The 57,671-nt window shown below is 43.4% G+C and carries 36 protein-coding genes (2 of these 36 cut by a window edge); 7 read left to right on the forward strand and 29 right to left on the reverse strand.

Features of this window, described 5'->3' with window-relative positions; all coding sequences use genetic code 11:
* The 7 genes from DW033_RS10100 to DW033_RS10130 all read right to left on the reverse strand — a co-directional run.
* Positions 1-131: the 5' end (the start) of a glycoside hydrolase family 2 protein gene (locus tag DW033_RS10100; RefSeq protein ID WP_122382722.1), read on the reverse strand. Its footprint begins 1,702 nt before the window's first position; only the first 131 of its 1,833 coding nucleotides appear in the window; the start codon lies at positions 129-131; its stop codon lies off the left edge, out of view.
* Positions 132-138: 7 nt separating this feature from the next.
* A complete protein-coding gene (locus DW033_RS10105) occupies positions 139-1,572 on the reverse strand; it encodes a DUF3863 domain-containing protein (protein WP_122382723.1) in 1,434 nt (477 codons plus the stop codon).
* Positions 1,559-3,241 (reverse strand): hypothetical protein, encoded by a 1,683-nt coding sequence (locus DW033_RS10110; RefSeq protein ID WP_191215899.1) that lies wholly within the window; start codon positions 3,239-3,241, stop codon positions 1,559-1,561. The genes DW033_RS10105 and DW033_RS10110 overlap by 14 nt, the downstream gene beginning before the upstream one ends.
* Before the next feature lie 263 nt (positions 3,242-3,504).
* Positions 3,505-5,169, reverse strand: coding sequence for a RagB/SusD family nutrient uptake outer membrane protein (locus DW033_RS10115; RefSeq protein WP_005863532.1), 1,665 nt, complete (start codon positions 5,167-5,169; stop codon positions 3,505-3,507).
* Positions 5,170-5,187: 18 nt separating this feature from the next.
* Positions 5,188-8,628, reverse strand: a complete 3,441-nt coding sequence (locus tag DW033_RS10120) for a TonB-dependent receptor (RefSeq protein WP_122382736.1) — start codon at positions 8,626-8,628, stop codon at positions 5,188-5,190.
* A gap of 143 nt (positions 8,629-8,771) precedes the next feature.
* A complete protein-coding gene (locus DW033_RS10125; protein ID WP_048926994.1) occupies positions 8,772-9,755 on the reverse strand; it encodes a FecR family protein in 984 nt (327 codons plus the stop codon).
* Positions 9,756-9,830: 75 nt separating this feature from the next.
* Entirely contained in the window at positions 9,831-10,373 is a 543-nt protein-coding gene (locus DW033_RS10130) for an RNA polymerase sigma factor (RefSeq protein WP_005863538.1), read from the reverse strand.
* Between the two features lie 437 nt (positions 10,374-10,810).
* On the opposite strand from DW033_RS10130, the gene DW033_RS10135 reads away from it, so the two are divergent.
* Entirely contained in the window at positions 10,811-12,193 is a 1,383-nt protein-coding gene (locus DW033_RS10135) for a hypothetical protein (protein WP_048926993.1), read from the forward strand.
* Positions 12,194-12,267: 74 nt separating this feature from the next.
* Here the strand turns inward: DW033_RS10135 and DW033_RS10140 are convergent, their stop codons facing one another.
* The 19 genes from DW033_RS10140 to DW033_RS10235 form a co-directional block, all read right to left on the reverse strand.
* Positions 12,268-13,185 carry an endonuclease/exonuclease/phosphatase family protein gene (locus tag DW033_RS10140; RefSeq protein WP_005863542.1) on the reverse strand — a complete coding sequence of 306 codons (918 nt, stop codon included), beginning with the start codon at positions 13,183-13,185 and terminating at the stop codon, positions 12,268-12,270.
* A 37-nt stretch (positions 13,186-13,222) separates the two neighbouring features.
* Positions 13,223-14,065 carry an endonuclease/exonuclease/phosphatase family protein gene (locus DW033_RS10145; protein WP_005863544.1) on the reverse strand — a complete coding sequence of 281 codons (843 nt, stop codon included), beginning with the start codon at positions 14,063-14,065 and terminating at the stop codon, positions 13,223-13,225.
* 13 nt (positions 14,066-14,078) lie between these two features.
* Positions 14,079-15,908 carry a RagB/SusD family nutrient uptake outer membrane protein gene (locus DW033_RS10150; RefSeq protein WP_005863546.1) on the reverse strand — a complete coding sequence of 610 codons (1,830 nt, stop codon included), beginning with the start codon at positions 15,906-15,908 and terminating at the stop codon, positions 14,079-14,081.
* Positions 15,909-15,928: 20 nt separating this feature from the next.
* On the reverse strand, positions 15,929-19,492 hold the full coding sequence (locus DW033_RS10155; RefSeq protein WP_121960707.1) for a TonB-dependent receptor: 3,564 nt from the start codon (positions 19,490-19,492) through the stop codon (positions 15,929-15,931).
* A gap of 224 nt (positions 19,493-19,716) precedes the next feature.
* Entirely contained in the window at positions 19,717-20,721 is a 1,005-nt protein-coding gene (locus tag DW033_RS10160) for a FecR family protein (protein WP_048926992.1), read from the reverse strand.
* A gap of 75 nt (positions 20,722-20,796) precedes the next feature.
* On the reverse strand, positions 20,797-22,830 hold the full coding sequence (locus DW033_RS10165) for a transglutaminase domain-containing protein (protein ID WP_005863552.1): 2,034 nt from the start codon (positions 22,828-22,830) through the stop codon (positions 20,797-20,799).
* A gap of 18 nt (positions 22,831-22,848) precedes the next feature.
* Positions 22,849-23,937: a BF3164 family lipoprotein gene (locus DW033_RS10170; RefSeq protein WP_229103443.1), complete on the reverse strand. Its 1,089-nt coding sequence runs from the start codon at positions 23,935-23,937 to the stop codon at positions 22,849-22,851.
* Positions 23,921-25,006, reverse strand: a complete 1,086-nt coding sequence (locus DW033_RS10175; RefSeq protein WP_005863556.1) for a DUF4221 family protein — start codon at positions 25,004-25,006, stop codon at positions 23,921-23,923. Before DW033_RS10175 ends, DW033_RS10170 begins: the two co-directional genes overlap by 17 nt.
* A 192-nt stretch (positions 25,007-25,198) precedes the next feature.
* Positions 25,199-25,417 (reverse strand): NVEALA domain-containing protein, encoded by a 219-nt coding sequence (locus tag DW033_RS10180; RefSeq protein WP_157257407.1) that lies wholly within the window; start codon positions 25,415-25,417, stop codon positions 25,199-25,201.
* Positions 25,418-25,624: 207 nt separating this feature from the next.
* Entirely contained in the window at positions 25,625-26,485 is an 861-nt protein-coding gene (locus tag DW033_RS10185) for a DUF1573 domain-containing protein (protein ID WP_122382725.1), read from the reverse strand.
* Between the two features lie 102 nt (positions 26,486-26,587).
* Positions 26,588-27,154 (reverse strand): RNA polymerase sigma factor, encoded by a 567-nt coding sequence (locus DW033_RS10190; RefSeq protein ID WP_057319840.1) that lies wholly within the window; start codon positions 27,152-27,154, stop codon positions 26,588-26,590.
* Between the two features lie 384 nt (positions 27,155-27,538).
* Entirely contained in the window at positions 27,539-28,444 is a 906-nt protein-coding gene (locus DW033_RS10195; RefSeq protein WP_022193057.1) for a hypothetical protein, read from the reverse strand.
* 585 nt (positions 28,445-29,029) lie between these two features.
* The gene (locus DW033_RS10205; protein ID WP_008778998.1) at positions 29,030-30,151 is read right to left on the reverse strand and encodes a hypothetical protein; all 1,122 of its coding nucleotides are present in this window, start codon (positions 30,149-30,151) and stop codon (positions 29,030-29,032) included.
* 12 nt (positions 30,152-30,163) lie between these two features.
* Positions 30,164-30,772 (reverse strand): hypothetical protein, encoded by a 609-nt coding sequence (locus DW033_RS10210; protein WP_122135331.1) that lies wholly within the window; start codon positions 30,770-30,772, stop codon positions 30,164-30,166.
* 560 nt (positions 30,773-31,332) lie between these two features.
* On the reverse strand, positions 31,333-32,283 hold the full coding sequence (locus DW033_RS10215) for a Dyp-type peroxidase (protein ID WP_005860205.1): 951 nt from the start codon (positions 32,281-32,283) through the stop codon (positions 31,333-31,335).
* 148 nt (positions 32,284-32,431) lie between these two features.
* A complete protein-coding gene (locus DW033_RS10220) occupies positions 32,432-34,630 on the reverse strand; it encodes a glycoside hydrolase family 3 C-terminal domain-containing protein (protein ID WP_005863568.1) in 2,199 nt (732 codons plus the stop codon).
* Between the two features lie 22 nt (positions 34,631-34,652).
* Positions 34,653-37,181 (reverse strand): sugar-binding domain-containing protein, encoded by a 2,529-nt coding sequence (locus DW033_RS10225; protein WP_122382726.1) that lies wholly within the window; start codon positions 37,179-37,181, stop codon positions 34,653-34,655.
* A 27-nt stretch (positions 37,182-37,208) separates the two neighbouring features.
* Positions 37,209-40,067, reverse strand: coding sequence for a TIM-barrel domain-containing protein (locus DW033_RS10230; RefSeq protein WP_048926988.1), 2,859 nt, complete (start codon positions 40,065-40,067; stop codon positions 37,209-37,211).
* Between the two features lie 230 nt (positions 40,068-40,297).
* A complete protein-coding gene (locus tag DW033_RS10235; protein WP_048926987.1) occupies positions 40,298-44,377 on the reverse strand; it encodes a two-component regulator propeller domain-containing protein in 4,080 nt (1,359 codons plus the stop codon).
* A gap of 203 nt (positions 44,378-44,580) precedes the next feature.
* On the opposite strand from DW033_RS10235, the gene ribF reads away from it, so the two are divergent.
* From ribF to DW033_RS10250, 3 genes are read left to right on the forward strand one after another with little or no spacing between them, the layout of a single operon-like run.
* Positions 44,581-45,501 carry a riboflavin biosynthesis protein RibF gene (gene ribF / locus DW033_RS10240; protein WP_005860214.1) on the forward strand — a complete coding sequence of 307 codons (921 nt, stop codon included), beginning with the start codon at positions 44,581-44,583 and terminating at the stop codon, positions 45,499-45,501.
* A gap of 1 nt (position 45,502) precedes the next feature.
* Positions 45,503-46,558: a M20 family metallo-hydrolase gene (locus DW033_RS10245; protein WP_005860216.1), complete on the forward strand. Its 1,056-nt coding sequence runs from the start codon at positions 45,503-45,505 to the stop codon at positions 46,556-46,558.
* Between the two features lie 3 nt (positions 46,559-46,561).
* The gene (locus DW033_RS10250; protein WP_005863577.1) at positions 46,562-47,836 is read left to right on the forward strand and encodes a lipopolysaccharide biosynthesis protein; all 1,275 of its coding nucleotides are present in this window, start codon (positions 46,562-46,564) and stop codon (positions 47,834-47,836) included.
* A gap of 96 nt (positions 47,837-47,932) precedes the next feature.
* On the opposite strand, the gene DW033_RS10255 is transcribed toward DW033_RS10250, so the two are convergent.
* Positions 47,933-48,382, reverse strand: a complete 450-nt coding sequence (locus tag DW033_RS10255) for a YqaA family protein (protein ID WP_005863579.1) — start codon at positions 48,380-48,382, stop codon at positions 47,933-47,935.
* A complete protein-coding gene (locus tag DW033_RS10260) occupies positions 48,367-49,383 on the reverse strand; it encodes a hypothetical protein (RefSeq protein WP_005860222.1) in 1,017 nt (338 codons plus the stop codon). Before DW033_RS10260 ends, DW033_RS10255 begins: the two co-directional genes overlap by 16 nt.
* 896 nt (positions 49,384-50,279) lie before the next feature.
* On the opposite strand from DW033_RS10260, the gene DW033_RS10265 reads away from it, so the two are divergent.
* The 3 genes from DW033_RS10265 to DW033_RS10275 all read left to right on the forward strand — a co-directional run bounded on the left by DW033_RS10265 (position 50,280) and on the right by DW033_RS10275 (position 55,896).
* On the forward strand, positions 50,280-53,318 hold the full coding sequence (locus tag DW033_RS10265) for a TonB-dependent receptor (protein WP_005863583.1): 3,039 nt from the start codon (positions 50,280-50,282) through the stop codon (positions 53,316-53,318).
* A gap of 14 nt (positions 53,319-53,332) precedes the next feature.
* Complete coding sequence (locus tag DW033_RS10270; RefSeq protein WP_233554185.1) at positions 53,333-54,844, forward strand: RagB/SusD family nutrient uptake outer membrane protein; 1,512 nt, start codon at positions 53,333-53,335, stop codon at positions 54,842-54,844.
* A 74-nt stretch (positions 54,845-54,918) separates the two neighbouring features.
* Positions 54,919-55,896, forward strand: a complete 978-nt coding sequence (locus tag DW033_RS10275; RefSeq protein WP_005863587.1) for an endonuclease/exonuclease/phosphatase family protein — start codon at positions 54,919-54,921, stop codon at positions 55,894-55,896.
* 63 nt (positions 55,897-55,959) lie between these two features.
* On the opposite strand, the gene DW033_RS10280 is transcribed toward DW033_RS10275, so the two are convergent.
* On the reverse strand, positions 55,960-57,671 hold the 3' portion of the coding sequence (locus DW033_RS10280; protein WP_233554187.1) for a family 78 glycoside hydrolase catalytic domain. Its footprint extends 871 nt past the window's final position; only the last 1,712 of its 2,583 coding nucleotides appear in the window; the start codon falls outside the window, past its right edge; it ends in the stop codon at positions 55,960-55,962.

Here is a 57,671-nt window from a genome sequence, read left to right on the forward strand (position 1 = left end):
GCCTTCAATGCCTCCTCTGTCCATGGGGTAGGCAATGTGAACTTCTCTAGGATTTGCGCCTTTACGGGTAAGAGATCTCCCCCAAAAAGAAAGGAGCAAAGAGCTAAACAAACAACGGTAATCTTTTTCATAAACCAACTATTTAAGTAATTCCGGATAATATTTCCGGATCAAATCTTGATCTTCTTTCTCCAACTTATCGATCAAGACCGGCTTATCTTGCGGACGGAGGCCTTTTTGATTGATTTTGTTGATCAAGCTCCAATCCTTAGCCGGTTTCTCGGGGCTGGGATCGGCAGGTTCATGGGCTTGCAAATCATAACGGGTAAAGTCGATGACGTAAGCCGGGGAATTTTTCGTATGCCAATCACGTAATAAGGCCAAGCGGAATTCCTTATTCATAAACCATTTTATCTCCAAATTATTATAAGAGTCTCCCAAACCAGAGCCTCGTTCTACGAAGCGATAGTTCCAGTCGTCGTTCGATTTATATTGTTTTCTCCAAAGTTCGCCAAATTCTCCGAACGTAACGAAATGAGTATCCGGCCAGCGTTCCTTGGTACCCGTTACCCACATCTTCATGGCATCGCAGATGAGATCCTTCCCGAACTCATGTACCATCTGCGCCTCCCAGATATTGGCTACCCAGCCAAAGCCATTCAACTCAAGACCTTTATCAAAGTGAATCGCTTCCGTGTGCATCACCTCACGATGCCCCAAATCAAGCCCCCAACCTTTGTACGTCTCGATCGGGCCGACACCTCTACGGCTGTTATATCCATCGATACCATGTCCGGTCTGTCCGCTACGGCGGGCACAGATAAAGTCCATCGTCCAGCCATCCAGATTCACGCAATCGATGAAATCGCTTTTTCCCTGCGCCGGCTTGCAGAAGTGTTCCGTCGAGGGATAGAAAGGATAAGAAGGAGAACCGTCAGCGCCACCACCGTCTATATTATGCTGGCTCCAGATCACGGCGTGCGCCACATGGATGTTCTCTTTCTCCGCCAGATATCTTAGATTATCGGCCGATAAGAAACCTCCCATAATCGATTGGGGACGATAACCATTTCCTACCATTTTAGAAATGATCTCTATCGCCTCCGACATCTCACGGTTTACCCGCTCACGGGGTAGATACATCGCAGGAAAATAACCGGGGAAATAAGTAACCTCATCCCCATATTTCTTTTGGCACTCCACTACATAATCACGGATCTCCCGGTAATTCTTCCGTCCGTCCTCCAAGGCATTCATCGTGAATCCCCATGTAAGACGACCGTTCGGGTTATTCGTGGCGAAAGCCTCCCGCAAGGCCCGCACTCCCTCAAGCGTATGCCAATCCACCTCATCGCGGGGATGTAACTTGACATCCCGGGAGACTTCCCAAGGCGTCGTACGTATCATGATACATAAGGTGACAAAACGATTTCCTTCTATCGTCAGCGGTTCCGTATTCGCCGGGACGACCACAGGATCCGCCGCCCTTAATTGAAAACCACTGAGCACAGCGACCATCCATACGATCACCCATTTTCTCCAAACTGATATATTCATATTACTTTCTCGCATTTGTACAATCTATTACTATTTCCTGATCCGACGGAAACATCCTAAAGACATAATCCGAACCAGATTCAGGTTTCCTTATATGGCCTTTTTCGCAAGTGATCACGTAGTTGAAACCATCGAAGCTAGCGTTGACCGCCTTATCCTCTATAACGGTGAAAGGTAGCTCCTTCCCTGCCGCAGCCTTTAGCTCTAAAGCCCATGAGAAGTCCGCCTCCTTTGATAGAGCGACTACCTCGAAGCGGGTCTCATAGAACGTGATCTTGAAAGCATGGCCTTTTGAGTCTTCGGCGGAAACTACCAAGGTATCCTTGCCTATCTCCGTCACTACCGGATGGTCCAAGGTAAGTTCCTCCTTATCTCCATCCTTGTCTAATCGGACGATCCGAAGCCCGGCACGATCGAGTCCCTCGCTCCACATGAATCCGTCCACGACGGGCAAGGTATAGAACAAGAACTGGTTCCCGTCTCCAGGCTTTTCCAGATAAGCGGACTTATAGCTCTCGTCGAAAAGATGGATATCCCTAAAGCGGAACGTTCCCTTCTCCCACAATAAGTTCGCCCGATAATAACGGCTGTTAAACCAGACCGTCTTATTGCCTTCTCCACGGACATCCGTCAACGTAGTGACAGCCGTCGCCGGCGTAACCTTGAAGCATTCCTTGAACCACGCACCGGATTCGCCCAGCGTCTCCACCCGGATCTTATTTTCCTTCCTCAAGGAGTCCAAGATAGGGATCTGCATCTCCAGTCCCTTGCTCATATTACTCCACGTGAAAGAGTTCTCCTGTCCCGCTTGCGCATAATTGAAGGCCAGACAAGGCTGATCCACGATCGATTCCAAGAAATAATCCACCCAGCGGCGATCCATGCCCGCCTTCTCATACACGGGTTCCAAGGAGATCACCCCTTGACGCTCTTGTCCCAGACCATCATCATACTGATAAATAGGATCACTGCCCAGCATACGGAAAATAGGAACGGGGATTTGCCCCTCCTCGGTCTGCGCCGGCATATAGGCGTTTACCCGGCTCGGGTAATAGGCTTGGTTCCAGTAACCACCCCATAGGGTATAACCATCCGTCCCCACTTGGTCCTTGCAGTTGCACGACGCCACGATCTTATATTTATCGTACATATACCCCAAGGTATGTGCGTCGATAAACCAAGAGCCGATCGATTTCGGGTACGTGCCGAATATCTCCTTGAACTTCGCCATATAGACATCCACCAGTCGCTCCCGTTCTTCTTTCGTATATCCGGTGCTGAAAGCGATATTCGCGTGCGAGACCCAAGAATGCTCGCCACGCCACTTGATCCCGACGGCCTCGATCTGCGGTTGCGTAAGTTCCCACCAAGCGCCGATCTCGGAATGATCATTGAGTTTACTTTTCAACAGATCTTGGTACAATGGATTGATCAACGCATCGTACTGTAATAAAAAGGTCGCCGGTAAATCATATTTATTCACCAATTTCACTTGCTCACAAACCGTCTCGTACAATAAGCTATCGGCGTTCTCCACCCGGTAGTCTGTCTGGCGGATGAAATTGATGATGTTGATAATACGGGGAGCAGCCGCACTCTCAACCAGTTTCTCTCCCGCGCTACGGCATCCCGCACAGCAGAAGACGATAAAGCATACAAGACCTATCTTCTTTATGAATGACATTCGATTCAATTTTAAATTCATTTACTCTCATAAAATATTCTAGAAATGGCATTTCACCGGTGTAAAATCATTTTTAGAGATCTAAAAAGCATTTCGCAAGGGTGCAAAGCCATTTCTTAAACCTAAAAATGGCATTTCACAAGCGCAAAGTCGTTTTTAGAAATCTAAAAGGTACTTCGCGAGGGTGAAAAGCCATTTCTTAGATCTAAAAAGGCATTTTACACCAGTGCAAGGCCATTTTTACCGGAATATAAGGCATTACCCTACCACCCCGGGTTGTTCGGAGCCAAGTTCGGGTTCAGATACAACTCATCCAACGGAAGGGAATAATAGTAATGCTTCGGGGTCACAAAGTTACGATTCTCCGCCGGTTCCACAATCAAGAATCCATTTTCGTCTGTCAAACCGGGATTTCCCTCGTTCAAGACATCCAAGTTCTCGTATTCCGAACCTTTCAGCTTAATGCCTTTTATGGCACCTATCAATTCCGTCTCAGCCGTCTTCCAACGTCTCAAATCATCCCTGCGGAAGCCTTCGAACGCTAACTCGATCGTACGTTCCCGACGGATCTCCGTCCGCATATCCAACCCATTGCTCTTCACGAAAGCGTTGGTCAGAGGAGGCATCTCCACGCCTTTCCGGGAACGGATCACATTGATCGTCTTGTTCAAGATGTCATCGCTGATCGCCCCGTCTTTCTCGTAAGTGGCCTCAGCCAATATCAGCAATACCTCCGGATAACGGATGATGTGATAATCATATACATCCTTGTCAGAAGGAACGGAAGTCTCCGCCATATATTTCCACAACTTATAACCCGTACGTGTCTCGGGACGTATGGTAAATTGCGGCGGGCAGGTCAAGGCGCCGTCTTGCGGACTGATATAGTCGGTTCCGGGCATCAAGAAGGTCTGTTTCATACGAGGGTCACGATTCTCATATTCGCTCTTGATCGTGGCATATCCCTCAAATCCGGAATTAGCGTTCTCAATCGGCAATCCCGTACTCTTACACAAATACATATCGGCCAGCTTACGGGTAGGCGTCCCTCGCCATCCCCAATATACAGGGCACGCGTCGCTATGGTGGCGGATATCCGTCTCGTACCGACTGTCGAAGATACCCTCTTTTGAATTATCGCCCGCATTGATAAACAAGTAGCGGTAGCTCTCCTCACCAGAGCCTTCATATAAAGCATACTCACCACTATCGATCACTTTTGCAGCGGCATCGATCGCTTGTTGCAACAACTGCTGATAGTCCGAACGGTGCTGGTGATACTTCGCCCAAGTCCCGGCAAACAAGGCAACCCTCGCTTTCAACGCCAAGGCAGCGCCTTGGGTTACACGTCCCGCCTCATCCGAGTTTAACTCACTCTGCAAGGGTAGTTTAGCATACACCTCGTTGAGTTCCGACAAGATGAAGTCTTCCACCTCCTGTTGCTTATTCCTAGAACCATACAACTCCGGGGAATCTACGGTAAGCACCTTCGTCAAGATAGGGATATCGTTGTATTTCGCCATCAACCGAAAATGCGAGTAAGCACGGAAGAAACGGGCCTCAGCCACATACCGCTCGATCTCCGAGGGATCGCCCTCGTACGTCTGGCTCTTCTCGATAATCATATTGCTCTGACGCAGGTCTATGAAAGTAGAGTCCCATAGGGCATCCGTATTCGGTGCGATCAACGTACCGTTGCTCGTCGTATTCTCGTTCAACTCATAGGCGATATCGCTATCCGTATCCTTCGTGCCGAACGTCTCGGTACGTGTGTAGAGCCAATTGACCTCTTTCTCGAAATCATCCGGGGTTTTCCAGAATAGCTCGTCCGGCATATTATCTTTTGGCAACAGGTCTATATCTTGGCAACTTGACAAGAACAAAGCGGAAACAATAAAGCTTCCCAATATTATCCGATAGTTTTTCATGACTTTTCGCTTTAATTTTTAAAATACGACATTTATACCAAATGAATAATTACGGGTAAACGGATAGGAAGTAATGCTACCGCTGTTCTCCTCCGGGTCCCAACCATTTGGCGTGTTATGTACCTCGAATAAATCCTCGCCGGAAAAATACACCCGCACCTTCTGCAAACCGGCCTTCGAGGTCAAAGTCTGCGGGATCGTATAACCGAACTGCAAGTTTTTCAAACGAGCATACGCAACGTTAAACTTCGTGTTCGTAGATACATAATAATTGTAGTTTCGTTTATCCTTCAACGTGATCGCCGGATACTGGGCGTCCGTTCTTTCCGGGGTCCAAGTCTTTCCATACCAATACTCGGCGGATTGATACCATGCCTCTGGCATCGGGCACCGGCTCTCCCCTTCCAAGAACATCGTCCTACGGCCGACTCCTTGTATGAAAGCGCTCAAATCGAATCCCTTCCAAGCCATACTCAGGTTAAAGCCGAAATTATAACGCGGGTTCTTGTCGCCCAAGTATTTCACGTCACCGGAGCCTTCTTTACCATCACCTAATACGGATAGCTTCCCGTCTCCATCCAAGTCTTTGTACATAGCGTCACCTACGCTCAAGTCACCCGGGATACCCCCTTCCGAGAAACGAGATTTATACGCCTCCAATTCTTGCTCATTCTGGATGATTCCATCAAATTCATATCCGAAATAGGAATTCAACGGATATCCGGTCGGAGTCTCGTTATTACCTAATTTGATCAGGTTACTTCCAACCCGATCCACGACTTTGTTTTTCGCGTCACTGATATTAAAGCGAACCGAGTAGCTGAAATCCTTGATCTGATCCCTCCAGCCTAGAGAGATTTCCCATCCATGAATACTTAAATGGCCGCTGTTCGTGCTCGGAGCGTCCGCACCTAACATAGAAGGATAGGTCTTCGGGATAAGCATGTTTTTATTCTCTTTCCAGAAGTAGTCGAACGATCCATATAAACGGTTATTGAGTGTCGAGAAATCAAATCCCACATTGGTTGTCTGGATCGTCTCCCATGTACGAGAGGTAGAAATAATATTTCCAGACGTAGCCATTTGTCCTTTTACGCCTGCCCCGAAAGGATAATAATCGTTCGATAAAGAGATCAATTGAATATAATCATACAATCCGATACCAGACTGATTACCCATCTCTCCATAAGAAGCCCTTACCTTCAAGTCCTCGAACCAACCCAATCTTTTCATGAAGCCTTCTTCCCCGACACGCCAAGCCGCGTTTACACCCGGGAACCATCCCCAACGGTGATCCGGATCAAAGCGGGAACTACCATCCGCACGGATCGTTCCTTCGATGACATATTTATTGGCAAACGTATAATTCACTCTGGAGAAGAAAGAATTAATCGTCCACTGATTTCCCTCGCTCCAAGCGTTTTGATCTTGAGCGCTACCCAATTGCAAAGACATATTTTCTTGTTGGTCGAAGTTAATACGCTTCGCCGTGAACCTATCATAGTTCTCAGACTCATGGGAAGTACCGACCATCACGCTTAAATCATGCCGGTCATTGAAGTTCTTTTTATAATCAGCATAGAGCGTGAAGTTCTTGGATAAAGTTTTCTGGTAACGACGCTCCGCGCTATTCGGCGTACGTTTCTCCCGGACCTCGTTATTATCCCAATCGTAATTGATGATTTTCTTGTTCGTCACGTTCTCATCCTGATCATACTTACGGATCACGGCTTGCCCCACCAATTGTAATCCGTCGATCACTTTCCAGCGTAATTGGTTGTTGACCGTTATATTACCTGTAGTCTTATTCACCATACCCCCGTCTTCCAATACTTGGGCCGGATTATCGAAACCCTCGAATGTATAGAAAGTTCCCGACGGATTGTACATCGGAGTCCAAGAGCGAGTCTTATAAATCAGTTCCCATATATTCTGTCCTTCCGTCAAACCCGAGGAATAGTCCCTGTTGCTTGCCTCATAAGCTAAATTAAGATCGTAAGTCAAGTTCTTGAAGATCTCGACGCTCGATTTAGCACGTACGAAGTAACGCTTGTTCACATCCTCACCAAATTTAGGGATACCTTCCTCCCGCTGATGGCCTAAAGACAACATATACGAGTATCTCTCTCCACCGCCGGAGATATTGACATTGTAATTCTGCATATTACCATTGCCAATAAGCATATCATTCCAGTCTTGATCCTTGAAGAATTGCGGATAGCCGGTCCAACGCCCCCATTCCGCATCAGTCAACACCAGATCACTATTCTGCCGGATCAGGTCCAATTGATCTCTCGTGTATTCTGGAGTGAATGATCCATCGGTGATCTCCAAGGCCATCTCCGCATGTTGTAATAGATTCGCCGGTTTCCTTAACAACGCAGGAGTCTCAATAGAGTAATATGCATCAAAAGCAACAGATGTCTTCTGATTGCGCTTACCACTTTTCGTTGTCACCAGAATAACACCATCCGAGGCACGAGCACCGTAAATAGCGGCCGTACCATCTTTCAATACGGAAATATTCTCGATATCGGAAGGATTGATCATATTAATGTTTCCCTCCGCTCCATCAATCAAAACAAGGGGAGTACCACCGTTGATAGAAGAGACATCACGAACCTTCATGGTCATGTCCGAACCCGGAGCGCCTCCGGCACGTGTAATCGTCAAACCGGGTACCTCTCCCTGCAAAGCCTGAGCCGCATTCTGAATCGGACGAGATTCAAACGCTTTCGCGTCGGCCGTAGATACGGCACCACCCAAGTTCGCTCTTTTTACCGTACCATAACCGACAACTACAACCTCATCCATTTGCAAAGCATCTTCCCGTAACTTCACGTTCAAATTCGCTTCCTTGCCGGGACGCAATTCCGTCATGGCATATCCGATGTAAGAGATTTGAAGGACACCGTTTTCCGATACCTCCATCGTAAATTTTCCATCAAGGTCCGTAACCGTTCCGTTGGTAGTACCTTTCTCAACTACGTTCGCACCGATAATAGGTTCTCCATTCTCGTCGGTCACTACACCTTGCACTAAATTCTTCTTTTGCAAAACGGCTTGTGAGGAAGGGGCGGCTTTCTCGTTTTTTGTAGAGGGATTAATCAAGATGAAATTATTCTCCGTAATCTCATACTTTACGCCTTCCCCTGCGAAAAGACGCTTTAAAATGGTTTCCACCGTCTGCTCTTTCACATGTACAGATACTTTCTTATTCAGGTTAACCTTCTCGCTCTCGTAGATAAAACGGAAGCCAGACTGTTTCTCTATCTTGAAAAGAACCTCCTTTATTGTCTGGTTATTAACGTCCAAAGACAACTTTGTCTCTTGCGAATAGACAGAGGCCGAGATCTGAAGTGAACATGCGATAGAGAATAATGTCGTCAATCTCATAATAGACAAAGTTTTTTTAAGGACCGGAGACTCTTCCGGCCTTGCTATATTCCAAAAATTCATATATTTGTAATTCGATTGTTTGTTAACACTAGTGTTACGAGCACTAATTTTAATGATCAAAAAGATGACGGGGAATGTTCCAGCATTTCCCGTTTTTTCATGTGTATTCATGCGATTCCTGTTCTTTACTTCATAGGCAGACTTTATTTAGAGGTTATACTTATATTTTTTCCTTTCACGTTATAACTTATATCACTCAATCGGGATAGTACGCCCAATATATCCGTTATGGTTTCCTCCTGTATGACTCCATCGTAATGTATACTATTCCCCAAATCCTTTTGAAGATGGATAGTCACATCGTACCTCCTCTCCAAATATTTACAGACGGAAGCTAGCGGCATATGATCCATATAGAGTTTATCTTCCAGCCAACTGTACGAATGAGATAACACGCCCGATGTCGGTCTCATCTTGTTGGTTTGCTTATCGAAAATCGCCATGTCACCGGCGTTCATTAGCAACTTATCATTCCCATGATCCAACTCGATACAGCCTTCCACCAACGAGGCTTCAACTGTTTTTTCATCCGTATACGCTTGCAAATTAAAAGAAGTACCATGTACCTTTAAGCGTAATCCATTGCTCATCTTGATCACGAACGGTATCTTGTTCTTCGAGACATCGAAGAAGCCCTCTCCTTGGAAATTCACTTCCCTGATATTCTCCTTCGCGTTATAAGAATACGTAATATCAGATCCAGAATTCAGCTTAACAACGGAACCATCCGGCAAGACCACCTCCGATCGGCTTCCGTAATCAGCGGTCATTCGAACCAGCATTTCCGGCTGTTTATCAAATACTCCCATTTTCGAAAACCCGAGGACAAGCAATAAAGTAGCCGCCACTCCTGAAATGATATATCCGATATTCACCAAGCGTTTCCGCTTATTATCTCTCTCCTTATTGATACGATCGATCTTATCCCATGCGTATTGAGCATTAAAAGTTTCTTGCTCCAGATAAGAGCCTGTTTCTTTCCAGATCTCTTTATACCGTTTAAAATCTTCTTGATTAGACTCATCCTCAGCCAACCATTCATCCAGAACCGGATCCACGATCTCTTCATTCATCCTCTCCGATAAATGGTCAACGATGTGTTCTCCTATTTGCTTTTTCTTCTCCATGAGTCTAGTCTTTATTTAAATGACACCACAAATAAAAAAAGGTCCTATACGAACCTTGAAAATTTTCTCATTATTTTATACCTCCTTCATCTCCAGACATTCCTTCAACTTCTGTAAAGACATCCATATTAGATTTTTAATTGTTTTCACGGATATAGATAGTTTCTCCGATATTTCTTTCTGCTTCAATCCTTTTACCCTGTGAAGAAGTAACACTTCTCTGCTCCGATCCGGCAAATGGTCTATACAATCATAAAGAGCGATCCTAAACTCTTCTGTTTCCAGTTGATTATCCTCATAGGATAGAAGTAATAAGTCTTGATTCTCTGATAAACTTCCCGTCTGCACCTTTGATCGGATAAAGTTCAAGGCCAGATGTTTAGCCATCCGATATAAATATCCTGATACATTTTCCTTTATCTCTATTCTCCCCCTATTTTTCCATAAATTCAAGAAAAGCTCTTGAACAACATCCTCCGCATCATTTCTATCCATCAATAGACTATACACATACTGACAAAGACGCCCGTAATAACGATCAAACAGTTTATTATAACTGATATAATCATTATTTCCGATCGCTATCATTAAAACCTTATCGGCATGAATTTCCTGCATACAATCTTTATTATCATGAATATTCGCAATCGTCTTTACAGGTAAATGAGTTTCGGCAAGACTATGGTTTTGTTGATAAACCGTAAATCACTCAACCATATATATTTATAATCTATTCCTCCTTTTTATGAAATCTCAGATCTATCAACTAAGCATCTTTTTAAACCTCGATTACAAACTGATTCTGTTCGCTTTATATCTTCGTTCTTCTTTTTGTTAGCCATAGTCTTGCCGAGACTCAGTTGTAATAGATCTCAGAAATATATTTTACAAGGGATCAATCGTGTCTTTCCTCAAATCTCCTGTAACGCAAATGTAGAAAAATTATTATTCGATTGGTTATTTTAATATTTATTTTCCTGCAAAATTATTATTTTTGGAAAAAACAGAACGCAATCTCCGATTTTATCTACGAATAGTTTAAAATCTAAGTTGTCATGAAAACATATGCTGAAAGAAAACAGAGAACACCGCATACCCTTGTTGGTCATGTTGGTAATTCCAAGCAAGCATCTTTGTGTGAAATATTACAGTCTTCTCATGATAAGTTGCTTGAGAGGAAGGCTATTCAATGTCAAATAAATAATAACAGTCCAGGAACTAAAATAAAAGACGAGCTAAAAATACCATCAGTCAATAATTTTGTACCCATTCAACGATATGCTACCTTCACGGAAGGTGGGAAAATTTATAATATTTCCAATTCTGGCCAAGCTATTTGCGGCTTGGAATATCCAAATCACGAATTGTATGTATTAGATTTTAATACTATTATGCAAAAGGAAGGTGCTATGATTGAGTTTGTGCCAAAGGAAAAAAGACAATTTACAAGACTCAATTCAACATACCGTACAAAAGAGTATATCCGGGTAGAACCGAAATGGAAAAAGGAACATGATTTTTCGAGTAAAAAGTTAATTTCAAGTTTTTCAAATCTTAATGATGTTACAGGTGGATATAATGAAGAATTTAATTCGCTCTATCAAGAGGTGAACGAGATAAGAAAAAGCAGTGAGAATTTAAGGAAGTTCTTTGTTCAGTTGCAATTTAAATGGCCGGTCGAACAGAGTCAATTTACTTCTGTCTATGAAATGTATAAAGAAATTCACATTAAACTTTCCTCTTGGCTCTACCCAGAAAGAGGTAAAAAGCCTGTAACTGGAAGTTATGATACCTTGATCGAAAATTTAACCACATTGAAGTCTGATCTGGAAGTAGCCTTGTCGCCCTCTTCCTATATACCTACCGTCTTTGATAATAATAGTGAAAGGGATGATGTCCACGAGATGTATGGTCCGATTGTAAATAATATAGATTCCCTTATATCGAAATTACGACAAATAAAGAGTCGTATCTCAATTGATACCTTAGGTCTATGTACCAGAGAGGCATTTCTTTACGAACAAACCCACTCTGAAGAGGTTAAAATGCCCAGAGGGTGCGATATGGTTGCCTCTCTGTTTGGCCGATACGAAAGTCAAAGTAAATCTAGCATGTTGAATTTTACAGTGAAAGATAGTACCGCTCATCATTACGCTACCATTATCTCCCAAGACAATTCGGATTATATAACGATAGAAGGGTTTGCCAAAAAGAATTATGCGGGTGTAGACGATACTTGGGAATTTTTTATGCATGGACATTTTAATACCTCTCCCGAACAAGCATTTACGGATTATACGAAAATAAGATATACTTATTTCGATCAGTTTAAGGGAGGAATCGATCCAACAAGACCCCATACATCCAAAGAAACAGGTAATTGTTATTCTGATACAATTAATTCTTTTATGGGTAATTATTATAAAAAGAATGAGTAAATAGAACCTCTATAATATTTCTACAGAATAGGAGGCGACCTCTAGCGATCGCCTCTATTTTTCTTAAAGTTTTTCTATTCTACTTCTACCACAACCATTACAGGAAAATGATCAGATGGCGTACGAGCGACATACTTCTGCATGGAAACTTCTTTAGGGAAGTTCGCATCCTGTTCCTTTTGAGCGCTTTCTTTTGCTTCCGAACGATACGTATCCGTCAAGACTCCGTACTTTTTCACATCAAACTCTTTCGTAAGGAATAAATGATCGATACGACTGTCTGTTTTGCGATCCGCATGGAAGGCATTAAACGTGCCGTTGGGTACATACCGGAAATCCGCTATCTGATAAGAATCCCGCATAATACCGGAATTGTCCAGTAATAAGTAGGATTCATTATGTTGATCCACATTAAAATCACCTGTTAGAATCGCCGGTAGCTTCTCCGGAAATTCTTTCAACTTCTTAAGGATAAGTTTCGCGCTTTCCGCACGGGCCTGTACGCCAATATGATCCATATGTAAGTTAAAGAACAAGAAAGTAAAGCCGGTTTGTTTATCCCGAAATTTACCCCATGTGCAAATACGGGGAAGAACGGCATCCCATCCCTTATTGGGGCGATCGGTTATCGTAGACAACCAAAAGTCCCCATGATCCAGTACCTCAAACTTCTCCTTACGATAAAATATGGCAGAGTGTTCCCCGGCTTGTTTACCATCATCACGCCCTACCCCGATATAATCATAACCGGGCATCGCATTTTTAAGGTCTTGCAATTGCTGGTACTTGCCTTCTTGAGTTCCGAAAATATCAAAACCGTGAAACTGAATCAACTGGGCGATATACGGATACCGTTGCCCCCAGCCATTACCATTCGTCGAGTCACCCGCATTCGCGTTACGCAAATTATAAGTGGCAACTACCATAGACTCCGCCTGCAACGCAAACACGGAGCAAAGGAGAAATAAGAAAGAATAAATTAGCTTCTTCATACCTTTATAATTATTTTTAACATCCTAATCCTTAAACTCAAAATTCAGCCTCAATCATAATCGGGAAATGGTCTGAAGGGTAATGACCGTATTGGAACTCATTCAACGTACCATATTTATTCACGTGAATATTCTTGGTAACGAAAATGTAGTCAATTCGATTCTTCATCGGAGCATTCAAATTAAATTGATTTGTCGTTCCTACCGTTCCATAGGGTGGTGTTTTTGAGATTTCCCGTGAATCCAACAGTAAACCATCGGATTTCAATATTTGTATAGGCTCAGAATCCGGCGTACCATTGAAATCACCTACACAGATAGCAGGGGAATCCCCCGCTATCTTTTTAATATTAGCCAACATAATCAAAGCAGACTCATGACGGGCCACTTTACCGATATGATCGAAATGCACACTAAAGAAATAAAATTCCTTTCCCGAAACCTTATCCTTCAACTTCGCCCAAGAACAAACCCTCCGGCATTGCGCATCCCAGCCAAAAGAAGGCTTATCCTGTGTCTCCGACAACCAGTAATTTCCCGAGTCCAATAATTTAAACCGATCTTTCTTAAATAAGACCGCGGCATGTTCCCCTGCCTCTTTTCCGTCATCCCGACCTACACCAACAAACGTATACGTACCATCTTTCACCAAATCCTTCACTTGGTGAATCAGTCCTTCCTGGATTCCAAAGACATCAAAGTCATGGAAATGAACCAAAGATACCGCCATGTCTTTGCGGTGTGCCCATGAATCATCCTTATCCCCCTCATTATCATACCGCAGATTAAAACTACCCACGTTCAGTTTACACTTCTGTTGTCCGGATATCCCTATGCAGAAAGTAAATAAAGAGATAAACACTATAATTAAGTTTCTCATGATACCCCCTTGATTACCAACCCGGATTCTGGCTTAGATTCGTATTGAACTGGATTACAACCTCCGGTATCGGATACAAGTACTGACGAGTCGGCCAGCTCCGTCCAGCATAATTATACTCCATCAAATAACCACCTTGAACCGGCTTCACGTTTAGCACATTACTCTTATTTGTACCTACATAGACACCAATCGCAGCATATTTCTCATCAGCGATTTTGTCCGTATCATAGAAATAGGCGTCATAATTACCATCGCCATTCACATCCAGCGGTTGGTTAAGTGACGGGATAAAGATACCTTCCCAAGGATCGTTCACCCAAAGATCGCAACAATTCCAACGTTTCAAATCATTTAGGCGCAAGCCTTCCAGACAAAGTTCAATACCACGTTCGCGACGGATCTCCAACAAGGAAGGATCAGAGATCGTCGGGTAATAAGAAGCGATATAAGGTTCCGCAGATGACGGACGGGTTGTCAATGTACCTGTCTGTGGTGTGCCTCCCGTAATTCCCGCACGAGAACGAAGCGCACCTATCGTAGCCGCCCAATCCGCATCAGTCAGTTCGCCTAATTCAGCCTTAGCCTCAGCATAGTTCAACAAAACCTCAGCATAGCGCATGATAGGAATGTCATTATCATTCGTAGCCGCATCATCGTAAGCCACGTCATCCATGGCAAACTTCGTAAACTGATATCCCGTCAATGTATGTCCCGTGAAATTAGCTGCCGTCGGCTCATAAACACCAGAAGCATTCTTACGGGTATAATCCGCTCCCCGGATCGTCTGGTTCAAGCGGGTATCACGTCCTGTTGTCTCCTCCACGAAATTCTTATAGCTTCCATCCGCTTTTTTCTCGACATAAGGCGTACCATCCGCATTCAAGTATGACAGCATAAATTTACGGCTCATGCATAAGTGTGGTCCGTAAGTAGAGGAATTATACCACCAATTCTGCTCACCCAGTCCTAACACCTTGTCAGTCTCGATAGCCATCATTACCTCCGTGGTAACGGCCTTATCGGCAATGAAAAGTTCGCGATACGCTCCACGGCCATCGCTATAAGCACCTGAAGTATAAAGTTTGTACGGTCCGTTATCCATAACTTCCTTAGCCGCCTCAGCCGCTAGTTTATATAAATCTTTGGCCGAATATTCCGTACATCCCGTACGAGCGATATCCAATTGGTCAGCGGCATGGTATTTACGCCAAGCAGCCTCAAACAAGCAAACACGAGATTTGAAAGCGGCAGCTGTCCATTTATTTACGATCGTTGAATTATGCGTGACATCCTCTTCCAATATATTCGTATACGCATAATCCAAATCCTCCAAGATATGCCCGATAATCACATCACGTGTATCACGCGGGTTATAAAGATCCGGGTCTTCAGCCTCGTTAAATACCTTATCAATCCAAGGTACCTCGCCATATTGTACCAATTTATCAAAATAGAAGCGAGCACGGAACAAGCGTGCGATACCATTATAATTGTCACGGATAGTCGTGCTTAGTGACTCATTCACGTTATTCTCCAAAAAGAAATTTATATTACGAAGAGCGGACCATGACCAACTCGTCGCGCTATTCGTAGTATAAGCGCCAACCTCCATACCACCCAAGGAATTTTTCACCCCATAATCTGCCGTAGCATCACGCCGGAAAGCGCTTCCTCGGGAAGGCAAGACATTGTAAAATGAGTACGTATACGTCTTCAAACCATTCTCGGAGCTAAACACCATATCCACAGAAGCCTCCGACTTTGGTTCCTCATTCATCTCGCACCCCGAAAATATAGCCAAAAGTGCCACCAGACCGCTTAATAATATATTCTTTTTCATTTCGTATAATCTCCTATTCTTTAAAATGTAACATTCAGGCCGATGCTGAACGATTTCATCATCGGGTAATTATATCCATCACCACTGTTGCTGGAAGTCAAGTCCTTATCCGATTCACCGATATTCGATACATTGACATCCTTGGAATACTTGTAAAGCGGAGACCATGTAAAGAGATTTTCCCCGGAAAGATAAATTCCTACATTTGTCAAATGCAACTTCTTAATCCATTCTGATGGCAAATTATAGCCAACCTGTATGTTCTTCAAGCGTAGATAGGCCGCATTCATCAAATAGCGCGTGTTGGCGTTCTTATGACCTCCATAGAAAGGCGCATAGTAACCCGTGTAACGAGGCAAGAAAGCATCCGGATTCTCTGGAGTCCAATAGTTGTCCACATGCCAAGAGGGCATCTGGTTATACGGACGATTGTACTGCCCCCAGAACGTAGAGGCTTCATTAGACGGATACCAATCTTGCTTACCCACCCCTTGGAAGAAAGCACTTACCCAGATATTGTTCCAATCGGCAGAGAGCGTAAAACTATAAATATAACGAGGCTCCTCGTTACCAATGATCTTACGGTCGCCCGGATCATCTACCGTATTCTGTCCGCGGTCAATATAGCCGTTGCCATTCAAGTCTTCGAACTTAATATCGCCCGGATACAACTTATAGGTTTTCGATGTTTGCATAAGTGGGTTATAATAGGATTGCCCCGCAGCTTTCGCAGCGGCCTCAGCCGCATCGATGCCAGCTTGATCCTGCCACAAGCCATTGGATACAAACCCCCAAATCTCACCGATACGCATTCCCTCGTAATAATTCTTGTCGAGCGACTGATTTGCGTACTCGCTCAATGACATATTCGCGTTATTAAACTTGTCGATCACTGAATAGTAATCCGCCAATGTTCCCTTGATACTATAATTAAACCGCTTACCAGCTAAATCAAATCCATCTTTCCATTCCAAAGACAACTCATAACCATAGGTAGACATATCCGCATAATTACCTTTCGGCGAGGAAGCACCGAACACATCCGGTACGGTCGGGCCATTCACGATCATGTCGGTTGTTTTACGGATATAATAATCTCCGCTCACGGTCAAACGATTGTCGAAGAATCCCAAATCCACTCCGATATCATACGTCGTGGCGGTTTCCCACGTCAAGTTGCCGGGAAGAGCCGCCGGAGATGACATATAATTCTGCCGCAAACCGTCAAGAATATAATCAGACTTGCTGATACCCAATGTCTGGATATACTGATAATTACTCAATCCGGCCGCATTGCCCAAAGAGCCCCAAGAAAACCGGACCTTAGCGTTAGAGATATGTTCGGACTTAACATTCCACCAAGGTTCTTGCGAGATTCGCCAACCCACGGAAGCCGAGGGGAAGAAAGCCCAACGCTCATCACTCGGGAAGCGGGAGGAACCATCGTAACGTCCGTTTACCTCCAATAGGTAGCGATCGTCAAAGGCATAATTCAAACGGAAGAAAGCGCCACCAAACTGATAAGCCTTCCATTGTGAGGTAATGCTCCGGTTATCAGTACCCATCACCAGATTCATGTTGTCCACGTCATCCGTCAACAGGTCATCATTATAAGCATAGATACGTTTGAAGCTAGATTTCTCGTAATTCCATCCAGCCATAGCCTTAAAATAATGTTTCTCGGCAAAGGTTTCCTCAAACTCCGCGAAAAGGTTCGTAGCTAGATAGTTCGTATGATCAGTTGTCTCCGCCAAGTTGGAGTAAGTACCCGTGATATATTCGATCTTACTTTCGCCATTCGCATCGGCCGACCGCGCATATGGCGAACGCACCTGTTTCTTAGTCTTCTCTTGCGTCTTCTGTTGATAAGTAAAATCACCATTCACACGCAAACGGTCACCCAAGAACTTCGCATTGAATGTCGTAGTATTCTTCAAGTTGGAGTTCTTTGTCGTAATACCGCTACGTCCATAAAGCAAATCGCCTACGGTATAGACGGCAGAATAAGTCATCGTACCATCAGGGTTGAACAGTGGCGATGACGGGTGTCCCTCGTCCGCAATATTTCTCCATACCACACCAGAACCTTCCGAATAGGTAATCGGATTGTAGTATTTATTATGGGAAAACTCAAAGTTATTGCTGATCTTCAACCAAGGAGTCAACTGATAACCTCCTTTGAAGCGCATATTATAGGTCTTGAACTTATCCGTTTGCTCATCGCTATCGAAAAGTCCATCGTAACTATAGAAACGTCCTGACAAATAATAATCAAACTTCCCGTCGGAACCCGAGATGGAAAGATTTTGATTCTGCGCAAAGACACTCTTCTTATACATCAGATCATAATAGTCGGTTCCTTCCGGATAATACACATAACGGCCTTTTGTACCGATAGAGCCATCAGAGATCACCGTCCCGAAATCGCCCGTCTCATGACGGCGCTTATACTCGTCCAGCCAAGCCACGGAAAATTGCTGTGTCTTGTTGATACCAGAAGGATTCGCTTGATTGTAATTAAAATAAGCGTCATAAAAATGCTTTGCCCAAATATAACCATCGGAAACTACATCCGGCACATTCTGTGGTGATTGTAATGAATAGCTAGAAGACCATGTCACCTTCGGCTTACCTTCCGTAGCGTTCTTCGTCGTGATCAAAACCACGCCAAATGGAGCACGTGCGCCATAAATAGCGGAAGCGGCAGCATCCTTCAATACGGAAATACTCTCAATATCATTCGGATTTAACATAGAAGGGTCTCCTTCCACACCATCAATCAACACCAAAGCACTACCCCCATTGATAGAACCGGCACCACGTACGTTAAAATCCGCCGTACGCCCCGGTTTACCATCAGACAAGGAAATATTCAAGTTCGGGACAACTCCTTCTAACATCTGAGTAGCGTTAGCCGTAGGACGCCCCTCGAATACATCACTAGTCACTTGCTCTACCGCACCAGTCAAATTCACTTTTTTCTGGGAACCATAACCCACCACGACTACCTCATCCAGCTTCTGCGTGTCCTCATGAATAGATATAACCAAATTATCTTTATTGCCTACCGGAACATCTTGAGCCACATAACCAATATAAGAAACCTGAAGTATCGCATTCGGAGTTACCTCAATAGAGAAATGACCATCTATATCCGTGATGGTACCATTGGTAGATCCTTTCACGACCACATTCGCCCCGATGATTGGTTCCCCTTTCGGGTCTGTAATCGTACCGGTAACTTTCTTATTACCTTGTTGCTGAACAGTTTTTACCGATGATAAAACGATCTGATGACCCGATTTCAATACATAAGCCACATTCGCTTGCTTTGCTATCGCATCCATTACAGCATTAATATCCGCATCTTCCACGTCAACAGAGATCGGAGAATTCAGACCTTTGATCCCATCATTATAGAAAAAACGATATTCAGTCGTTTCCTCTAATTCTTTAATAACCTCCCGCATCGGTCTATCCTTTACCGACAACGATATCTGGGCGGCAATCGCAACTCCGGAAAAGCCCGACAATAATTGGGCATACAAAAGTGTCCGGAAAAAAGAGTGCTTGAAATTACTCATTTTTAAAAATTTTTTAATAATACATAGATTTTAAACAGGTAACTTTACAAGCAAATCATTTACATATTCTATCTTATTTATAACCGGCTAGTTATTTCCTTGAAGATATTATATACAAGTGATTTTGCTTAAGAGGAAGAAGGGCCTTGCCTTTCTTCTTTTTTTACTACAATCATCTAGCTCATCTCATAGGCTTCTTCTTTATTAGGTTAACACTCAACTTTCTATTTCTCATTTAAATAAATAGTATCACCTACCGACACATACGTAATCGGAGCCGTAAGGCTTATTATTTCAAATACATTATCCAGACTATTATTCCGGATCACCCCCGAGAAACTGTAGCCTTTAATCTTATTGGACAAAAAACGAACTTCAACATTATACATTCGATTCATCAATACCGCAATCTCCTCCAACGACTCGCCAGAGAAGGCCAGTTCATTCGTACGCCAAAGACGGGCATAAGAAGCATTTGTCGGGTGATTAACAGATAATATATGACTAGACTTATTAAAAACCGCACTCTCATCCGGAGACAGAATCACAAACTCTTTTCCAACCGCTGTTCGTACACTGCCTTCAAACAAGGTCGTAACCACCTCGTCATCTTCCTCATACGCCTTCACATTAAAAGCTGTGCCTAGCGCCTCGACTTCCATATCCCCCGCATTTACCAAGAAACGGCGCAATGTATCTTTCGAAACTTCAAAATAAGCCTCACCAGATAAAGAAACTGATCTTTCTTTCACGCCATAATCACTCTTATAATTAAGTTTAGTATGCGAATTTAACCATACTTTCGTCCCATCAGGAAGAACCACGCTAGCACGTTGCCCATTATCTGCCAACACCACATAATCCAATGGATCAGGTGGTGGAACCTGTCTCATATTATACCAATGGGAGCCAATTCCAAGGCCTATACATATTAAAGCCACCGCCGCATAAGAAAGCCACTTCCATAAGGTATGCGGTTTCTTCTTTATCTCCAGAGTTTTTTTCTCTTGTCTCATCCGCTTTTTAATCTCACAAAACATCTGTCCTTGTAGCTTAGGAGGAAGCTTTTTCCCGGAAGATTCTTCCCATCTAGACTTATAAAAAGCCATGATCTCTTCCTTATGATCGGGATCTCTAAACCACGCCAAAAGAGTTCGCTCTTCTTCCGGTGAAGTCTTACCACTCATGAAGCGATCCAATAATTCGATATGTGTATGCATTTTTCTCATCGTGTAATAAGTATATCCCGAAAAAGAACTTTACCCTTACACGGAAAAATCAAGAAAGCCTTGATTTAACACAAATTAATACCACACTTGTTTTCCGCCTTCATAAGTAAACGGGCGATGTTCTTTTCCTCGTGTATGGTTATGAATACGAAAAATAGATTCCCGTGGAATATTTTGATAAATTAATTTATTGTCTTCGGCATACTGTTTACCTAATGATATCCACTTTTTGTCCCAATAGAAGAGTTCATATAATTCTCCCGTTACGATCTTATTATCATCATTCCTCGGATAAAATTCCACCTTCGCTATCTGTTTAGGTTCGCCTAGATCTAGAACAACAAATTGATCTTTTTGAAATTGATCTGGTTGATAATAAGACACTCGGTCCTGATCTGTCACCAAATCGAGACCATGTCCTTTAGTCCCTTCATTTCCACCCCACTCTCCGGAAAACTGCTGGCCATCGCCTCCAAATACTTTTATTTCCGCTATAGCGTAAAAATAGCCCAATGGCTGTGTTTCTTGAAAATCACAGATCAAATAACGATATTTTTGGGAAACAGATATACGGAAACTATCCACATAAAAGGGAGGATTTTCAATAGAATATATCAAAGAACGATCCGAAAGATCTTTCTTGTTACAAACATAAAAGCGGGTTCCTATCGTTCCTGCGGCTTGAAGCGCCGTATTCATTCTATATGGAACTTTTGAATAGAATGTAGCAGAACTTTCCGCTTTTTCAAAATCTGGTAATAACTTACGTAATTTACCTTCACGAGTCAGAATAAACGCATCTCCAGCAGGTCGTATCTCTCCATCATTATAATAAGCGGGAAGATAGAGCATGTTAACCCCCATTTTAGGAAAACGTACCTTGGAACCTTCCGGTCGCCCCCAACACACTGGATTCCAACCAATAATATCATAGCAACATAAATAGACATATTCTTTGGGATGTTTCTCATTCCAAAGTGGTACCTCTATATCTTCGCATACGACATACTGGTCCGTGATATCTTGAATCCCCGGATTTTTGAATAAAGGAGGTATTTCTTCTTTAGACAAGATAGCGAGCGAGTGGGGTTGTATCCGATAGTTATACCTATAGACTTTAGGAGCAGTCCTACAATATTGAATAGTAATAGTCGACGGAAACATATCAATTTTAGATTGATAGACATCTCTCCAAAACATCCCGTCTATCTTAATGTCATCCTTAGTAAGGAAAGGTCTTTGTGTATTATCATATATCATGCCGAATTGCTTACTCCCTATAATCTCGACCCATGAATGAGGATATTGTGAATTTCCCCAACAGGGAACCATATTTAATGCAGCAGGTATACCATTCGCCCTCAATGCAGCAATTTTATATGTAGACTTTTCTAAACAAGTTCCCATTTGAGTGGCTACTATATTTTGGAAAGTCATAGGGCGCAATCCTTGATATTTACCGGTAAAGATTATCCATTCATTGAGAAAGCCCTGCTCTACCTCATCCGATATAGCTTTACCAATTTCTTCATACGAACACATATACATAGAATCTCGTAGTGAAGCATATTTTCGATCAAAATAACTCCCAGCATGTTCCCAATGACAATTATCTGTAGTGTAAGGGAGTACATAATCAAAGAAAATATCCCAGTCCATATTCTTACACCAAGGATATCGCTCTTTATTTTGAAAACACTGATCTATATGATGTATAAGATAATCAGAAGACAATTCTTTCAAATCAGATAAAAAGCGAGGATTTACTTTTGTATAAGAATACAATTTGTTTATACTATCATATATAGCGTATTGGATATCATATAAAAAGGAACCGTATGTCTCTCTATAATTAGCGAAAGCATCGAAATACACATGGTTTCCTTTCACCGAGTTACTATCTAATACTTGCTTCCCTATCATATTACTTATTAGAAAGCGGGCAGCTTCCTGTTTCTTCTGATTATCCTTATAATGATCTAGAACAGCTTCTAACTCCGATCTATTTTCTCCGGAGTTATCCAACGCTAATTCCAATAGAACATTTTCATTCGAAGAACAAGCATAAAAAGTTAAAATAATAAAGAAAAAAAAGTATCTTACTATCATAGCTAAAATGCTTTTTTACTACCATGTAAATGTAACCTTTGATAGATCAAAAGAATACAGATGATAATCATCATCCCAGCCCAAGACTATTAGTTCTTTATCATCGTTTGTCACACAAATATTGAATAGTTTTATATCAGTAACTAATCGACAAATACATTTTCCACTCCAATCATATACTAAAATGTCATTACTTAACATAGTATCTAACATTCTTGTATTAGTATGCTGATTCAACTTTTTCCCTGAATATAAAGTATAAATATAACGATCAGTCGCATATATATCCGTATAACCGATTACATTCTCTTTGCCATGCTTTATGCCGTTCCTGCCAGATCTACTATCATCAATGTATATAGGATAAATATCGTGATAACGTTTTATGAGCATTGGAATCGTATCTATCTGATATAGTTCAAAGATAGCGCCAGAGGCCGCAACCGTAGCCAATCTATCTAATACTGAATTATAAACCATATAGCCTTGATAGGCAAATGTTTTACTTTTACCTCCACTATCGTTCCCATCATTTGGAAAATCGCCAAAAGACTTCACATATTTACCTGCACAATCAAACAAAGCATATCTCTTAGTATTTGTTTCCTCTTTATCAAGGAGTCCAGAAACGACATACCCATGCTTTGTTTGAATAGCAGAGAGAAACATATATTCCAAATTCACAATAGAAGAAATACTTTTAGATAAACTTTTGGTTATAATTTGTTTCTTTTGTATATCCAATATAATCACATTTGATTTATCTTTCTTTTGCATCAAACGAGGCATGATGTTTTCATCTGGGCCTTCTCCTGTTTGGGAAAAAGATAGAATACTGTCTTTTGTATAATATATTTTATCCAAAAGAGAATCACCTAAATAATTCTCTTTGATTAGACATTTCTCACTCTCAAATAGCATCATCCTCCCAAACGAACTTAACTTATAAGTATCCGCATTGAGTTGATTTGCTTTTATATTAACGACTTGTAGAAAGTACTCTTTGGGATCTATTTCGTTCTGTTGACAAGAGGCAAAGTGTATAAAAATAAAAATTATAATTAATATATATTTCTTCATATTATTCTTTTCAAACAGCTGAATCATTATACTTCTCTTTGCTTTTACATAGCCTAAATAGTCTAAATATCAGTTTATCATCATCATAATTTGGATTTTTATAATGATTTTCAGAAATATACAATCCTTTTTCATCAATATACATCAGATTTGGATTATATGTATATTCAGGAAAAACAGTCTCACCTATTATATTAAAGTTTTTATCTAGAATTATAATAGAAAATATCTTTCTTCCAAAATCCCACAATTCCATATAGTTTTCTCTATTATCTATCTCTGTTTTCAAATAGCAAACTCTATAATACACATCACGGTATTTATCATATAATAAGTTACCATAATTTGGATTTTCACACATAGATTTTAATGTTCCATTATAATCATTCGGCATCACAACCCTATCAATATAATTACTTTTTACATTCACTCTTTCAACAATATTGTGATCTATAGAAGTTATAAATATATCTTCTTCATAGAAAAAAGAATAGATAAATTTATCACCATTAAAACATCTACTAAAATACAATTCTACACCAGCATTCTTTTTTTTATTATCTGCACCACTAAATCGGGGATATTCAAATGGAAGTTCTTGTACATTCCCTGTATTTAGATCAATCATTGCAGATACAGGGTTGGGATATTTCCATCGATTACACTCCGACAATACAAAAAGATTATTATTAAATTTAAGTATAGGGTGATAACTAAACGACAAAGAGTTACATGCGTTTAAAACATTTCCATCTTTTGATTTTCCATAATAAATTTTTTTATTTATTTTCCCCTCTTTATTTACACTATATATTTCCGGGAGCTGTAAACTCGTCAGATAAATACTATCTAGACTGTCAATATAATACCCTAAGAAAAAACCAACTCCATTATCTCCCTCTATATCAAGATCTATTTTGAAGGCCATTTCTTTTGTCTGTATATCATAAAAAACAATCTGATTTTTGAAACCATTTTGAAAACTAATATATTGATGTCCATCTTTATCTGTATAAGGAAATAGAGCTTTAATATATGGTTCTACATCATAATTCAAATCAAATGTCATATTACTATCCTTTTCCAAGTAATACATATAATTTATTTTTTCACAAGACAAAAGAGCAATTAAGCTTGATAATATTATTAGCAAATAATATCTTTTAATTTTATAAGTATTTGAGATAAGTTTCAATCGTAATAATTAGGTTCTACAACGAATTATATAGATAAAAACAAAGTTATTTTATTACATATTTCACTACAAAAACGTTATAGAACCATAAAATTAATCACATGGAGCACAACCGATAGACCCACTATTACAACAAGCTCTTGTATCTAAGTTCAACCAGCAACTCCAATGAGTAGTACATTCTTCACCCGCAAGAGCTTCTATATTGCTTAACGCTAATCCAGACAAAGAAGGATCAATATTATTTTTTAGAATATTAATCATCACCAAACAGAAAACAATAACAATAAGAATAATTCTTAATTTCTTCATAACGCTCATAATATAATTATTTATAAGATCTTTATATTTTGCCTAATCCTCTTTAGTTAGAATAAGATATCCTCTGTATCTTTTTTTACATTTAAATAAATTTTAGACTTTCACATCACCTCCTTTCTGATAATATTTTGGAGCGAAGAACTTGCTGTGATAGCTTCTAATATATCAGGCAAGTTTCCCTTTTATAATTTGACTTTATCAAATCGTATTTCCCCGTATATTGAATTTAATTAATTGATTTGTATTACATTTTACCGTGATTGTCTCATCAAAGAGTCCCTTATTTTCAGGTGTCACTCCCACTTTAATATGAAGAGATTCACCGGGCTGAACTGGATGTTTATCAAACAAAGTTTGAGCACATCCACAAGTGGTAGTTACATCTATAATAACTAAAGGTTGGTCTCCTGTATTGACAAGCGTAAACAAAGTGTCTTTACTCTTCCCTAAAGGAATAGTTTCTAGTAAGAGTGATTCCTTTTCCACTTTTACGGTTGTCTGAATTGGTGCAACAGGTTGTTTCCTACTTATTTCTTCCAAATATAATTCTTTTACGTTCGGGTTATGGACAGGATTACCTATCACTACCACTTTATTATTCTTGTCTAATAAAAATACTTGAAACCGAATATCTTTTGGAAAATGATTGAGCTGATTTAGACTGTCTGATCGATCCAAGCAAATCGGCTTGTCAAAATTCTCTCTTATTAATAAAGAATGTATCTCCCACTGATCATCAAACTGAAAAAAAAATAAGAAAGGGATATTCTTCTGACTGATAGAATCTGTATATCGGATAAATTCTTTCCAACGGGATAATTGCAATTTACAACTCGTACAACCAATTGAGTCTACAAAAACCAAGACTTTGTAATCCGAAGTCGGGATTACGAAATTAGTTGTATCAGATGCAAATCTGGTAAAGACCATATTTTCCGGAAATAGAATCTGCTTACCCTGCCATTCTTTAACCAACAATGTTATTATTTCCTTTTGCTTATCTTGACAAGCTGATAGGAAAATTGTTAATAGTAATATGATTAGATCTAAAGGTTTCATTTTATGTAAATGTATATACGTTTGTTCATCATATAATATAATACGTATATCCGATAAAAACTATCTACCCCTACAAACCACAAGATATTTAATGCTTATTAACTATAAAAAGAGTGTTATAAGGCAAAGAAAGCCATCAGAAGAAAGTCGATCTCGCAAAAAACGCAAAGCCCTACTCAACTGTGTCTCCACAGTCTTTTCTGAGATAGAGAGGCGTTCCGCTATTTCTCTATATGATAAATGTTCATGACGGCTCAAACGGAATATCTCCCGACGTGATGGCGGTAATTCTTCTATCAAGCTATTAATATATTCCCGTAAAGACTCTGCGTCGATTCGTTCTTCCATAAGCGAATCGACATCTGATAGCTGTCGTTGTAGGCTTTCCGTCAGTTTTTCAGAGAGTAACCGGTTTTCTGTCTCTTTATAAACCAAGTTACGGGCTATGGTGAATAGATAGGCATCAAAGTTTTGTTCCGGATCTATAGTCTCATGCTTCTCCCAGATTTTAAGAAAAACGTTTTGGGTCAAATCCACCGCCATAGATTTATCATATAACAACGAATAAACAAAATGATATACATGCTGATTATATTCCCAAAATAGAGTTTCAAAAGCCTTTTCATCTCCATTCTTCAGATCTATAAGCAAATTTCCATCCATTTTCATATCACATATATATTATATATCCCCGCCATACCAACTTATCTCCATTCTGCTTATTCGCAGTTCATATACTTTAGTTCTGATGAAACTACGTTGATTTGAATAGAGGATAAAGGTGATAAGAGATAGAAAATCAGTGAGTAACTAAATGGTAGAATAACCAATAGCAGTATAGATCTAAATAAAAATAGATATAGATGATTGTTATTTAGGGACTTACATTAGATAAAAGACGTAGTTTCATCAGAACCTAGAACAAGGTTACAAGTGAAGATTCAAATATAAACAAACATCATTACATATCGCAAATATACAAAAAAATGTAAATACAGTATGAGTATCCTTGAAATCTAGTTAAATTCTACTTGAGGACAAAGAATGTCCTCACTAATTATCCGCTTCGCAAATGATATATTGATAAAGGTCGGAATGCCCGGTTTTATCGATTATCTTATGCTTTTCGAGTTGGAATTTCAGTTGGGCCAAACCAAGAGCGCCAAAGCCGGGAAGGTCTAATAAAGAGTCGAGTCCGTTTTTGAGGGCGTAACGTAGAATATCTTCTATGGTTTCTATTTTCAAGGTTGTAAGGCATTTACGGATATAGGGCGCTAAGGTGAGACGGGTAATGGGTTGGCATATCCGTTTCGCGGCATTTAAGGGAACGGGGGTAAGTGATCGGGGAGATTCGATACATAGACCGTTTTGGAGCGCCTTTTTATATAATCTTCTCAATTCGTATTCCATGTTCCTGTTCTCTATCCACAGACGTTCTATCTCAAGGTCTTGGTTCGTGATTGTTTTCTTGTATTCGGTCAGGAAGCCCATGTTTTCTTGCAAGCGGAGCGATATGACCTTATATCGGCGACAGATTCCGTCGTAGGATATACCACAACGTTTGGCTACGTCTTCTATCTTGGCTCCGGAAGTTATTTCCGTAAAGATAAGTCGGTCTTTCTTGTCGTGTATGAATGTTGATAGTTCGGCGATAATGAGTTTAAGTAGGGGAGAGATGTTTTTAAGGGATCGCAGGCAGAAAAGGTAATCATCGAATTGGGAGATGATCTCGTTTATCTCTTCTTCCTTGTCTTGGATGATAAGTTGCAGGTATAGCTTTTGTATTCCCATACGCTCGATATGGGAAATAAATTCACGTAAATTGGTCAGATCGACTAGGCGAACACCTTGCTTCACGACGTAAGATGTTATTTTTTTAGATATCGCCCATTGCTGGATTTCTTCAGATGGAAAGCCGGTGATACGAGCGGCTTCTTCAATAGTAATAAACTCAGGCATAACTATTTGATTAAAGTAAAACTTATACTATTTATCTTTAAAAAGGGCGTTATTTGGCGTTATATTGAAGAGCTGGCCTTTCATTATAAAATAAAGAAAGGGCGATTGGCTGAACATTACGTTGACAAAGGTTCCGCTAAAAACCCACATTAGAGTAAAGTCAGCCGCACGCCCCCCTTTATCTATATACAATAATCTTATCCATACTTTAACAGCATAGATAACACGTATATTCGGTAAAGGGTTGCGGGGCCTTCTTTGCGCTTCTCTAAAGTTGAAAAATTTAGCGGATTCTGTCAACTCGCACAAATATCGCACGCAACACAAGGCTTCTAACTTAAAAGCCTTTTATTGTCGCAAATATAATTTTAGTCTATAATAATCCATACGTTTTCTATTTTATCATTGTTTTACTACCAACAAAGAAAGAATAAGTAGATAAAAACCTACGCTTTTACCTTTTGCTTTTCTGTCTTAATTACTAGCTAGGCAAATATATGATATATTCTTTAATTATAATTGATTATTAAGAAAAAAATCAAGATAGCAATCCATTAAACAGTACGAAGACTACTACCCTAAAGTCTACGGAATGACCTTACAAAACTCTTTTAACTCTTCCTTTATACTACTAAGCTCTCTTTCCATAGATTGTTTGCTGCTTTTCACCTCATCTTTTACAATGTTCAAGACACGCTTAAAACCATAATAAGGCATAAGAAACGGGAACAACAGACCGCTGATCAAGACAAACAAAATCACAGTGATTTTAAGCGCAACAAAATCCTCATAGGTAAAACAAACAGAAGATACATCATCTGATAGCGCACACCCACCGGTCGTTACCACAGCAAAAAGAAATGATATAAGAAACAATCCCCCAAAGTGCTTGAAAACATATTCATAAGTATAGAAGCCAAACTCATAATGGCTCTTAGCTTTTAACCATGCCATTACACATATAGGTATTCCTATAGTGAATGATATTAAACATTTAGCCCAGATAATAGGGATAAAAGTTGACAAGAACAAACAAGTCGCATAAAACATAGGAAATGCGAAACACATCCATTTCCACCTTATCCACCTAGAAACAAACACTTTCGTTTTTTGAGAAGAACCTTCTTCAGTCTCTATCCGTATATCTCTAAAGAAAATCTTCCACATCATCAACCAGAAAATACCCGAGAAAGCCACAAAGATAGTCAAAAAGGAAACAACAAAATCGCTCGTTCCCGCAACTCCCACAACAATCTCATCACAAATAAAAACTGTTAAGCAGAACAAAAGCGCATATAACGGAGCTATAACCTGTTCTTTTGACCTTTGAATTTTCTCTATCAAGTCATGAGCTGGCTTCAAGAATTTAGAGGAATATCCGGATTTAAGTTGATCGAACGTAGCTTGAAGTTTCATATCCATAGCCATAGCACTAATTAGCAACTGCTTGCATTCTGGTCTTGTTTTCGCCTCTACACGCAATTCATTTATATAGCGCTGCAATAGTTTATAATCAGAGTTTGCCGGCACATCGTTGATCACATCGAACCCCACTGCTTTATCCAAAGATTTGATCTCTTCATCAATACGTTTTCCTATCTCATCAAGAATACTATGTATAAAATTACTTTTGTCCAAAATGACACATAATACAATCAATGATGCCAATATACCAATAAATGTCTGGCTTCCTCCAAGAAACAGCATACCAACCTTCTACTAATTCAACTTGATCTCCTCACCTACCAACGACATCGACTTAAAAGTAGCTTTTACCTTGCTCAAAATCTCTTCAGGTGGATTTATCGCACATGTAGCTTCGTGCGTCTGCGGATTTCTTTCCATTCTAACAATGTTGGTATCCGTATATGAGACATGCGCCATATCGCTTTTCAAGAATAAATTATCTTCCAATTTAAAAAGACGTATCTTCTCGGAACTTACTCCATCACTAAAAACACGAAGATCGATTAAATCTCTCAAGAACTTACGATCAAACCTTTCAAAATAAATATTCAAGGATACATTGGGACGGTTTATGAACTCTCTCAAAGACTTAATAACCTTTTTCTTGATCTCATCTCCTAATGCAGTCTCTCCTTCCTTGAGATCATAATTACTATCTTGATTGATATGATTGTAGAATCCCTCACGGAAAACAGACATTTCGCCACAATACATATTAATCACATTTGATTTATTAAGCATAAAGCATTCAATAACAGCATTATGAGCACGGTCATGGTTCATAACAAAATCCATCTCTCCACGGTCAAAAGTATCGCAGAGATTATCATAATATTCATTTAGATCTTCTAATCTCATCAAAAAGCACAGTATTTAACTATATGGGAAACATCGTTTTATCCTTAAACATCTGGCAAAGATACTAAAAAACACAAACAAAATACTTTTATAGCGCAAAAAAGATTAGGTACATTGCCAAATGGCTTTTTTAGGTAGAAAGTTACCAGTTAACTAACATTTCAAATGTAAGTTAGCTTCAACGGCAAAGTAAGTTAACTTCATTGGCAAAGTAAGCTAACTTAAATGACCAAGTAAGTTAACTTCATAAATCCGGGTTGAAATCCGCAAACGACATACAACACGCGTCTACACTCCCAACACTATATAACCGCTATGGATATTTGAAGTATTGATAATAGGCGGTTTACTTCTGTTATCCGTAACTCCAACCTTATCAGTCAACAAGCCTTTCATTAAAAGATAAGCACATCATAATGGCACGACTGTGCCATCCCAATGGCACACCATTGCCATAAGGAAGGCACAGCTATGCCACGCTGATGGCACAGCCGTGCCACGATATGGAAAATGATTGGCACTGCGGAAGTCTGTTAACTAGACAGTTAAGGATGGATAAATAATTATTCCCCTAACTTATCAAGCAACTCATACGACGGAACGAAGAAAAGAGTTCCCGTTATCGGCGTGCTGAAGTCCAGCAGACGATCCGTATTGCCTACGGGATCACCGACGAACATATTCTCCAGCATTCGTCGGGTGGTGCTGAACGTGCTGGCATAGGCGATAAAATAGGTACCGTATTCACCTTTGGAGGTATGGGCGAATGGCATGTTAGCACGGACTATTTTCAGATCGTCTCCGATGTTCGTCACGGCGTTATGAGCGTTCTTCGGTTTTTCCTCATCTGATAGCTCAACATCGTTGAATTTACGGCGACCGATGACTTTCTCTTGCTCTTCCACTGGAAGCGCATTCCATGCCACCATATCATGAATGTATTTTTGCACAAATACATAACTTCCGCCCATAAACTCGGGGTCCTCATCGCCTATTACCGCAAAACGATAGGGGTCTTCATCCACGGCAGGATTCTCCGTACCGTCCACGAAACCGATAATCGCCTTACCGTCTCTATACCGAAAACCGTGGGTCTCATCGATCGATTCCACGACACCTCGCAGTTTCTGGTCTATAATGGAGGCGAACTCAAAGCACAGTCCCATCTGCTTACAGCGGATGTGGAATAGTAAATCCCCGGGGGTAGAAACAGCCGTAAGCTTAACTCCTTTGATCTCTTCAAACGGTTGCAATTCTTTGGGGTTTCCTTGCTCCGGAAAGAAACGTTTCCAAGCATCCGCCCCGAATCCTATCGTACAACTGAATTGCATATCAGGATAGCGATTGCGCATACTACGTATCAAAGCGGAGAAATTAGCGCACACGTCCTTTACCTTATCAATCGTGTCGGGGAGATCTTTTAGAGCATAGACAATGAAAACCGCATTCTCGCCCGGTTTTTGGGTAACATCTTGCGGATAGTTAGCGTTCAATGGATTTTGTAGAGAGTTCATAGCACATCTTTAATTATATTGTTATTATATGGATATAACTCTATAGATGCGCTCTTGTTCAAGGAAATGTAACGAAAAATGTCCTAGCGGTTATTTTTCAATATCTATTTGTAGAGACGGGGCGTGCCCCGTCTCTACAACTGGGTAGTTATTTCACCTCCACGCTGATTCTCTGCTTGATATCTGAGGCGGAGGCTCCTAGTTGGAGGATGAACTCGCCGGGTTCTACGACGAATTGGCTTTGTGCCTCACTATAGAAAGCTAAAGAGGATACGGGGATGTCCAACGTGATTCGCCGACTCTCACCGGGTTTAAGGAATACCTTCTTGAAGCCTTTTAACTCCTTGACCGGACGCATCACGGAGCAAACCGGATCGCTTACATACAATTGGGCCACCTCAGCTCCTTCACGGTCTCCGGTATTGGTTAGGGTGAAAGTCGCTTGGATCGTGTCCGCTTGATCGTACGTCTTTTTATCCGTATTCAGGTTGGAATAGTTGAATGTCGTATAGGATAAGCCGTAACCGAACGGATAAACGACCGGAAGCCCCTTCGTATCGAACCAGCGGTAACCTACCAAGATATCTTCCTCATAATTCACTTTTAAATCCCTGCCGGGGAAGTTGCCCAACGCATGCGCCGGAGATTGATCCAAGCTCACGGGAGTGGTGAACGGCATCTTTCCGCTCGGATTCACCTTGCCGGATAATACGTCCACCAAGGCATTTCCTCCTTCCATGCCGTTGAACCAAGCCCAAACGATAGCCGGGGAACAAATATCTACGGCGGCCATATTCAACGGCGATCCGGCGATCATGACCACGATCGTACGAGGATTCGCCTTTACCACCTCTTGAATCAACTCAACCTGCCCGTATGGGATATCCATATTCAGACGGTCGAACGACTCGGTATCATAATCATGGTTTAAACCACAAACCAAAAGGGCCACGTCACTCGTGCGGGCAACCTCTACCGCCTCTTTCAATAACGCGTCGCTTTCCTGTGTCTTGGAAGAGAAAGTACCAGAGCTTTGCCCATTATTGCTACCCTCCACGAAAGTAGATAACTTCTCATAACCTTGAGCAAAACGGATATCCACCTTATCGCCCCATTTCGCACGAAGCGCCTCTAATGGAGTTACCTCGTAAACCGCCTTGATCTCGGAACTCAAGCCACCATTGGAATGTTTGCGGGTAGCGTTATCGCCAATTACCGCCAGACTCTTGATCGAGGAGAAATCCAACGGGAGAAGATTATTCTGGTTCTTCAATAAGACAATGGCTTCGGCAGCCGCGTCGTAAGTGGCTTGCTGATGCTCTTTCGTATTCATGGAGCCGGGACCGAAACGCTTTTTCGGGTCCAAGACATTCGTCTTGATCATCACACGTAAGACATCGCCCACCTTCTCGTCCACCAAGCTCATAGGAATCTTACCAGATTTAACAGCCTCGATCAAGGGGTTGGCATAATACCAATCCTCATATTTATCGATCAGCGTGCCCATCTCCAGATCCAAGCCGGCCTCCATAGAAGGAACCGTGCTATGGGCGGCTCCCCAGTCGGTTACATATACGCCATCGAATCCCCATTCATTCCGAAGGATCTTGCGAACCAAGTAGTTATTCTCCGCACAGAACTCCCCACGGAATTTATTATAAGCGGCCATTACCGTCAAGGCGCCTCCCTCCTGTACGGCCGCCTTGAAAGCGGGTAAATAAATCTCACGCAAGGCACGCTCGCTACATTCCACATCGACAGTCGTACGGTTTGTCTCTTGGTTATTCACGGCGAAATGCTTTACGCTGCAAGCCACGTCACGGCTCTGCAAACCCTTGATATAAGCGACCGCCAATACGGAGTTCATATAAGGGTCCTCGCTCATATACTCGAAGTTACGGCCACAAAGCGGGGAGCGAATGATATTCACGCCCGGGCCCAGCAACACATCCTTCTTACGCCAGCGAGCCTCCTCGCCCAGCACCTCGCCCCGGCGATAAGCCAACTCCGGGTTCCAAGCGGCGGCGAAAGCCGTGCCGGTCGGGAAATAAGAGGCGGAATCATTTGTCCAACCCGCATACGCCCAATCGTGGCGATTGATCTCCGCACGTACCCCGTGAGGCCCGTCGCTCAAGCTCCACTCGGGAATCCCCAGACGCTCTACTCCGGCAACATAGAATTTTGAGTTACCATGCAATAATCCGACCTTTTCCTCCAAGGTCATCTTCTTAATCAGTTTCTCGATACGTTTCTCCATTTGTACCTTCTCTTTATCCGTGACCTGCGAGCTCGCGGCAGCCGCGTTCAAGAATAGCCCGCAAGCGATCACGCCTATTATCTTTTTCATTTCCTCTTTATTTATAGGTTTATTATTGCGCTTGAATCGTTACCGTCGCCTCGGGTAAGCCCTCGGCTATGGCTTTTAAGTGGATGTCGCCTTGTCCGCCCTTGTTCCGGATCACGACCAAGGCTTTTCCGTAGTAGGCTTGCCGTTTCGGTTTACGGAGGCTGTTCGGATCGTTCGGATCTCCGTTATCCGTTCCGGCGATCTCACCCGGGCCCTCCACGAAGAAACGGATCAATGGAGTAGCGTCGGGAACCCGGTTACCATCGATATCGCATACATCTACGGTTACAAACGATAGGTCCGAGCCATCCGCTTGGATGACGCTACGATCCGGTGTCAAGACCAAACGGGCCGGCTCTCCTGCCGTATGGATCTCTTTCACCAAGACCTCCTTACCCCCTAAGCGGGAGACGGCTTTCAAAGTTCCGGGCGTAAAAGGCATACGCCAAGAGACATGATAGGTACTGTCCGTTTTTTGTCGTACGCCTAGGCTCTTTCCGTTTAGGTATAGTTCCACCTCATCGGCATTGTTATAATAGGCCCAGATATCCACCGGTTCGCCTTCTTTCCAGTTCCAATGCGGGAAAATGTGCAATACGGGTTCATCCGTCCACTCGCTTTTATACATATAATATACATCCTTCGGGAAACCCGCCAGATCCACGATACCGAAGAAGCTGCTCCGGCTGGGCCACCAATAGGGGGTAGGCTCTCCCAAGTAATCGAAACCCGTCCAGACGAACAGGCCGGATACATGCGGAAGCGTCTTCACCAGATGCCAAGTCTTCTCGTGCGTAGAGCCCCAAGGTACATGGCAATTATCATAAGAGGAGCAAACATGCTCGGGAGCCTCGAAAGGCTTGTCCCACGATTCCGGACGGATATAAATATGATCGGACGGCATCTCATAATAGCCACGGGTCATCAAGGCCGAGGTAGATTCGCTCACGATCAGTTTCTTTCCGGGGAAATTCCGGAGAAACGGCTCAAGATATTGCTCATGGTAGTTGAAGCCCAGCACATCCAAGGCATCCGAGCGGAACAGATGATTCGCAGGGTTTACCTCGTTACAGCCGGCGGTAACGACCCGGGAGGTATCCAGCCGTTTCACGATAGCCGCCAGATGACGGGTGATCAAGGATTGACGGCTAAGGGTCGTATCCTTCAGCAAAGCGGGATCGATGGCATGGCCCGCATTCAAGATCAGGTTCGCCGCTTGCAGATCCAGCTCGGTAGCGTCGGCATGACTCCATTGCTCAAGTACCTCATTGCCTATACTCCACATGAAAACAGAGGCGTGATTCCGGTCACGCAAGATCTCGTCCGTCAAATCCCGCTCGTGCCACTCCGCGAAATACCGGGCGTAATCGTATGGAGACTTACGGCGTTCCCACATATCGAAAGACTCATCCTGTACCAGAAGGCCCATACGATCGCAAAGATCCAGCAACTCGGGTGCCGGAGCGTTATGGCTGGTACGGATTGCGTTCACACCCATCTCCTTCATGATCTGTAGCTGGCGCTCGATAGCCCGTGTATTCACGGCGGCACCCAGACAGCCTAAATCATGATGCAGGCAAACCCCTTTTATCTTCAAAGGCTTATCATTCAAATAAAAGCCGGTAGCGGAATCCCAACGGAACGAGCGAAGGCCGAATACCGTCTCGTAACGATCTACCACCTTACCAGCCACTTTCACTTCCGTGACGGCCGTGTAGAGCGAGGGAGAATCGGGACTCCAAAGCTTGGGATTTGGGATCGAGAACTGATGATCGACAGATGCCTCCCGCATACGGGCGTCGTAACAGGGCGTATACGGTACCCGTAATAGAGTTGTTACGGGTGCCGTAACAACTCTGTTACGGTCATCGTAAATAGAGGTAGAGATTTCGGCATCCCTATCCGCCTCCGAGCTATTCCTTATTCTCACCTCCAACGAGAAGGTAGCCTCCTCCGGCGAGATCCTCATGTCATGCACGAAAGTACCCCAGTTGTCCACATGTACCGGATTCACCTTTACTAACCATACGTTACGGTAGATACCGGAGCCTGAATACCAGCGGGAATTCGGTTGCTCGCTATTATCCGCCTTCACGACAATCACGTTCGGTTGGCTTCCATACCTCAAATAAGGCGTCAAGTCATAACGAAACGATACATAACCATTCGGGCGGAATCCCAGCGAATGACCATTGATCCAGACCTCGCTATTCCGGTAAACCCCGTCGAAATCAACATAAACAACCTTACCCCGATCCGTCTCCGGAAGGGTAAATGTCTTTCGATACCAACCAATCCCGCCCGGTAGCGCGCCGCCGCCCGGGGTAGACGGGTTATCGAGGGAGAAATCCCCCTCGATACTCCAATCATGCGGTAAAGATAAGATACGCCAAGTGGAATCATCGCTGTCCGGGGATGAATAATCCTGAACGCTATCCGACAAGGCAAACTTCCAATCGTCATTCCATGAGCTACGTTCACGCACCTGCTCCCCGGTGGGGGAACAGGCGGTGAGCAATAGGCCCAGAAGCCACGCAAGTGGCCGATTCATCAGTGGTATCATTAGTGATTATATAGTTTAATTGATACTACCCAGTTGTAGAGACGGGGCGTGCCCCGTCTCTACAACTAGAGGTTTACCTTGGTAAGATATTGTCACGTCCTTGCCAGCGGGGTTCTCCGGCGTGATGAGACGTACCGTGATCTGACGCTCGCGGATCATGCCCGGATAGTCGCCCTCCCGTGCGCCGATCGTGAGCGTTCGCCTCGCATCATCATAAACAAACGGGATGGTAGCGTAATTTCCTTTCTCGTAATCGTAGGTCACGCCATTATCCTCATATAAGGTGAAGGAGCCGTCGGCACCGGCGTAAACAGAGACGATTAAGTCTTTCTGTTCCTCTTTCGTAGACTGGATTACCTTTCCGGTCGGTACGATAGAGCCGGCTCTCACGAACAAAGGCATACGCTCATAAGGAGCATCCACATGTATTGTCGTCCCGCCTTGTATACGCTTGCCGTTGTAGTAATCGTACCAAATGCCTGACGGGAAATACACCTCACGGTCGCGAGCCTTATACTCATACACCGGGCATGCCATGAAGGCCGGGCCAAACATAAACTGGTCGTCTATATCGTAAGTCTTCTCATCGTCCGAATAATCCATCACCAAGGCACGCATGATCGTATAATCCTCAAAATGCGTCTTGGAGGCCAAGCTATAGATATACGGCATCAATTGATAGCGCAACTCGGTATAATACTTCATCGATTGGTACGTAGGCGATCCTTCCGGAGCGATATTATAGATCTCGCGGCAAGGATATTGCCCGTGGCTACGGAACAACGGACAGAAAGCTCCGAACTGATACCAACGGTTGTTCAACTCCCTCCATTCCCTCAAATCCTCGCTACCTTCCTTAGCGGCCATATAACGGTTCTCCACGCTGAAGCCACCGATATCCATCGTCCAGTAAGGAATACCGGACATGGCGAAGTTCAAGCCGGCGCTGATCTGCGCTTTCATATCTTCCCAGCGAGTACCGATATCGCCACTCCATGTAGCGGTAGAATAACGTTGCTGGCCGGCGAAACCGGAACGGGTCAATAGGAATACACGGTCATCCGGGTTTACGCTACGTTGTCCGTCGTAGATCGCCTCGGCGTTAGCCAAAGCGTAAGCGTTGAAGTATTTCGCAGAAGGGCCCAGATAAGTAGGTCCGCAAAGCGCCTTCCGGTATTCGATGTCCGTATTATCCTGTACGTTCGGCTCGGAAGCGTCCATCCACCAAGCGTCGATGCCCAAGGAATACAGATGCTCGTTCATCTGTCTCCAGAAAAGCTTGCGGGCCTCCGGGTTGTACGCGTCATAGAAAGAGCCGATATAACCCGGATAAATCCAGTCGCGGATACTATCCTTAATCGCCTGCTGATACATAGCACCCAGCGCATCCAACTCTTTATAATGCTCTGTCGTATAATAGAACTTCGGCCATACGGAGATCATGATACGGGCATCCTTATCGTGGATTTCCTGAATCATGCCTTTCGGGTCCGGGAAACGTTCCTTATCAAACTCGTGGCTACCCCATGCGTCTACCGGCCAATAGCTCCAATCCTGTACGATCACATCCAAGGGAACCTGCCGCCGGCGGTATTCGTTCAAGGCGGTCAATAGCTCCTCTTGCGTCTTATAACGCTCACGGCTCAACCAGAATCCCATCGCCCATCTCGGCATGATCTGGCTCTTGCCCGTAACCGTGCGGTAACCGCTGATCACCTTATCCATGGAAGACTCTCCGTTGATGAAGTAGTAATCGATATCATCCCCCATTTCCGACCAGAAAGCCAACCGCTCCCGCTCCTCCTCCGGTAGCGGAGATAATACCTTCAAGCCGATATAAGAGACATCGCCATCCGGCAACCATTCGATACGGATCGGATAGCGTTTGCCCTTTTCCAGATCGGCCGTAGCCTTGTAATCATTCGGGTTCCATGCCGCACGCCAACGTTCCGGGATGATCTCTTCATTATTCACAAATACCTTGGTATAACCGGCGTAATGTAGTTTGAAATGATAAGTACCCGTCTCTTTCGCCTCGATCTCGCCCTCCCAAGTAGCGGAAGCGCTCGGCTTCGGGAAGTCTGCCGGCAGGTTCTTGATGGTTTTCAGATTCTCATAATCTACCTTATCTTCATCCCGCTGGATTAAAACGGAATTCTTCGCCTTATCCGTATAGTAGGTAGCGGTCAACGCCCCTGCCCTCCCGTCTTTTCCGTATAGACCAAAGACATCGCCCAAATCGGCGTATGGACGCTTGTCGCCGAAACGGCTCAAGGAATAGTTATGCCAAAGTACACCATACCCTTTTGAGGAAACGATAAACGGCACGCTCACCTTCGTGTTATATTGGAAAAGCTCCTCGTTCTTGCCTTTGTAGTTGAACTCATCGCTCTGATGCTGTCCTAGGCCGTAAAGCCCTTCCTCGTCCTCGCTCTCAAATACCTGACGTAAGGTATAACCTTTGGTTCCTTCCACCTCGATCGGCGTAAATTCCTTGCCTCCGTTTGTCTTCTCACGAAGGATCGTGTGTCCGTTGGCGTCGGTAAAGCGAACCTCTCCGGTCTCCCGTGAAAGACGGGCCTGTGTGGTTTGCGTACTTACGATGATCGTATCCCCCGAGGTCGTTATCTGAAACGATGGGGCGGGTAACGATTTCGTGTCCTTGATCAAGTTCACTTGGTTGGAAAACTTACCATCCGGAGAGGCGATTACCCGGATAATATCATCAGAGATTACTTCCAATTTAACAGCCTTCGCCTGTCCGGAACGGATATCGGCGACCAAGCCATTCTCGACCTTCCGGTAAGCGGAATCAGTCATGCAGGAAGTCAGCAGGGAAAGCCCTAACGTGAATACCGCAATGTGTTGTTTCATATTCTATAGATTCTTTAATTATTTCCGATCAGCAATGAGTCCGAACAGGTTTTTCCATACAAGAAAAATGGTTCTTCATTCGTTGGCAAAATTAAAGGGTTCGCGGCGGACAGGAAGCCATAAATGTTTTGGGTTACGGGGAGAACCGTAAAAAGGTAGGGGAAGAATGTTTATTTTAAGGGGATATTTTGTTATATCCCCTAATTACGTGGCATTTATTTAGAAAAAGTTTATTTATGATAGTCAGAGGGAAGCCTTCCGAACTCATCCTTAAAATACTTCCGGAATAACTTCACATCATTGAAACCGCACTCCAGCGCGACCTCGTTGACCCGCATCTGGCTCTTCTCCAATAACTGCGCCGCACGCTTCAAGCGCACCGTACGGATCAACTCCACCGGAGTCTTACCCGTGATGGAAAGGCATTTCTTGTAGAAGTTCACACGACTCATGCCCATCTCCCGGCTCAACCGTTCTACAGACAACTCCGGATTGGCGATCTGCTCCTCGATATAGCCGATGGCCTTACGCATCAACTCCTCATCCATGGAGCTAGCTTGTACCTCCGTCAAGGCGATGCCCATGGTAGAGGACTGCATAAAGGCCTTTTGCATCTTCTTCTTCATCTCGATCAAATGCCGCACCTTCAAGAGAAGCATCTCCATATTGAATGGCTTGCTGATATAATCATCCGCACCGGCTTCCAGACCGACCAGTTGGCTATCTTTAGCGGACTTTGCCGTCAGTAGGATCACCGGAATGTGGGAAGTCCGGATGTCTCCCTTGATCCGGCGGCATAAAGTGATACCGTCGGTGATAGGCATCATCACGTCGCTGATCACCATATCCGGCAGCTCCTCCGGAATGAGCTTCCACGCATCTTCTCCATCCGCCGCCGTGAGTACCGAATAAACGCCACTCAAGCTTAACTTCATAAATTCCCGGAAATCCGTGTTATCGTCTACGACCAGCAACGTAGGTCTTTCCGCCGGAGACGCATCCTTATCAGCGATCTCCGCATGCTCCTCAACCGGAGGCAAGATATCCCCTTCGGCAATTCCTTCCGGAGCCGAGATAATATCTTGGTTGTCCAAGGGGATCACCGGCAGCGTAACCGTAAACGTACTACCCGCTCCCGGCTCGCTTTTCACGGTTATCGTCCCATGATGCATCCGCACGAATTCCCGGCATAGGTGCAGGCCGATACCCGTACCTACCACGGGATTTCCCTTATCCGGGGAAGCCACCTGATAAAAGCGATCGAAGATAGCTCCTTGTTTATCCGCAGGAATACCGATACCGCTATCCGACACCTCGATAACCAGTTTGTTCTCTCCCTCCTTCTCCAACCGCAAGCTAAGCGTCACCGAGATAGTACCTCCCTCCGGCGTAAACTTAAAAGCGTTACTCAGTAGATTAGAGACGATCTTGAAGACCTTATCCGTGTCAAACTTCATCGGGAGAGACGTGAAGACCGAGGAGAAAGAGAAATGAATCCGCTTTTGCTCCGAAAGCTCCTTGAAGGAATAAGCCACGTCACGCACGAACGGGACAATATCGCCGGTAGACAAGACCAAGCTATCCCCTTGCATATCGATCTTGCGGAAATCCAATAACTGGTTCACCAATTTAAGCAACCGGTCGGCGTTCCGGTAGATCAACTTCAATATTTGCTGGGATTCCATGTCTTTCTCCGTTTTCATCAACTTCTCCAAAGGAGTCATGATCAATGTTAGCGGCGTACGGAACTCATGGCTTACGTTCGTAAAGAAACGAAGCTTCATCTCGTCCACCTCATGCTGCTGACGCACAGTAGCCCGTTCTTGCTCCTCCTCCAACTTCTTTTGCTGGATACGGAAAATAAAACGTATCACGCCATACGCCAATAATATACCAGCTATGATATACAACGCTATTGCCCATCCGGTAGCCCAGAACGGAGGCAAGATCGTGATCTGCAAGCTCGTGATCTCCTTGCTCCAAATCCGGTCGTTATTCATCGCCTTTACCTTGAAAGTGTAAGTTCCCGGGTTCAAGTTCGTATAGGTAATACGACGTTCCAAGGCGCTTACGGTAGTCCATTCCGAGTCGAAGCCCTCCATCTTAAAAGCATATTTATTCTTCAAAGGAAGGAAATAGCAACAAGAAGAGATGGTAAAGGAGAAATTACGTTCCGTATAATTCAGTTTCAATTGCTTGGTACAGGTGATATCTTTATCCAAAATCACATGCCCGTCATACGCCTCTCTCGCCGTTATCGGGACATTATTCACCATAAGTCCGGTTATCACCGCCGGTGGAGCATAGCTATTATAACGTATCCGGGCAGGATCAACGAAGGTAAGACCGTTTGTCCCGCCAAACGCCAACTCACCCGTTTCCAGTCCGCAAGCGCTATTCACGTTAAACACACGTCCTTGAACGCCCTCATTCTCATCATAGCTATTCCAATCGAACGTATAATTATTATCCGTATCCCGATTCGGAACGATATTCAATAAGCCGTTCTTCGTTCCCACCCAAACCGTATGATATTTATCCTCCAAGATAGACATGATGCTGTTATCCGGTAATCCGGAAGAATGGTTCAACCGATACATCTTATCATTCAACCTATCATATATATGTAGCCCATGATTACTCCCGATCCATACCCATTGGCGGCTATCACAAAATACGACATTGATGATTTGATCCTCAAACACGGAACGTCCATCCTTCGTGCCGTTAAAAGAAGTAACAGCCCCCGTCTCCGGGTTGATCCAGTTCACTCCTAAAGAAGTTCCAACGACAATATTCCCCTTCTCATCCCCGGAAAGGCTATATACGATATCCGAGTTAATCGCATTCTCCTTATCCCCCATGCGATAATACGTCCATTTCCCGGTAGATTGATCCAAGCAATCCAGGCCGCCTTCCAACGTACCGATCCACAAACGATTCTTGGCATCGACATACAAACTATACACGCTATTATTGGATAAGCCGTCCTTACTGCCCGGGATATCCCGATAATGCTTGAAACGTTTCCCGTCAAAACCGGTCAACCCCTCCATATAAGTACCCAGCCATAACTTGCCATCCAAATCTTTCGCCATACTAATCACGACATCGCCGGAGATAGCGTTCTCGCTTTCCCGCCCCGCCCGGTAGCGGACATACTCCCCGGTTTCCCGATCGTAACGTAATAGGCCGTTTCCGCTAGTACCGATCCACAGATCCCCTTCTTTATCTTCTACGATACAATTAAAGTCATTGTTAAAGATATCCCGCATCAACTCCAAAGGGTACCGGATAGTCTGGAATTTAAAAATGCTCTCATGATAATAGTTGATGCCGTTTTTATAAGTGCCGGCCCACATAATCCCCGTATCATCCCGATACAAGCAGATCACGCTATTCTGGCTCAAACTCGTTTGGTTAAACGGGTTATTTCGTATATAACGCATCCGGTCCAGACGTTTATCCAAGATATTGATACCGCCATGATCGGTAGCGATCCAGATATTACCGTTCATATCCTCCGCCACGTCACGCACCATTATAGAGGATAAAGCGACCGGGGTTTCGGTCGTATAATGTTTCCACTCCTTGCTTTTGGGATTTAGGCGAAAGAGACCTCTACTATATCCGGGATTTAAGAAAAACCACAGATCCCCGTCACTATCGGCGAACACATAGAATAACTGGGCATTCGCATATTGAGTCAGATACTCATCCCGATAGACAGGTTCTCCGGATGCCTTATCGATCCCCTCTACCACTCCCGAGGTATGGACTACATATAGACGATCGCCCACGTCACTCATATCACAAACCCGGCCATCCTCTTTATTTAGCGGATACGAATAAATTTTTCCCCTCGCTTGATCATAACGGCAAAATTCATTCGTATAGGTAGCGAAATAGAGTTGTTTATCATTGTCGACAAATATCTTAGCGGGAGGATTCTCTAGACGTAAGCTATCTAATATTTCCTTCTCCGGAATAAAACGGTCATTACCGGGCTCATATACGCAAAGTTGGTTCGTATTATAGGTAATCCAAATACGCCCATCGGCGGTTTCTTGAAGCTCGGAGACATGCTCCTCCCTAAAAGGCAACCCGCTTTCCTTGTATTTATAATGCTTAAACTCATACCCATCAAAACGGTTCACCCCAGAAGTGGTACCCAACCACATAAACCCCTTCCGGTCTTTCAGGATACAAGTGATCTCATTGGAAGACAGACCGTCCTGTACTCCCAGACGATTGAAAAGAATATCTTCCGCCGCAAGTCCGGACCCCAATATTCCCCAAGACAGGATCATTATGATACAGAGTAGAGTTTTCGTTTTCATACTTAGCAAATATAGATATTTCCCGAGAACGAACCAAACCAACCGGTATCTAATTCTGCTGCAATGCGGGTTGCAGTAAACATACACGTAAAGTATCCATATATAAGAACATGATTATTAAAAATTATCCCGTACATTTGTCTTTCGATTGGAATTGAAACGAATAAGGCGCAATGATTGTTGTAAGAGATTTTGACAGACTGAAAGGAAAGGAACTGGTGGCTACGATCGGATTTTTCGATGGTGTGCATCTAGGACACCGTTTCTTAATCGACGAGATGAAAGAGATTGCCAAAGCACGTAACCTGCCATCGGCCGTAATCACCTTCCCGGAACATCCCCGGGCTGTATTGCATGCGGATTACCAACCGAAGCTATTAAATTCTTTCGAGGAAAAGTTACAGCAATTAGAGACTACCGGAGTAGATTATTGCATCGTATTGGATTTTACGATCGAGCTATCCCGGCTCTCGGCCAAGGAATTCATTACCTCTATTTTAGCGAAGAGCCTGCATGTAAAGACCTTATTGATCGGATATGACCATCGTTTCGGGCACGATCGGACGGATGGCTTCGAGCAATATGTCGTTTATGGCACCGAATGTGGTATCGAGGTGCTAAAGGCATCTCCCTATGACGAAGGGAATACGGCCGTCAGCTCTTCCGAGATCCGGAAATTACTTCAAGCCGGAAATGTAGCGGAAGCCGCTTATTTACTGACCTATCCCTATCAATTGCTGGGCCATATCGTCAGCGGCTATAAAGTGGGACGCACGCTAGGATTTCCCACGGCGAATATACGGGTAGATGAGCCTTTTAAAGTCATTCCGGGTATTGGCGTATATGCCGTATGGGTGGAGGTGGAAGGCGAACGATATAAGGGAATGCTTTATATCGGTGACCGTCCGACACTCAATAATGGGAAGGACATATCCATGGAGGTCAACATTCTGGATTTCTCCGGAGATATCTACAATGATAGTATTCGTGTCTCATTCGTTCAATACGTACGCGGAGACATCAAATTCGATTCCTTAGAAGAATTGAAAGCCCAACTGGAGAAAGACAGATGCACCGTAAATAATTTATTATAATATGGAAAGATATTACGAAGCGATTGATTTATTAAAAGGCATGATCTCCCGTCCGTCTTTCAGCCGGGACGAGACCGCCGTAGCGGATTTCCTGCAAGCAGAATGGCAAAAGGCCGGACAAAAGGTGTTCCGCAAAGGCAACAACCTGTGGATCATCGCCCCGGATTTCGATTTCGGTAAACCGACCCTTTTACTCAACTCCCATATAGACACCGTCAAGCCCGCTTCCGGTTGGACCAAAGACCCGTTCACTCCCGAAGAGACCGAGGATGATCAATTATATGGACTGGGCAGTAACGATGCCGGGGCGAGCGTAGTCTCCCTCTATGAAGCCTTCTGCATCTTAAGCGAGAAAGAGCAACCTTATAATCTAATCTTCCTCGCGTCTTGTGAGGAAGAGGTATCCGGGAAGAATGGCATTGAAAGCGCATTGGCCGAGCTTCCTCCTATCTCCTTCGCTGTCGTAGGTGAACCCACGGGTATGCAACCCGCCGTAGCCGAGAAAGGGTTAATGGTACTGGATTGCACCGCTATCGGAAAGGCCGGACATGCCGCACGTAATGAGGGCATCAATGCCATCACTTTAGCGATGAAGGATATAGAATGGTTCAGCACCTATCAATTCCCGGAGAAAAGCGACTTCCTCGGACCGGTGAAAATGACTGTCACCATCATCCATGCCGGTACGCAACACAATGTCGTTCCCGATAAATGCGAATTCACGGTAGATATCCGCACCAACGAATTTTATACGAACGAACAGTTATTCGAGCTAATCAAGGAAAAGGTTCATTGTGAGATCAAGGCCCGCAGCTTCCGCCTTAGCTCCACCCGCACGGATCTGGATCATCCTTTTGTGCGACGGGCGATCTTGATGGGAAAAGAGCCTTTCGGCTCTCCTACGCTTAGCGACCAAGCCTTGATGCGTTTCCCCTCCGTAAAGATAGGGCCGGGAAACTCGGCACGTTCCCATTCCGCGGACGAATACATCAAGGGACCGGAGATCCGGGAAGCGATCGATACCTATGTAAGGTTACTGAATGGATTACAACTATAGCTTATGTTAAAAAAGATACTGGGGACAATAGGCTCGCGTTATCTGATAGCCTTCCTTAACCTAGCGCTGATCTTCATCAACGCAAAGGTACTGGGAATCGAGGGCGTGGGGATGATCGGGTTGATCGTGGCCTCGGTAAATATAGCGGTAATCGTCAACGGGATTTTATGCGGGAATACGATTGTCTATTTCATGAACCGTTACTCCATGCGGACAATTTTCCTTCCCGCATATCTGTGGACACCTATCGGCTCTTCCCTAGCTTGCGGCTTCATGTATCTTACCGGGCTTTTACCCACCGGCTATCGGCTGGATATCTTCTTGTTGGCGATCTTGAGCTCTACGGTAAACGCCAATGCCCGCTTCTTGTTGGGTAAAGACAATATCAAAGGGTTTAATCTCACGTTTATATTGCAAGGAGGACTGCTATTTTTCGTCTTACTCTATTTCTATTATATATTGAAGCGCCCGGACGTACGGTCGTATGTCTGGGGATTATATGTCACGAACGGCATAGCCTTTATTGCCAGCCTATCGATGCTTGTTCCTTATTTCTTAAAGGAGACATCCCGGTCTTCCGGCAAATCACTCTACGGTCTATTAAAAGAAATGTTTGCCTACGGCCTGTGGGCCGGTGCGGACGGGTTGGCGGAAACCTGTACTACCCGACTCAATTATTTCTTGATACAACGTTTCGCCGGGTTGGGAAGCGTAGGCTTGCTAGATGCTGGGACCAAGATCTCCGAGAGTGTATGGAATATTAGTCGCAGCGTAAGTTTCATCGAATACAGTAGCGTGGCCAAGACCTCAGAGGCAACGGAACAAAAACGTATTACCTTACAGCTTTTCAAATTGACCTTTTGCGCTTTAGCCCTCGTGATGGGATGTATCCTATTGGTACCGGAATGGATATATACGGATTATCTTTTCAGCGCCGAGTTCAAAGGCATACGTAAAGTGATAGGCGGATTATCGATCGGAATCGTAGCGTTAGGCTGCAACAGCATCATCAGCCATTATTTCATCGGCAGCGGAAAGATCCGGTACAGTACGGCAAGCTCGTGCGTAGGGCTTATTGCCTTATTAATCTCCGGCTTTTTACTCATCCCGTCTTACGGGGTCGTAGGTTCCGCTATCACGACCAGTATCGCCTTTACCTCTATGCTGGTTTTCTCATTGACGGTCTTCTCCCGGCAAACACTTACACGCTGGAATGAGTTCCTTCCGAACAAAAAAGACTTCCAAGCTTGCAGAATTCATATACAAAAATCCTTGTAATTCTATCACGAATTTTATCGATAACGCCATCAAGTTCACGGAAAAGGGGACAATTACGCTTGAAATGATTTCGTGCAAGATACAGGTCTCGGGTTATCAAAACATGGACTGTACCTTATAAACAAACTCCATCCAAACCCAATAACGGATCGCTTTTCCTAAGAACATGGAGATCGCCACGACCCATATATTAGCCCGCAAGAAACCTAGAGCGACAGCGATAAAATCACCGATACCGGGAAGAAAAACAAAGAAGCCCATCCAAGAGCCTTTTCCCTTGATCCAATCCTGCACCTTCTGTAGTTTTACCGGATCGAGTTTGAGGTATTTCTCGATCCACTCTACCTTTCCCAGCATCCCCAGCCAATAGCAGCTCATTCCACCTAAGAAATTACCAAGCGTAGCAGCGATCATGCAAGGCCAATATGCCGAACCCGCCAATAATACACCCGTCAATACGACCTCGCTGCTAAACGGTAAGATCGTGGCCGCTAAGAAAGAGGCGATAAACACCCCGATATACCCGTAGGCTATAAGAAATTCCATATACGTATCATTAATAATGCGATAAACATAACTACCGAGAAATGGAACAGCCAAAAGATATATTTCCCCCGGTTCACCGTAAAAAAATGGGCGATCAAGATAGACGCCGGTACACAGGCCATTTCCAGAAATTCCTCGGACGACTGCTCATAGATAAAGAACAATCCAAACGACCAAATGGCCATGACAATCAGAAAAGAAAGAAACTGACGAGTACGCAAATTATCCTCATACTCATGTGTAACGATGTTTAATGAGGCAATGATCGTTAATCCCGCCACTAAAACAATCTGTATCCAATCTATAATTCCCGTCCCTAGTACCGCAAGGAAACGGATCTTGAATAAGGAGGTGAAAGGTATGGTAAATGCCGTGAAATCCCATTCCCAGACACACCATCCGAAAACAAACCAATAAACCGTCAAGATTCCGAACAAGGAAGCGACAAATGTCCGGATATTCAATGTCCTGAAATTATACATCCCCAACCAAAACAGCGGCAAGAACCAAAGGATGTGTATCCACAACAGACTTCCGATACTGATAATCAAGGATGCGTTATAAGCCTTATCCGTAGCGTCCGGGTCATGATAAGAGGTAAATAACTGATAAAGGGCCAATATCAAACAAAACACCCCGACAGATGTTGATTTCAAGGGAAAGAAATCCGGGTTTGTACTTGTCAACAAGGCATAGAAGAGAAAGGGAAGCAATGTCTTCTCACGAATCAACATCAACGCATAGTTTACCCGATGCACCAGAAACGCACCACCGGCCATCAGCAAAAAACCGATCAAATAGGTAAACAACTTACCCGGAAGAACCAGACAAAGGGCATTCCATAAAGGAGGAGCCGTCACCTCTCCATACACGGGATAGCCTACCGAATCCACATACCCCACGATCCAACAAAAAATACAAGCGCAAAGCATGTACAAATGGGTCATAGGTGTCGCTATAGTATATCTACGTCCGTAATATGAAGTTGTTCCTCTTGCCATATACCTTATTCTTTCATATTCACATCCTAAAGGAATGAAATAAGTGGCAAAGGTATGAAAATATAACAAGTAAACTGCATCGGCCAACAAAGTTTACTAACCTTGTCATTTCAATTAACTGATTTGGCCGATGCAGCTAACAGACTTGGTCAATGCAGCCAACTGCAAATTAGCTATGTCTTTTTACCATATCACTTAAATATTATATTTACATTTGAAAAATATTCTCACAGAGCGTTGCATTGTTCAAAAAGAAACGTATATTTGTGTTGTCTGGCTAAAGAGCGGTCAGAAAAATAAAAAGAAAGCGTTTTTTGCTTTATCCTTGGTTCGAAGTCTGGAAAATTTCAAGCAAGGAGGATGAAGACAATGTAGCGCTCATTCTGTTAGTGCATGTACACGGCAAGCATTCGCTATGCCAATACATAACTTTACAGCGTGGGAATATTGTTTACTTATTCATCCTTGCAAGGTATTTCCAGACACCCGAATCAGATGAATAGAAAACAAGTCTCACGCTTACTTTGTTTTAAACCTAAAAATTTATATTACCCATAGGAGACAGAGGGAACTTTATTCAGGAAAGGACTTATGGGTACACAACGTCGGTGTTATGAGATCCAAGCCAACGTATCCCACTTGTAATTCAGGATCAAGAGGTACTCCCTCTAACAATTCATGTAAACAATTGCTCAAAGCCCTCACGGCTACTTTGTTAACGTTAAGAATAAGCCCTTAAACGTATGTTAAATTGATTATTTATGAGCAAGATTTAATATAGAGAAAACCATATAAAAGCGCTTAGATTCAAAATCTTTCTTACTATGCAACTCTAATGTAATCTACTTGTCACATGAATAGTCGTACTTTGTAATAGCTAAAAATTAAAACGATTTATGAAAAATTGCAAACATGTAGTCCCTATTCTGGGAGCCTTTTGCTTGATGGCATCTTTATCCTTTATGCCAAAGGAAGCTTGGGCAGAGTCTTCATTAGCACCTATCAGCCAGCAACAAGGCAGTTATCAGTTAACCGGTACCATCCTCGATGGAATGGGTGAACCTGTAATTGGAGCCAATGTATTGGTAAAAGGAACAACGAATGGAGTAGTAACAGACTTAAATGGAAAGTTCAGTTTACAAGTAAAGCCAAACGACATTCTACAAATCAGTTATATCGGTTATAATTCACAAGAAGTGGCAGTCAAAGGCCAACATACACTTAATATTACCCTGAAAGAAGATGTGGAATCTTTAGATGAGGTAGTGGTAGTTGGTTATGGGACAATGAAGAAGAAAGACCTAACCGGCTCTGTGAGTAGCGTGAAGGCAGATGAGCTGACAGCCTTTACCGTAGCCAACCCAGTACAGGCTTTACAAGGAAGAGTTCCCGGCGTAGTACTCTCCCAAAATACAGGTGATCCTTCCGGAGACTATTCTATTAGGATACGTGGAGTAAACTCTATCAAAGGTGACAACTCACCCCTATACATTATCGATGGTATTCCTGCCAGCACAGCCTCTATCAATACCTATGATATTGAATCTATGGAAATTTTGAAAGACGCATCCGCTACTGCCATCTATGGTTCACGTGGTGCTAATGGTGTCGTGATGATCACGACCAAGAAAGGGAAAAGTGGAAAAGCGAAAGTCTCATACGATTTTGAATATGGATTCCAAAAGCAAATCAAGAAACTGGATTTGATGGATGCCCAAGAGTGGGCCCGTTTTTATAACGAATACCTTGTAAACGCAGAGATACTGGAAACCGCTCCCTTTAGTGAAGCTGACATAACCGCCATGGGGAAAGGTATGGACTGGCAAAAAGAGTTCTTTCAAAATGCTCCCATTATGAATCATAACATCAATGTATCTGGAGGTACCGATGACCTAAAATATTTTGTCAGTGGCTCTGCCATGACTAAAGATGGTTTGATCCCGAACAGTTATTATAACAAGTACAATTTGCGTAGTAGTTTGGATATGACTATGAGCAAGATGATAACCGCTTCCGTCAGTATGGGCTACAGTATGATTAACCAGATGAACCAGTCTGATGGAGGTGGTAATGGCGGTTCATCTATGATTGGTGCTGCTTACTCCGCCTCACCAAACTTTTATCCTTATGATGAGAATGGAGATTATAAAGATCTACGCTCTTGGTACAGCTGGTCTAGCCATGAGATCAAGAACCCTTTATGTATGGCTTATGAGTCCACTTATAAAACCGTGACAAATCTGACCAACATCAACGCCGCCTTGAACTTCAATCCGATTAAAGGCTTAAGCATACGGACCAGTTTCGGATTGGAAGGATCTGATGCCCGCTACGATGGTTACACCACCAAAAAGTATATTTACAAAAATAATACTGCCGATGTCAACCACAAGCGTAGTACGAACATCATTAACGAAGATATCGTGACCTACGATTTTTCGTTAAACAACATCCACAGTTTTAACGTAATGGGCGGCTTTACTTACCAACAAAATGTTTACAAATCGATCGCAGCCTCAGGCAACACTTTCTTGAGTGACGTTCAAGAAACGAACAACCTGTCATCAGCAGGAACAGCCAACACACCAAGTACAAACTACAGCAAATGGGTCTTGATGTCTTATCTTGGGCGTATCAACTATAGTTTATTAGGACGTTACCTCGTAACAGCCAGTTTCCGTGCTGATGGATCAAGCCGCTATTCGGAAGGATCAAGATGGGGATATTTCCCTTCTGGTGCTGTGGCATGGCGTGTGTCTGAAGAGCCTTTCATGAAAGAATTTGAAAGTATTTCAAACATGAAGTTGCGTGTTGGCTATGGAAAGACAGGCTCAACAGCTATTGATCCCTACATGACACAAAATCTACTAACCACAGGTAAGACTGCTACTGGAAGCGAGAACGTACCTTACTACTCACCCAGCAGTACCTATCCAGAAGATCTGAAATGGGAGACGACCTCGCAATGGGATGCCGGCGTGGATTTGGGATTCTTTAAACAACGTCTACGTATTACCGCAGACTACTATTATAAGAAAACCACGGATCTACTGAATACAGTATCACTTCCTTCATCATCCGGTTACAAGTCCACCGTACGTAACATCGGTAGTATAAGCAATCAAGGCGTCGAATTATTGATCGAGGGTGATGTGGTACAAAACAAGGACTTTGGCTTAACCTTACAGTTCAATATAGCTCATAATAAGAATCGCGTCGAAGAATTAGCTGATGGTAAAGATATCCTTGGCACAACTTATAGCAACTATGGATCTGGTTCCATCACAATTATCCGTGAAGGTGAGCCATTAGGAGCTTTCTATGTCTACAAAGACACTGGTTTAGACGAGAACGGTTCTTTATCTTATGAGGATATGAACGGAGATGGCCAGTACACCGATACGGAAGACCGTTACATCGCAGGTTCTCCTTTCCCTGATTTTACATATGGTTTGAACTGTGGTATCCGCTATAAGAACTGGGACTTCAACTTCTTTTTACAAGGCAGTCAAGGTAACGACGTGTTTAACTTGAGTGAGATGCGAAACTACAGCTATGGCCAAGGCATGAATATTGAGCGTAAAGTATACTACGAGAGTTGGCGAGAAGGTCAAGACAACAGTCATGCTGCCTATCCCAAGATCAATGCCGTTGGTTCACTGAAATACTCTGACCGCTTTATCGAGAATGGTTCCTATCTGCGTCTAAAAAACATCAGTTTAGCTTACAATCTGCCATGTGACAAGTGGGCTACCAAAAATTGGCTAAACGGTATTCGTATCTTCGTTAGCGCACAGAACTGGTTGACATTAACGAAGTATAAAGGTGTAGATCCTGAAGTTAGCTCAAAAGGCAGCGACGTGAATGCAGGTATAGACCATTTGACTTATCCAAACAGTAAAACCCTTTCCATGGGTGTGAGTGTTAAATTTTAAAATAAGCGAAAACAATGAGACATCTAATAATAATAAGCGCAATGGCCGGAGTTACTCTACTAACAGCTTGTGACAACGCCTTAAATGAGACCGATTATACTTATTCGATCTCAAGCGAGACATTTTATAATACTGTAGAAGAAGCAAATGCTGCGGTATTAGCACCGTTAGACGCAATGCGGTCAGCCTATAATTCAAACTTCTTCGCCACATTAGAGATCAATACAGAATATTGTTATCCAAAAGGAGTTTATCAAACATACAAACAATACAATGGCTTTGTGAACGCAACACATATGAACCGGAGTGATTCAAACTGGCAGAGCCTCTATAAGGCTATTATGTTCTGTAACACCGCTATCGAGCGGATACCTAACGCTACAAAGATGACCGAAGAGGAAAAGGTGGCCTATCTGGGAGAGTTACGCTTTTTACGAGGCTTCAACTACTTTAATCTCGTGAAATACTGGGGTGGTGTACCTTTGAAAACAGATAAAAATATCACAGAGTGGAATATTCCCAAGAGTAGCAAAGAAGAAGTATACAACTTCATAATCGAAGATTTAAAATATGCTTTAGATAATTGTCCTGACAAAAAACGTTATTTGGCTACTCCAGATAAAAATACCGTACGGGTCTGCCTAGCAGATGTATATATGCATACAGGAGATTATATCGAGGCAAAAAAGCTAAGTGGAGAAGTGGTGAACAGTGGTACATACCAATTAGTACAAGTTGCGGAACCACGTGACTTTGACAAGGTATTTGGCGCAGACTTGACCACCTCTACAGAGGAGATATTCTACATCAAGACTTCACGTATTGATGGTAAGACATGGGACTACCTATCCTATACCTCACATCCAAAGTATGAGTTCGTTCCCGGTAAAACCATGTTAAATGGTAACGGCTATTACACGCACTATACAGACCTGCGTAACCATATCATCAAGAGCTGGGACATGAATGACCTACGTTACGGTATGAACATAGGTTTTTATGTATTCGGCAAAGACGCTTACGGTGAATATACTTGTCTACTCACAAAATATACGGATCCGAACGCACAAGGTAATGGCGCAAATGTATCTATTCCTTTGATCCGCTATACAGATGCTATGCTGATCTACAGTGAGGCTTGTGCCCGTGTTGCCAATGCCCCAACTACGGAATCCATTGAAATGTTAAACCAATTGCGCCGACGTGCCTATGGCAAAGATCCTAAAGTACCTAATGCTGAACTGGACTATAAGTTGAGTGATTACGCCAGTATGACCGCTTATATGGATTTACTATTAAAAGAAGAGACTTATGAACACTTCAATGAGGCAAAGCACTGGGACTTCATAGTCCGTCAAGGTCGTGCTCAAGAACTGGTAGGTAAGTACTTTAATGTGGAGACCGGTGAATATACACAGATTCAAGAACGTCATTATTTATGGAAAATACCAGACAGCGAATTCAATTATAACAAAGCAATGGATCAAGTTAAAGATCAGAATCCGGGTTATACCAGCTCCAATTAAAAAAGAAAAAGATAAATTTGTAACAAACCAGTCCCGGGTTACTTACGCCCGGGACAAAACAAATCAGATATATTATGAACAGAAACAAATTTTTAAAGACATTATCCGCAGTCTGCATCTCCACTCTCTTAATCTCTTGCGGACAAAAAAAAGAACAGAAACCATTACGTCTACTCTACTGGAATATACAAAACGGTATGTGGTGTGGACAAGATGATAATTACGAGAAATTCACGACTTGGGTAAAACAACAAGATCCTGATATTTGCGTATGGTGTGAGGCTCAAAGCATCTATAAAAATGGTACCGCGGATCCTTTGGATTCCCAAGAACGTTTTCTGGTAGATAATTGGGGAGTATTAGCCAAACGGTACGGACACCCTTACTGGTACATAGGCGGACATCGGGATAATTACCCGCAGGTCATCACCTCTAAGTATCCGATCGAAAATATAAAAAAAATAATAGGTGAGGAGCCAAACCAAGTAGTAACCCACGGTGCCGGTTGGGCAAAGATCATTGTAGACGAAAAGGTTTTAAATATAGTAACACTACACACATGGCCACAACAATGGGCTTTTCGCACTGAAGACCAAGAAGCAAGTAAAGCTGAAAACGGTGGTGATAAATACCGTCGCATGGAAATAGAGTATATTTGTAAGCACACCATTGGTACTAGCACGAATGCTACCAACGAATATTGGATGATGATGGGTGACTTCAACAGCCGCAATCGCACAGACAACGCCATCTATCGATATCCGGAAGATAGTCCTAAGTTTTTGACGCAAGACTATATCGCTCAAGAAACACCTTATGTAGATGTCATCGCTAAGAAGTATCCAAATGAATTTAAGACAACAACCGGTAAAGAAGCCCGCATTGATTACGTATATTGTACACAGCCTTTGTTTGACATAATCCAGTATGCAGACGTAATTACAGATGAGTACACGAAGCCTGTACGTGACCCGAAAGAGCTATCTAATTTCTGGTGGCCATCCGATCATCGTCCGATTATTATTGATTTTGATCTGAGTAAATTAAAATAATACTATCAATAATCTTACCCAAGCTTACAAACTTTAATGTAAACTTGGGTAAGTATAAGCTACTTATTTAACGATCTGATACGAACCCGCACGATACTCGTGAGCTTGGCTTTCGCCCGGAAGTGTCACGAGAGCGACCGCTCCTTCGGGAATGGCGAAATCCCAAATCCACTGGTCTCCCTCATACTTCCAAGAGCTCTTGATAATTCCTGCCGCCGAATTGTACTCCGCGTTTACGAACTCCAGACGCTTATCGGGAATCGGCTTCATGATAATGCGCTTGAATCCTGGCTCCGACGTATCCGCAGAGATACCAGCCATGGTCTCCCACATCCATTCACATACACATCCATAGGCATAGTGATTAAAGCTGTTCATGCCTTGCGGTCCCATGCCTTTATCAAGCATATAGCTATTCCAACGCTCCCAAATCGTTGTCGCCCCATTATCTACCGAATACAGCCAACTCGGATTCTTGCGCTGGAAAAGAAGCTCGTAAGCGATATCACTCATTCCATTCTCCGTAAGCGTAGGCATCAGGATGGAAGTACCCAAGAAACCTGTCTGAAGGCAATTGCCATGCTCGGCGAAGTTGTCACGCAGTCGTTTCATCATGTTCTCCTTGGCTACCCCTTCGACCAGCTTGTTCTTCAAGGCGAATAGGGCAGGCGTCTGCATGGTATTGAATATCGCCGTCTTAAATTCTCCGTCGGCATTCAGGAATTTATCCAATATATACTGTTTCGCTTGAGCAGCCATCGCTTCGTATTTCGCGGCATCCCGTCCTGTCGCACGAGCCATATCGCTCATCATTCCGGCATCTATAAGCCAGTAATTCGCACTTAGATAATTCCAATAATCATAGGCTTCCGGAAGCGTTCCGGATCCATCCTTCGCTGTATGTCTGCCGCTGCAACTCTCAAGCGGCTCGTAACTGAGCCAGTCGGCCCACTGGTAATTGCCATTCTCCGCGCTGAGGGCATGATGGTCATACTTGGTCTCGTTGATATGATTGAGATATTTCTCCATCGCCGCCCAGTTCTCATCGATAATCTGAGTGTCACCAAATTGCTTCCAGACAACCCAAGGCACGATAACTCCCGCGTCCGACCAGCCCAAGCGGTTCATATCAGTAGGAGACGCACCGTATTGAGCCAATGGAGCGACACCGGGATACGCACCGGTTGGTGATTGTGTGTCACGCATATCACGCATCCATTTATGGAAGAAATCAGCGGTATTGGCAAAGAAAGTACCAGTCTCAGCAAATACCTGCGTGTCGGCGGTCCATCCCAGCCGTTCGTTGCGCTGCGGACAGTCGGTAGGAACCGAGAGGTAGTTGGAACGTTGTCCCCATAGGGTATTTGAAATCAACTGATTGACTAGTTTGTTGCCGGTCGTTATTGATCCGGTCTCCATCTGTTGGGTAATCGAGGAGACAGGAATCGACTGGATCGACCGGATACGTACCTCCTGATCGGCCGTGATCGATACGAAGCGATAACCATAGAACGTGCGAAGAGGGCGATAGGTCGTATAGTCCTTATGATCCGCAAAGGTATAGTCGAGTAACATCCCGGTATCCGGAGTGCGTAGATTCAAGCGATGGCAACTACCTTCAGGCCCATCCATTCCTCGGCTCTTCGCACCATTTCCATCGTTCAATATCTCAGAAGGACGACAATTTAGTTGGGTACCCTCCTTTGCCATGAACTCGAAAGCAGGAACTGCCGCACAATTCTGGCCAAAGTCCACGACAAGTGTCTCGCCCGGAT

Source organism: Parabacteroides sp. AF39-10AC, assembly GCF_003635405.1.
Lineage (GTDB): Bacteria > Bacteroidota > Bacteroidia > Bacteroidales > Tannerellaceae > Parabacteroides > Parabacteroides distasonis.

Bases quoted from the DNA above. Each gene is read 5' to 3' on its own strand.
- DW033_RS10105 (WP_122382723.1), bottom strand. From the start codon at position 1,572: ATGCGAGAAAGTAATATGAATATATCAGTTTGGAGAAAATGGGTGATC.
- DW033_RS10110 (WP_191215899.1), bottom strand. From the start codon at position 3,241: ATGTCATTCATAAAGAAGATAGGTCTTGTATGCTTTATCGTCTTCTGC.
- DW033_RS10115 (WP_005863532.1), bottom strand. From the start codon at position 5,169: ATGAAAAACTATCGGATAATATTGGGAAGCTTTATTGTTTCCGCTTTG.
- DW033_RS10120 (WP_122382736.1), bottom strand. From the start codon at position 8,628: ATGAATTTTTGGAATATAGCAAGGCCGGAAGAGTCTCCGGTCCTTAAA.
- DW033_RS10125 (WP_048926994.1), bottom strand. From the start codon at position 9,755: ATGGAGAAGAAAAAGCAAATAGGAGAACACATCGTTGACCATTTATCG.
- DW033_RS10130 (WP_005863538.1), bottom strand. From the start codon at position 10,373: ATGCAGGAAATTCATGCCGATAAGGTTTTAATGATAGCGATCGGAAAT.
- DW033_RS10135 (WP_048926993.1), top strand. From the start codon at position 10,811: ATGAAAACATATGCTGAAAGAAAACAGAGAACACCGCATACCCTTGTT.
- DW033_RS10140 (WP_005863542.1), bottom strand. From the start codon at position 13,185: ATGAAGAAGCTAATTTATTCTTTCTTATTTCTCCTTTGCTCCGTGTTT.
- DW033_RS10145 (WP_005863544.1), bottom strand. From the start codon at position 14,065: ATGAGAAACTTAATTATAGTGTTTATCTCTTTATTTACTTTCTGCATA.
- DW033_RS10150 (WP_005863546.1), bottom strand. From the start codon at position 15,908: ATGAAAAAGAATATATTATTAAGCGGTCTGGTGGCACTTTTGGCTATA.
- DW033_RS10155 (WP_121960707.1), bottom strand. From the start codon at position 19,492: ATGAGTAATTTCAAGCACTCTTTTTTCCGGACACTTTTGTATGCCCAA.
- DW033_RS10160 (WP_048926992.1), bottom strand. From the start codon at position 20,721: ATGAGAAAAATGCATACACATATCGAATTATTGGATCGCTTCATGAGT.
- DW033_RS10165 (WP_005863552.1), bottom strand. From the start codon at position 22,830: ATGATAGTAAGATACTTTTTTTTCTTTATTATTTTAACTTTTTATGCT.
- DW033_RS10170 (WP_229103443.1), bottom strand. From the start codon at position 23,937: ATGATTCAGCTGTTTGAAAAGAATAATATGAAGAAATATATATTAATT.
- DW033_RS10175 (WP_005863556.1), bottom strand. From the start codon at position 25,006: ATGTATTACTTGGAAAAGGATAGTAATATGACATTTGATTTGAATTAT.
- DW033_RS10180 (WP_157257407.1), bottom strand. From the start codon at position 25,417: ATGAAGAAATTAAGAATTATTCTTATTGTTATTGTTTTCTGTTTGGTG.
- DW033_RS10185 (WP_122382725.1), bottom strand. From the start codon at position 26,485: ATGAAACCTTTAGATCTAATCATATTACTATTAACAATTTTCCTATCA.
- DW033_RS10190 (WP_057319840.1), bottom strand. From the start codon at position 27,154: ATGAAAATGGATGGAAATTTGCTTATAGATCTGAAGAATGGAGATGAA.
- DW033_RS10195 (WP_022193057.1), bottom strand. From the start codon at position 28,444: ATGCCTGAGTTTATTACTATTGAAGAAGCCGCTCGTATCACCGGCTTT.
- DW033_RS10205 (WP_008778998.1), bottom strand. From the start codon at position 30,151: ATGCTGTTTCTTGGAGGAAGCCAGACATTTATTGGTATATTGGCATCA.
- DW033_RS10215 (WP_005860205.1), bottom strand. From the start codon at position 32,283: ATGAACTCTCTACAAAATCCATTGAACGCTAACTATCCGCAAGATGTT.
- DW033_RS10220 (WP_005863568.1), bottom strand. From the start codon at position 34,630: ATGAAAAAGATAATAGGCGTGATCGCTTGCGGGCTATTCTTGAACGCG.
- DW033_RS10225 (WP_122382726.1), bottom strand. From the start codon at position 37,181: ATGAATCGGCCACTTGCGTGGCTTCTGGGCCTATTGCTCACCGCCTGT.
- DW033_RS10230 (WP_048926988.1), bottom strand. From the start codon at position 40,067: ATGAAACAACACATTGCGGTATTCACGTTAGGGCTTTCCCTGCTGACT.
- DW033_RS10235 (WP_048926987.1), bottom strand. From the start codon at position 44,377: ATGATCCTGTCTTGGGGAATATTGGGGTCCGGACTTGCGGCGGAAGAT.
- ribF (WP_005860214.1), top strand. From the start codon at position 44,581: ATGATTGTTGTAAGAGATTTTGACAGACTGAAAGGAAAGGAACTGGTG.
- DW033_RS10245 (WP_005860216.1), top strand. From the start codon at position 45,503: ATGGAAAGATATTACGAAGCGATTGATTTATTAAAAGGCATGATCTCC.
- DW033_RS10250 (WP_005863577.1), top strand. From the start codon at position 46,562: ATGTTAAAAAAGATACTGGGGACAATAGGCTCGCGTTATCTGATAGCC.
- DW033_RS10255 (WP_005863579.1), bottom strand. From the start codon at position 48,382: ATGGAATTTCTTATAGCCTACGGGTATATCGGGGTGTTTATCGCCTCT.
- DW033_RS10260 (WP_005860222.1), bottom strand. From the start codon at position 49,383: ATGGCAAGAGGAACAACTTCATATTACGGACGTAGATATACTATAGCG.
- DW033_RS10265 (WP_005863583.1), top strand. From the start codon at position 50,280: ATGAAAAATTGCAAACATGTAGTCCCTATTCTGGGAGCCTTTTGCTTG.
- DW033_RS10270 (WP_233554185.1), top strand. From the start codon at position 53,333: ATGAGACATCTAATAATAATAAGCGCAATGGCCGGAGTTACTCTACTA.
- DW033_RS10275 (WP_005863587.1), top strand. From the start codon at position 54,919: ATGAACAGAAACAAATTTTTAAAGACATTATCCGCAGTCTGCATCTCC.